The sequence below is a fragment of the Comamonas sediminis genome (assembly GCF_041107495.1).
Taxonomy (GTDB): Bacteria; Pseudomonadota; Gammaproteobacteria; order Burkholderiales; family Burkholderiaceae_C; genus Comamonas; species Comamonas sediminis.
On the sequence record NZ_JBGBDC010000001.1, the window covers coordinates 682,614 to 739,049 of the forward strand.

Annotated in this window: 51 protein-coding genes (2 of these 51 running past the window's edge); 27 read left to right on the forward strand and 24 right to left on the reverse strand. The window is 64.6% G+C overall.

Features of this window, described 5'->3' with window-relative positions:
- Window positions 1–739, reverse strand: partial view of a 5'-methylthioadenosine/S-adenosylhomocysteine nucleosidase family protein gene (locus AB7A72_RS03020; protein WP_369458965.1) — the start only. 905 nt of this gene lie to the left of the window's left edge; only the first 739 of its 1,644 coding nucleotides appear in the window; the start codon lies at window positions 737–739; the stop codon falls past the left edge of the window.
- 247 nt (window positions 740–986) lie between these two features.
- Here AB7A72_RS03020 and AB7A72_RS03025 point away from each other — a divergent pair, with 247 nt between their 5' ends.
- The 17 genes from AB7A72_RS03025 (at window position 987) to AB7A72_RS03105 (ending at window position 21,715) form a co-directional block, all read left to right on the forward strand.
- Window positions 987–1,487 (forward strand): HD domain-containing protein, encoded by a 501-nt coding sequence (locus AB7A72_RS03025; RefSeq protein ID WP_369458967.1) that lies wholly within the window; start codon window positions 987–989, stop codon window positions 1,485–1,487.
- 141 nt (window positions 1,488–1,628) lie between these two features.
- Complete coding sequence (locus AB7A72_RS03030) at window positions 1,629–2,663, forward strand: ligase-associated DNA damage response exonuclease (protein ID WP_369458968.1); 1,035 nt, start codon at window positions 1,629–1,631, stop codon at window positions 2,661–2,663.
- A complete protein-coding gene (locus AB7A72_RS03035; protein WP_369458969.1) occupies window positions 2,660–4,375 on the forward strand; it encodes an ATP-dependent DNA ligase in 1,716 nt (571 codons plus the stop codon). The genes AB7A72_RS03030 and AB7A72_RS03035 overlap by 4 nt, the downstream gene beginning before the upstream one ends.
- Window positions 4,368–7,061, forward strand: a complete 2,694-nt coding sequence (locus AB7A72_RS03040) for a ligase-associated DNA damage response DEXH box helicase (RefSeq protein WP_369458970.1) — start codon at window positions 4,368–4,370, stop codon at window positions 7,059–7,061. The genes AB7A72_RS03035 and AB7A72_RS03040 overlap by 8 nt, the downstream gene beginning before the upstream one ends.
- Window positions 7,061–7,765, forward strand: a complete 705-nt coding sequence (gene pdeM, locus AB7A72_RS03045; protein ID WP_312410339.1) for a ligase-associated DNA damage response endonuclease PdeM — start codon at window positions 7,061–7,063, stop codon at window positions 7,763–7,765. Before AB7A72_RS03040 ends, pdeM begins: the two co-directional genes overlap by 1 nt.
- A gap of 309 nt (window positions 7,766–8,074) precedes the next feature.
- Window positions 8,075–9,112 carry a hypothetical protein gene (locus tag AB7A72_RS03050; protein WP_369458971.1) on the forward strand — a complete coding sequence of 346 codons (1,038 nt, stop codon included), beginning with the start codon at window positions 8,075–8,077 and terminating at the stop codon, window positions 9,110–9,112.
- Between the two features lie 493 nt (window positions 9,113–9,605).
- Window positions 9,606–11,684, forward strand: a complete 2,079-nt coding sequence (locus AB7A72_RS03055) for a catalase (protein WP_312410343.1) — start codon at window positions 9,606–9,608, stop codon at window positions 11,682–11,684.
- Window positions 11,685–11,980: 296 nt separating this feature from the next.
- A complete protein-coding gene (locus AB7A72_RS03060; RefSeq protein WP_369458972.1) occupies window positions 11,981–13,345 on the forward strand; it encodes a GntP family transporter in 1,365 nt (454 codons plus the stop codon).
- Window positions 13,346–13,460: 115 nt separating this feature from the next.
- A complete protein-coding gene (gene ltnD, locus AB7A72_RS03065; RefSeq protein ID WP_312834180.1) occupies window positions 13,461–14,384 on the forward strand; it encodes an L-threonate dehydrogenase in 924 nt (307 codons plus the stop codon).
- A complete protein-coding gene (otnK, locus tag AB7A72_RS03070; RefSeq protein ID WP_312834179.1) occupies window positions 14,381–15,658 on the forward strand; it encodes a 3-oxo-tetronate kinase in 1,278 nt (425 codons plus the stop codon). The genes ltnD and otnK overlap by 4 nt, the downstream gene beginning before the upstream one ends.
- Before the next feature lie 14 nt (window positions 15,659–15,672).
- Window positions 15,673–16,359 (forward strand): class II aldolase/adducin family protein, encoded by a 687-nt coding sequence (locus AB7A72_RS03075; protein WP_369458973.1) that lies wholly within the window; start codon window positions 15,673–15,675, stop codon window positions 16,357–16,359.
- Window positions 16,360–16,588: 229 nt separating this feature from the next.
- Complete coding sequence (gene otnI, locus AB7A72_RS03080; RefSeq protein WP_312834177.1) at window positions 16,589–17,398, forward strand: 2-oxo-tetronate isomerase; 810 nt, start codon at window positions 16,589–16,591, stop codon at window positions 17,396–17,398.
- A 98-nt stretch (window positions 17,399–17,496) separates the two neighbouring features.
- Window positions 17,497–18,342 (forward strand): MurR/RpiR family transcriptional regulator, encoded by an 846-nt coding sequence (locus tag AB7A72_RS03085; protein ID WP_312834176.1) that lies wholly within the window; start codon window positions 17,497–17,499, stop codon window positions 18,340–18,342.
- Between the two features lie 307 nt (window positions 18,343–18,649).
- A complete protein-coding gene (locus AB7A72_RS03090; protein ID WP_312529020.1) occupies window positions 18,650–19,171 on the forward strand; it encodes a DUF2199 domain-containing protein in 522 nt (173 codons plus the stop codon).
- 222 nt (window positions 19,172–19,393) lie between these two features.
- Complete coding sequence (locus tag AB7A72_RS03095) at window positions 19,394–19,540, forward strand: hypothetical protein (RefSeq protein WP_369458974.1); 147 nt, start codon at window positions 19,394–19,396, stop codon at window positions 19,538–19,540.
- Window positions 19,541–19,630: 90 nt separating this feature from the next.
- Window positions 19,631–21,058, forward strand: a complete 1,428-nt coding sequence (locus tag AB7A72_RS03100) for an MFS transporter (RefSeq protein WP_369458975.1) — start codon at window positions 19,631–19,633, stop codon at window positions 21,056–21,058.
- 9 nt (window positions 21,059–21,067) lie between these two features.
- Window positions 21,068–21,715: an aspartate/glutamate racemase family protein gene (locus AB7A72_RS03105; RefSeq protein ID WP_369458976.1), complete on the forward strand. Its 648-nt coding sequence runs from the start codon at window positions 21,068–21,070 to the stop codon at window positions 21,713–21,715.
- Window positions 21,716–21,754: 39 nt separating this feature from the next.
- On the opposite strand, the gene AB7A72_RS03110 is transcribed toward AB7A72_RS03105, so the two are convergent.
- From AB7A72_RS03110 to AB7A72_RS03120, 3 genes are all read right to left on the reverse strand, one after another.
- Entirely contained in the window at window positions 21,755–23,032 is a 1,278-nt protein-coding gene (locus AB7A72_RS03110; protein ID WP_369458977.1) for an NAD(P)/FAD-dependent oxidoreductase, read from the reverse strand.
- Window positions 23,029–23,880 carry an NUDIX hydrolase gene (locus AB7A72_RS03115; RefSeq protein ID WP_312834170.1) on the reverse strand — a complete coding sequence of 284 codons (852 nt, stop codon included), beginning with the start codon at window positions 23,878–23,880 and terminating at the stop codon, window positions 23,029–23,031. Before AB7A72_RS03115 ends, AB7A72_RS03110 begins: the two co-directional genes overlap by 4 nt.
- A gap of 102 nt (window positions 23,881–23,982) precedes the next feature.
- Entirely contained in the window at window positions 23,983–24,963 is a 981-nt protein-coding gene (locus AB7A72_RS03120) for a quinone oxidoreductase family protein (protein ID WP_369458978.1), read from the reverse strand.
- Between the two features lie 113 nt (window positions 24,964–25,076).
- Between AB7A72_RS03120 and AB7A72_RS03125 the strand changes: the two genes are divergently transcribed.
- Both AB7A72_RS03125 and AB7A72_RS03130 read left to right on the forward strand, forming a co-directional pair.
- Window positions 25,077–25,982: a DMT family transporter gene (locus AB7A72_RS03125; RefSeq protein WP_312834169.1), complete on the forward strand. Its 906-nt coding sequence runs from the start codon at window positions 25,077–25,079 to the stop codon at window positions 25,980–25,982.
- Window positions 25,983–26,104: 122 nt separating this feature from the next.
- Window positions 26,105–26,971: a DUF2076 family protein gene (locus tag AB7A72_RS03130; RefSeq protein ID WP_312834168.1), complete on the forward strand. Its 867-nt coding sequence runs from the start codon at window positions 26,105–26,107 to the stop codon at window positions 26,969–26,971.
- A 77-nt stretch (window positions 26,972–27,048) separates the two neighbouring features.
- On the opposite strand, the gene AB7A72_RS03135 is transcribed toward AB7A72_RS03130, so the two are convergent.
- The 11 genes from AB7A72_RS03135 to AB7A72_RS03185 form a co-directional block, all read right to left on the reverse strand.
- Window positions 27,049–27,876, reverse strand: coding sequence for an SDR family oxidoreductase (locus tag AB7A72_RS03135; protein WP_312451585.1), 828 nt, complete (start codon window positions 27,874–27,876; stop codon window positions 27,049–27,051).
- 72 nt (window positions 27,877–27,948) lie between these two features.
- Window positions 27,949–28,821 (reverse strand): DMT family transporter, encoded by an 873-nt coding sequence (locus tag AB7A72_RS03140; RefSeq protein ID WP_239812648.1) that lies wholly within the window; start codon window positions 28,819–28,821, stop codon window positions 27,949–27,951.
- Window positions 28,822–28,894: 73 nt separating this feature from the next.
- Complete coding sequence (locus tag AB7A72_RS03145) at window positions 28,895–30,202, reverse strand: DUF3422 family protein (RefSeq protein ID WP_312834166.1); 1,308 nt, start codon at window positions 30,200–30,202, stop codon at window positions 28,895–28,897.
- A gap of 134 nt (window positions 30,203–30,336) precedes the next feature.
- On the reverse strand, window positions 30,337–30,987 hold the full coding sequence (locus tag AB7A72_RS03150; RefSeq protein WP_312834165.1) for a hypothetical protein: 651 nt from the start codon (window positions 30,985–30,987) through the stop codon (window positions 30,337–30,339).
- A 287-nt stretch (window positions 30,988–31,274) separates the two neighbouring features.
- Entirely contained in the window at window positions 31,275–33,761 is a 2,487-nt protein-coding gene (locus tag AB7A72_RS03155) for a TonB-dependent siderophore receptor (protein ID WP_369458979.1), read from the reverse strand.
- 141 nt (window positions 33,762–33,902) lie between these two features.
- Complete coding sequence (locus AB7A72_RS03160; protein ID WP_369458980.1) at window positions 33,903–35,027, reverse strand: FecR family protein; 1,125 nt, start codon at window positions 35,025–35,027, stop codon at window positions 33,903–33,905.
- Between the two features lie 59 nt (window positions 35,028–35,086).
- Complete coding sequence (locus AB7A72_RS03165) at window positions 35,087–35,602, reverse strand: sigma-70 family RNA polymerase sigma factor (protein ID WP_369458981.1); 516 nt, start codon at window positions 35,600–35,602, stop codon at window positions 35,087–35,089.
- A gap of 153 nt (window positions 35,603–35,755) precedes the next feature.
- Window positions 35,756–37,270 carry a tripartite tricarboxylate transporter permease gene (locus AB7A72_RS03170; RefSeq protein ID WP_239811102.1) on the reverse strand — a complete coding sequence of 505 codons (1,515 nt, stop codon included), beginning with the start codon at window positions 37,268–37,270 and terminating at the stop codon, window positions 35,756–35,758.
- Between the two features lie 14 nt (window positions 37,271–37,284).
- Window positions 37,285–37,773 carry a tripartite tricarboxylate transporter TctB family protein gene (locus AB7A72_RS03175; protein WP_312529039.1) on the reverse strand — a complete coding sequence of 163 codons (489 nt, stop codon included), beginning with the start codon at window positions 37,771–37,773 and terminating at the stop codon, window positions 37,285–37,287.
- Between the two features lie 263 nt (window positions 37,774–38,036).
- Window positions 38,037–39,800 (reverse strand): GspE/PulE family protein, encoded by a 1,764-nt coding sequence (locus tag AB7A72_RS03180; RefSeq protein ID WP_312451777.1) that lies wholly within the window; start codon window positions 39,798–39,800, stop codon window positions 38,037–38,039.
- A gap of 343 nt (window positions 39,801–40,143) precedes the next feature.
- Entirely contained in the window at window positions 40,144–40,929 is a 786-nt protein-coding gene (locus tag AB7A72_RS03185; RefSeq protein WP_369458982.1) for a spermine/spermidine synthase domain-containing protein, read from the reverse strand.
- Window positions 40,930–41,153: 224 nt separating this feature from the next.
- Between AB7A72_RS03185 and AB7A72_RS03190 the strand changes: the two genes are divergently transcribed.
- Window positions 41,154–41,447 carry a DUF2798 domain-containing protein gene (locus tag AB7A72_RS03190; protein WP_369458983.1) on the forward strand — a complete coding sequence of 98 codons (294 nt, stop codon included), beginning with the start codon at window positions 41,154–41,156 and terminating at the stop codon, window positions 41,445–41,447.
- Here AB7A72_RS03190 and AB7A72_RS03195 read toward each other — a convergent pair.
- Genes AB7A72_RS03195 through AB7A72_RS03210 form a run of 4 tightly spaced genes read right to left on the reverse strand, consistent with a single transcriptional unit; the run spans window position 41,426 to window position 44,747 of the window.
- Window positions 41,426–41,932, reverse strand: coding sequence for a DNA-deoxyinosine glycosylase (locus tag AB7A72_RS03195; protein ID WP_312410401.1), 507 nt, complete (start codon window positions 41,930–41,932; stop codon window positions 41,426–41,428). The two genes, AB7A72_RS03190 and AB7A72_RS03195, sit on opposite strands and share 22 nt — an antisense overlap.
- Window positions 41,925–42,797, reverse strand: a complete 873-nt coding sequence (locus AB7A72_RS03200; protein WP_369458984.1) for a TatD family hydrolase — start codon at window positions 42,795–42,797, stop codon at window positions 41,925–41,927. Before AB7A72_RS03200 ends, AB7A72_RS03195 begins: the two co-directional genes overlap by 8 nt.
- 17 nt (window positions 42,798–42,814) lie before the next feature.
- On the reverse strand, window positions 42,815–43,498 hold the full coding sequence (lolD, locus tag AB7A72_RS03205; protein ID WP_239811096.1) for a lipoprotein-releasing ABC transporter ATP-binding protein LolD: 684 nt from the start codon (window positions 43,496–43,498) through the stop codon (window positions 42,815–42,817).
- Window positions 43,491–44,747 carry a lipoprotein-releasing ABC transporter permease subunit gene (locus AB7A72_RS03210; protein WP_312410407.1) on the reverse strand — a complete coding sequence of 419 codons (1,257 nt, stop codon included), beginning with the start codon at window positions 44,745–44,747 and terminating at the stop codon, window positions 43,491–43,493. The genes lolD and AB7A72_RS03210 overlap by 8 nt, the downstream gene beginning before the upstream one ends.
- Before the next feature lie 100 nt (window positions 44,748–44,847).
- On the opposite strand from AB7A72_RS03210, the gene AB7A72_RS03215 reads away from it, so the two are divergent.
- The 3 genes from AB7A72_RS03215 (at window position 44,848) to AB7A72_RS03225 (ending at window position 49,128) form a co-directional block, all read left to right on the forward strand.
- Window positions 44,848–45,768: a phosphoglycerate mutase gene (locus AB7A72_RS03215; RefSeq protein WP_239811094.1), complete on the forward strand. Its 921-nt coding sequence runs from the start codon at window positions 44,848–44,850 to the stop codon at window positions 45,766–45,768.
- Window positions 45,765–47,498: a single-stranded-DNA-specific exonuclease RecJ gene (recJ, locus tag AB7A72_RS03220; protein ID WP_312451605.1), complete on the forward strand. Its 1,734-nt coding sequence runs from the start codon at window positions 45,765–45,767 to the stop codon at window positions 47,496–47,498. The genes AB7A72_RS03215 and recJ overlap by 4 nt, the downstream gene beginning before the upstream one ends.
- Window positions 47,499–47,868: 370 nt before the next feature.
- Window positions 47,869–49,128 carry an NAD(P)/FAD-dependent oxidoreductase gene (locus tag AB7A72_RS03225; RefSeq protein WP_239811092.1) on the forward strand — a complete coding sequence of 420 codons (1,260 nt, stop codon included), beginning with the start codon at window positions 47,869–47,871 and terminating at the stop codon, window positions 49,126–49,128.
- A gap of 69 nt (window positions 49,129–49,197) precedes the next feature.
- On the opposite strand, the gene AB7A72_RS03230 is transcribed toward AB7A72_RS03225, so the two are convergent.
- The 5 genes from AB7A72_RS03230 to AB7A72_RS03250 form a co-directional block, all read right to left on the reverse strand.
- Entirely contained in the window at window positions 49,198–49,896 is a 699-nt protein-coding gene (locus tag AB7A72_RS03230) for an aspartate/glutamate racemase family protein (RefSeq protein WP_239811091.1), read from the reverse strand.
- Window positions 49,897–49,905: 9 nt separating this feature from the next.
- Entirely contained in the window at window positions 49,906–50,376 is a 471-nt protein-coding gene (locus tag AB7A72_RS03235; protein WP_021026316.1) for an Lrp/AsnC family transcriptional regulator, read from the reverse strand.
- A gap of 18 nt (window positions 50,377–50,394) precedes the next feature.
- Window positions 50,395–51,168 (reverse strand): amino acid ABC transporter ATP-binding protein, encoded by a 774-nt coding sequence (locus AB7A72_RS03240; protein WP_239811090.1) that lies wholly within the window; start codon window positions 51,166–51,168, stop codon window positions 50,395–50,397.
- Between the two features lies 1 nt (window position 51,169).
- Window positions 51,170–51,838, reverse strand: a complete 669-nt coding sequence (locus AB7A72_RS03245; protein WP_230772003.1) for an amino acid ABC transporter permease — start codon at window positions 51,836–51,838, stop codon at window positions 51,170–51,172.
- Window positions 51,839–51,951: 113 nt separating this feature from the next.
- Window positions 51,952–52,791, reverse strand: coding sequence for a transporter substrate-binding domain-containing protein (locus AB7A72_RS03250; RefSeq protein WP_239811089.1), 840 nt, complete (start codon window positions 52,789–52,791; stop codon window positions 51,952–51,954).
- 314 nt (window positions 52,792–53,105) lie between these two features.
- On the opposite strand from AB7A72_RS03250, the gene AB7A72_RS03255 reads away from it, so the two are divergent.
- The 4 genes from AB7A72_RS03255 to AB7A72_RS03270 all read left to right on the forward strand — a co-directional run.
- Window positions 53,106–53,993, forward strand: coding sequence for a 3',5'-nucleoside bisphosphate phosphatase (locus AB7A72_RS03255; RefSeq protein WP_312451612.1), 888 nt, complete (start codon window positions 53,106–53,108; stop codon window positions 53,991–53,993).
- A gap of 51 nt (window positions 53,994–54,044) precedes the next feature.
- A complete protein-coding gene (locus AB7A72_RS03260; protein WP_239811087.1) occupies window positions 54,045–54,680 on the forward strand; it encodes an L-threonylcarbamoyladenylate synthase in 636 nt (211 codons plus the stop codon).
- A 178-nt stretch (window positions 54,681–54,858) separates the two neighbouring features.
- Window positions 54,859–55,512 (forward strand): site-2 protease family protein, encoded by a 654-nt coding sequence (locus tag AB7A72_RS03265; RefSeq protein ID WP_239811086.1) that lies wholly within the window; start codon window positions 54,859–54,861, stop codon window positions 55,510–55,512.
- 48 nt (window positions 55,513–55,560) lie between these two features.
- On the forward strand, window positions 55,561–56,436 hold the 5' portion of the coding sequence (locus AB7A72_RS03270; RefSeq protein WP_369458985.1) for a tryptophan--tRNA ligase. It continues 417 nt past the right edge of the window; only the first 876 of its 1,293 coding nucleotides appear in the window; the start codon lies at window positions 55,561–55,563; the stop codon falls past the right edge of the window.

The following is a 56,436-nucleotide window of genomic DNA, read 5'->3' on the forward strand; positions in this document are numbered from 1 at the left end:
GAATAGAAATCGCATTTTTAAAACGCTGATAATGAGAGTGCTCTGACGATGAAGATGCCTCAAATGGAACATATCCTGCTACACCTTGCCTGTCAAACAGCAAGAGTGCTTGGTCTATTTGATGCTTCGAGTTTTTTTCAAGAACTGCCCCAGAAATTAGAGATGCATTAGCGTGATGGGTAACTAAATTAACCATTTTCTGACGCCAAGAGGAAACATCCTCAGATTGGGCCACTATGCGAATACACGGGTAAATTTTAGGCGACCTTGGCAATTCCCCATCATTTTTTCGCCCTCGAATCACAGTCGCCAATATTTTCCGAACTAGCCCATTAACTTGAATATGATTTTTTAATTCTTGAATCTTCATCAAATCCGCATCTAAGGGAACAGCGAATTCATCCATACTAAACGACGCGCAAAGATATCGATCATACAAATGCAAAGTGACATTTAAGCGATTTTCTTGAGCAAGAAAATTATTATTAAACTTAAGAGGAAACCTCCCCTTTTCAAACTCAAATTTATCGCAAACCTCTTCGATTACTTGGTAAAAAATATCTGTCGGCTGTAAGACAATGGGAGCGTACGTGGATCGAAAATCCCCACCAAGTTGACGCAGAAAAGACCTCCCGCCTTTATTCTGAAAAAGAAAGCGACTATCCGGGTGAATTGCTTTAATTTCACCCAGATCTAGTTCAACAACCACCTTCCACAGCAGATTAATTCGATAGCTCATCTCATCCTTCATGAGGGCGGACAGGATAGGAATCGAACCTACAACTCCAAGCCTGATGCTTGAACCCCACCACTGGGCCTGTCACGCAACAATTCTACCACGAGCACGTCGACTAAGTTTATTTTTTTTACTAACTCTCTCCCAAGGGTATTCCCGATTGACAAAATACCAATCAAATGATAAACAATTTCTAGTTTGAATAATATTAAATATGACATTAATCAATAATATATCTTTTGGAGGCCACATGCATATTGTCGAAAAAGCAAGAATATTTGCGACTGCCGCTCACTACGCCATCGATCAGAAACGCAAATATACTAATGAACCTTATATTCACCACCCTAAAGCAGTTGTGAATCTATTACTATCCATTTCTGAAAACGAAGAAGTATTAGCGGCAGCTTGGCTGCATGATATTATAGAAGACACATCCATAAAATTGGAGACCATAGAGGAGGAGTTTGGCTTCGCAGTTGCCAACCTCGTAAGAGAAGTGACTAACATATCAAGATCAAGTGATGGAAATAGGGCTCATAGGAAAGCAATAGACAGAACCCATAGCGCGGCAGCTTCGCCATCCGCCAAATCAATTAAATTAGCAGATATTATTGACAATTTACCTAGTATTAAAAATGGAAATCCTGATTTTGCCAAAGTCTATATAGCAGAGCAAAAATTGCTACTTGAAGTCTTAAAAGAAGGATCTACGTCACTTTACACACAAGCTGAGCGTCTACTTGAGTGAAGAAATATAATTCTCCATACTTGTATCAAAATATGTGTGGCAGATTATTTCTATAAATCTTCAAATAGACTCCACATCCCCACCCCCCAACAAGGCAAACTCTGACGCCCACCCCCGCCCCCGCAGCCGCAGAATTTGCCCATGCTCGCTGCTTCCGCATCTGCCAACGCCCCACCCGCTGACGTCATCACCCTGACCGACAAAGGTCTGTACTGCGCGGCTGGGGATTTTTTTATTGATGCCTGGAAGCCGGTACACCGCACCTTTGTCACCCACGGCCACTCGGACCATGCCCATGTGGGGATGGGCGAGTACTACTGCAGCACGACCAGCGAGCCAATATTGCGCTGGCGGCTGGGGGAGCAGAACATCCATGCGCTGCCGTTTGGGCAGACGATCACGATGGGGGAGGTGCAGGTATCGCTGCACCCGGCGGGGCACATATTGGGATCGGCCCAGGTGCGGGTGCAGCACGGCGATGCGGTGTGGGTGTTCACGGGCGACTTCAAGCGCGAGCCGGACCCGACCTGCGAGGCATTTGAGCTGCTGCGCTGCGACACCCTGATTTGCGAAGCCACCTTTGCCTACCCGGTGTACGCCTGGCCCACGATGCCCCATGAGGTGGAACGCATTGAGCGCTGGGTGGCACATTGCAAGGCGCAGGGCAAGGCGGCGGTGCTGTATGCCTACAGCTTGGGTAAGGCACAGCGGGTGCTGGCGGGCTTGGCTGGCAAGCTGGATGCGCCCGTTTTGTTGCATGGCGCGATGGCGCGCGGCACCGATATTTACCGGCAGGCGGGCATTGCGCTGGCCGCTACCGAGATGGTGGCCGATGTGCCCACCGATACTGACTTTGCCGGCCGCATGGTGCTGGCACCGCCTTCTGCGCAAGATTCCGCCTGGCTCAAGCGCTTTAAACAGGTGGAGCAAGGCTTTGCCTCCGGCTGGATGCTGCTGCGCGGCAACCGGCGGCGGCGCAATATGCAGCGCGGCTTTGTCATATCAGACCATGCCGATTGGCAGGAACTGGTCGACACCATTACCGAGAGCGGCGCCCAGCGCGTGCTGGCCACCCATGGCAATACCGATGCGCTGATCCCCTACCTGCAGAGCCTGGGCATACAGGCGGAGCGCCTGCGTACCGCCTATGGCGACGAAGAGGAGGCGGCCGAATGAACCGCTTTGTGGCGCTGTACCAGCTGCTGGATGAAGCCTCCGGCACCCGCGACCGCGAGCTGGCCTTGCAGCAGTACTTTGCCGGCGTGACTGCTGCTGAGGCGACCTGGGCCGTCTATGTGCTGAGCGGCGGCAAGGTGAACACTGGCAAGAACCGGCTGGCCACCACCACCGAGCTGCGCAGTTGGGTGAGCGAGCTGACCGCCCTGCCGCTGTGGCTCGTAGAAGAGAGCTACCGCCAGGTGGGCGATTTGGCGGAGACCTTGTCGCTCTTGGTGGCGGCCTGGCAGAAACAACGTACCCACCACCCCGAGCTGGTGGATGCGCCCGGCACCGCGCTGCCACCCGATGCCGATGCGCCCTGGCATGCCAGCTTGCTGGGCGCCACCTTTAAAACACCGGACAACGACAGCCGCCTGGACGAATGGACGGAGCAGTTTTTGCTGCCCCTGGTCGCCGCTGATGCCGAGCAGCGCAAGCGTGCGATACAGCAGGCCTGGCAGCAGCTGGATACGCCCTCGCGCCTGGTCTTCAACAAGCTGTTGACCGGATCGCTGCGCGCGGGCGTCAACAAGCGCAGCCTGCAGAACAGCTTGGCGCCGCTGGTGGGCATATCTGCCGCCGATATGGCACACCGCATGGTGGGCGAATGGCTCCCCAGCGCCCAGGCCTATGAGGCCTTGATGGACCCGGAAACCAGCGCGCAGCTGCTGGACAAGCCCTATCCGTTCTACCTCGCCTCGCCCCTGCCGCAAGAGCCAGATGCGCTGGGCGACCCCAAGGACTGGCTGGCCGAATGGAAGTGGGATGGCATACGGGTGCAGTTGGTGCGACGCCAGGGCCATGCGCCTTATCTGTGGTCGCGTGGTGAAGAACGGCTGGATGGCCGCTTTCCCGAGCTGGAGACGGCCGCCGCACTGCTGCCGCGCGATATGGTGCTCGATGGCGAGCTGCTGGCCTGGGATTACGAACAGAACAAGCCGCTGGGCTTTGTGGCGCTGCAAAGCCGCATTCAAAAGCGCAAGCCTTCTGCCAAGTTGATGCAGACCGTGCCAGCGCGCATTCTGTTTTATGACCTGCTGGAGTGTGATGGCGAAGACCTGCGCGCCCAGCCGCTGGCTCAGCGCCGTGCCAAGCTGGAGCAGGTCATCCGGCATGCGGATTTGCCGGCGCTAGGGATATCGCCGCAACTGCCGTTTGACAGCTGGGATGCGCTACCCCCACTGCGCACTACCGCTGCCGAGCACAACGCCGAAGGGCTGATGCTCAAGGCGCTGGCCTCACCCTACAAGGAAGGCCGGCGCCGGGGCGATTGGTGGAAGTGGAAGGTGGACCCGTTCAGCATCGACGCGGTGCTGATCTATGCCCAAAGCGGCAGCGGCCGGCGCAGCACCTTGCACACCGACTACACCTTTGCGGTGTGGAGCGGCGATGCGCTGGTTCCTGTGGCTAAGGCCTACTCAGGCCTCACCGATGTCGAGATTTTGCGGCTGGACAAATGGATACGCAGCCACACGGTGGAGCGCTTTGGGCCGGTGCGCTCAGTCACGCCCAGCCTCGTGTTTGAGATTGCGTTTGAAGGCGTGAACCGCTCGACCCGCCACAAATCCGGCGTGGCGGTGCGCTTTCCGCGCATCTTGCGCTGGCGCGAGGACAAGACCGCACAGGACGCCGACCAACTGAGCGCCTTGCTGGAGTTGGCCGATGGCTGAGCTGGACAACAGCACAGCCCCTAGTGACCGCGCAATGCAGCGTGCGGCCAAGCGCTGGCGCGACTGGCTGAAGGCGCAGGACATCGGCGCGGCCGTGTTCCAGCAGCAGGCCTGGCGCGCGTATGCAGACGGGCACAGCGGTTTGATATCGGCCCCCACGGGGCGAGGCAAGACTTTGGCGGCGCTGGGTGGGCCGTTGATGCAGGCGATGGCCGAGGCTGAAACGCCTGAAGGCCGCGCCAGCCATGGCCCACGCATGCTTTGGGTAACGCCTTTGCGCGCATTGGCCAGCGACACCCGCGAGCGCATCACCGGCCCGGTAGCGGCGGTGCTGCCCCATTGGCAAGTGGCCATGCGCACGGGCGATGCCACATCGCGCGACAAGCGGCTGACCGATACCGGCAAGGCGCAGCTGGTGGTGATCACGCCTGAATCGCTGGCGCTGCTGCTGAGCCATGAGCGCAGCCGCGAGCAGTTCAGCCAGCTGCGCTGCATTGTGGTGGATGAATGGCATGAGCTTTTGCCCAGCAAGCGCGGGGTGCTGCTGCAGCTGAACCTGGCGCGCATCCAGGCGCTGGCACCGCAGGCGCAGGTCTGGGGCCTGTCGGCAACGATTGGCAATCTGCAGGAGGCCAGCGATGTGCTGCTGAGCGCCTGGCAGGTGCAGTCGCCGGCGCTGATCCAGGACATGCGGCCCAAGCCGTTTCATCTGCACAGCATCACGCCGCCGCTGGGCACGCGCATGCCCTGGGCGGGGCATTTGGGCCTGGCCAATCTGGGCGAGGTGGCCAAGCTGGTGTTCAGCGCGCCCAGCACGATTGTGTTTACCAACACCCGCGCGCAGGCCGAGCTGTGGCATACGGCGCTGGCCAGCATCTGGCCGGAAGATGCCGAAACCCTGGCGATCCACCATGGCTCGCTGGACCAGGGGGTGCGGCAGTCGGTGGAGCAGCGCCTGCGCGCAGGCACTCTGCGCTGCGTGGTGGCAACCAGCAGCCTGGATTTGGGCGTGGACTTCCCGGCAGTGGAGCGCGTGATCCAGATTGGCGGCGCACGCTCGGTCGCCCGCATGGTGCAGCGCGCCGGCCGCGCCAAGCACCGGCCCGGTGCTGCTGTGCATGTGGAAGCGGTTGCCACCCAGGCGATGGACCTGGCCGAGTTTGCCGCCGTGCGCGAGCTGGCCGAGGCCCAGGTGTATGAGCGGCGCGAGCCACTGCGCCTGTGCTTTGATGTACTGAGCCAGCATGCGATGAGCGCGGCGCTGGCGGGCGGGTTCAGGCCGCCGGAGTTGCTGGCCGAGGTGCGGCGTACAGCGGCCTTTCGTGATCTGAGCGATGCCCAGTGGCAAGCGGTGCTGGCGTTTTTGGAGCATGGCAGCGATTCGCTGGTGCAGTACCCGCAGTACGAACGCCTGCACTGTGCCGATGGCCTGTGCCAGCCGGCCAACACCGGCGTGGTGCGCATGCACCGCATGTCGATCGGCACGATCACCGCGCACGGCGCCGTCAATGTGCAGTACCTGCGCGGCGCGCGGCTGGGCTCGGTCGAAGAAGCCTTTATTGCACGGCTCAGCCCTGGCGATGTCTTCAACTTTGCGGGCCGCAGCCTGGTGCTGGTGCGGCTGGAAAACCAGACCGCCTGGGTGCGCCGCAGTGCCGAGGTGGGCCTGCTGACCCCTGCCTGGGCAGGCTCGCTGATGCCAATGTCGTCATCATTGGGTGAGCGCATGCAGCAGCTGCTGAGCACGGCCGCTGCCAGCCCTGCCGCCGATGACGCACCCCATGCCCGTGAGCTGCAATGGCTGCAGCCGCTGCTGCAGCTGCAAAGCCAGCGCTCGCTGGTGCCGGGGGCCGACCAGCTGCTGATTGAGCAGGTCGGCAACACCCAAGCCAGCCAGGGCGCCAAGGCCGCACCGCTGTTTGTCTACCCCTTTGCCGGCCGGGTCGCGCATGAAGGGCTGGCGGTGCTGATTGCGACGCGCCTGGCGCATCTGCAGGCCAATACCTTTGCCTGGGCCTGCAATGAGATCGGGCTGATGATCCAGCCGACCTTGCCCATCGATGCGAATGCGGTGGACTGGGCAGAAATATTCAAGCTCGACGGGCTCGACACCGATCTGCGCTCGGCGGTCAACTTCAGCGAGCTGGCACGCAAGCGCTTCAAAGAGATTGCGCAGATTGCCGGCCTGGTGCAATCCAAGGTGCCGGGGAAGAAGAGCCGCGCCAGTGACCGGCAATTGCAGGTCTCCGCCAGCCTGTTGTTTGATGTGCTGAGCAAGTACGACCCCGAGCATTTGCTGCTGCGCCAGGCCCGCCAGGAGGCGCTGGACCAGGAGCTGCACCTGCCGACAATGCAAAGGCTGCTGGCCAGCATAGCGATGCGGCAGATCGCCTTGCGCTTTCCAGCCAGGCACACGCCCTTCTCGTTCGGGCTGTGGGCGGAGAGCTTTCGCGGCCAGCTCAGCAATGAGACCTGGCAGGACAAGGTGCGCCGCATGGCCACCCAGCAGGAGCGCCAGGCCGCAGGCGAGCCTGGACCGCGCACGGGCGCGCCTCGCACCCGCCCATCCCGCAGCGGCGCCCCCAGCCGTGGCGCTGCACCCCCACGCCCCCGCGCCAAGGGCACCCTACCGCAGGGGACGCGTACTGCAGCGCGTCGCACCCCACAACTACAGGATCGATCTTGATGGCAGGAACGCAATCGGCAGAGTTTTTCTCCCCCATTCAACTGTCCCCGTCTCCGCAGGACCATGTCGCGGCCAGCATGGCCGGCATGGAGTTTTTGGTGCTGGCCGAGCGCGCGCTGTTCTGGCCGCAGGAGAGCATGCTGATCCTCGCCGATCTGCACCTGGGCAAGAGTGATATCTTCCGCCGCCGGGGCGTGGCCGTGCCGCTGGAGGTGCAGCGCCAGGACCTGCTGCGCCTGCACCAGATTCTGCAGAAGTGGCAGCCGCAGGAGCTGGTGATTCTGGGGGACTTTGTGCATGGCCGCTTTATCGGCGAAGACACCTTTCAGCTGTGGCAGATGCTGCGGCGCGCCAACCTCAAGACCCGCTTTGTGCTGACCCGGGGCAACCACGACCGCTACCTGCAGACGGAGGCCCTGCTGCTCGATGACGTGCACACCCACCTGGCGCGCCACCAGGTGCTGCTCAGCCATGAACCACTGGGGACCGGTGTGCACCATTTCTCGCTCAACATCCACGGCCATATCCACCCGACATTGCGTGTGCCTCAGATGCGCAAGCGCCTGCCCTGCCTGGCGTACTCCGCCCCGTACCTGAACCTGCCGGCATTTTCCGAATTCACCGGCTCGGGACCGGTCCCCGTACAGCCGCTGCACGCCTGGGTGTTTGCAAGCGATGGCAGTGCGCCTGTCTCGGTCTATTGAGCCCCTGACCACGGCATGCCGCAGCGGCGGCCGCGTGGCGGCCCGGCCCTGTGGCAGCAGGCTGGACATCTGACTCGGTCTGCCTTATCGCCTGCCTGATCGCCTGCCATTTCCGCTTGCGATTCCGCTTGCAATTTCCGCCTGCCATTTCAGCCTGCCGCTTCGGATCGCGCTCCAGCCCTGGCGCGGCTTTGCGCAGATCGGCTGATGGCGCTAACAGTGAAGCGCGCACGGGCGCGTTCGCGTTTGGACTACAAACTTTTCAAGGTGCAAAAGCAGAATAAAGGCGTCATCTAACAAGGAATAGCCATGGTCACCACATATGTAGAGGAAGAGCGCGTCGTCACCGGCGCAGTACCGCGCGCGATCGCGGGGAACAGTGAAAGTGCGGTCTCCTGGGCCGCCATTTTCGCAGGCGCATTGGCGGCAGCCGTGCTGTCGCTGCTGCTGTTCATGCTGGGCGTCGGCCTGGGGCTGTCATCGGTCTCGGTCTGGTCCGGCCGGGGCGCCGATGGCGAGACGATTGGCTGGGGCGCAATCGCCTGGCTGGCATTCACGCAGCTCGCGTCTGCTGGCGTCGGTGGCTACATCGCCGGCCGCCTGCGCACCAAGTGGCAAGGCCTGCACACCGATGAGGTGTACTTCCGCGATACCGCCCACGGCTTTCTGGCCTGGGCACTGGCAACGATGCTGATGGTGGCTGTGGCCGGATCGGTGGCCGGTGCTGCGATCTCCGGCACGGCCAAGGCTGCCGGTGCCGTGGTCAGCGGTGCAGCCCAGGTGGTGGGCGGCGCTGCCAGCGGTGCCACCGGCGTGATCGGCGGTGCAGCCTCTGCCGCGCTGACCGGCGCCGCGGGCGTGACGGCCGGCAAGGCCAATGAACCCGGCTCCGATCTGAACTACTGGATCAACAGCATGCTGCGCCAGGGCGGCCCGACCGAGCAGCAAAAGCAGGACATCAAGGATGGCGCGCAGAACGCCGTCCAACAGGCCCGCTCCGCAGCCGATGACGCCAGCGAGATGAGCAGCGTGTTCATGCATTCCTTGCAAGCTGGCTCGCTGTCGAACGAAGACCGCCAGTACCTGGGCCGCCTGGTCGCACAGCGCACCGACATGAGCCAGGAAGAGTCGGAGAAGAAGGTCCAGGCCACCTATGACCAGGTCAAGCAACAGATCGACAAGGCCAAGCAAGCCGCCCAGGACGCTGAAGTGAAGGCCAAGCAAGCGGCTGAGCAGGCCCGCAAGGCCACCGCCTATTCGCTGATGTGGATGTTCGTGGTGCTGCTGATTGGTGCCTTTGTCGGCAGCCTGTCTGCCACCTTCGGCGGCCGCCAGCGCGACGCGTAACTGACCATCGATTTCATCTGAACACCCACTTTGCCTGCGGGCAGACCTAGAAAGGAAACACCATGCGATCCATCCTGCTTTGGCTGATTGGCGTGCCAATCCCCATCATCATCCTGATTGCGCTGTTCTTCCACTGATACACGCAGCCAGCACGTCACCAGGCCGCTCACCGAGCGGCCTTTTTGCTGCGCGCCTGCCAGGGCGGTGCAGCGCAGTGCATTGCGGCGTCTCAGCCCGTGCATGACAAGCAAGTCCTCCAAATGCCTACAAGGGCGGGAACGGGCTGCTGGCATTCTTGAACCGCCAAGCGTCGCTCCACAACCCTCGCTGCCTCCTTCGCCGGCCGCCCGCCCGGTGCCGTGCCACAGGCCATTGCCCGCGGCGCGGTGCCAGGTCTGCGGCGCCCGGCGGCCATGGGTACAGCCGGTTCTTCCAGTTGTGGAGCACCTGCCAGCCCCAGGCCAACCCTGAACCAACCATCTGGAGATCCACGATGACCACTCGCAAATCGCCCGCATCCGCTGCCAACCAAGCCAGTACCGGAGGCGAGCGCCATGACCAGGCCGGTGATGGCCACCCGGTGATGACCACCCAGCAGGGTATCCCTGTCTCGGACAACCAGAACTCATTGCGCGCCTACGGCCGGGGACCGACCTTGCTCGAAGACTTCGTGCTGCGCGAGAAGATCACCCATTTCGACCATGAGCGCATTCCAGAGCGCATCGTGCATGCACGCGGCACGGCCGCACATGGCTACTTCGAGCTGAGCCATTCGCTGAAAAAGTACACGACCGCCAAGGTGCTGACCGAGGTCGGCAAGAAGGTGCCGATCTTTGCGCGCATGTCCACGGTGGCCGGCGGTGCGGGCTCGGTCGATACCCCGCGCGATGTGCGTGGCTTCGCGATCAAGCTCTACACCGAAGAAGGCAACTGGGACCTGGTGGGCAACAACATTCCGGTGTTCTTCATCCAGGATGCGATGAAGTTCCCCGACCTGGTGCATGCCGTCAAGATGGAGCCCGACCGGGGCTTTCCGCAAGCGGCGTCTGCGCATGACACCTTCTGGGATTTCATCTCGCTGATGCCCGAGTCCATGCACATGATCATGTGGGCGATGAGCGACCGGGCGATCCCGCGCAGCCTGCGTACGATCGAAGGCTTTGGCGTGCACAGCTTCCGCCTCATCAACGACAAGGGCGAGAGCACCTTTGTGAAGTTCCACTGGCGCCCGCAACTGGGCATCCAGTCGACGGTCTGGGACGAAGCGGCCAAGCTGCAGGCGGCCGACAACGACTTCCACCGCCGCGACCTGTTCGAGGCCATCGAGGCCGGCCATGCCCCTGCCTGGGACCTGTTCGTGCAGCTGTTCACGCAGGAAGAAGCCGACGCCCTGCCCTATGACCACCTGGATCCGACCAAGATCATTCCCGAAGAGGTGATTCCGCTGACCAAGATCGGCAGCTTCACGCTGGACCGCTGGCCGGACAACTTCTTTGCCGAGACCGAGCAGGTCGCCTTCTGCCCGGCCAATGTGCCGCCCGGCATTGATTTCTCGAACGATCCGCTGCTGCAAGGCCGCCTGTTCTCGTACCTGGACACGCAGCTGTCGCGCCTGGGCGGACCGAACTTCACGCAGATCCCCGTGAACGCGCCCAAGTGCCCGTTCGCCCACACCCAGCGTGACGGCCATATGCAGACCCAGGTGCCCAAGGGACGCGTGGCCTACGAGCCATCGAGCCTGGACCCGAACTCGCCACGCGAATCGCGGGCCCAGGGTTTCAAGTCGTTTGCCCAGCCGTCGGAAGGCGATGCCAAGAGCCGCATCCGTCCGGAAAGCTTTGCCGACCACTACAGCCAGGCCCGGTTGTTCTACACCAGCCAGAGCGACATCGAGCAGGCCCATATTGCGTCCGCGCTGGTGTTTGAGCTGTCCAAGGTGCAGACGCCCCATGTGCGCGAAGCGGTGGTGTCCCACCTGCTGGTGATTGACAACGACCTGGGCAAGCGCGTGGCCAAGGGCCTGGGCCTGGCAGCCTTGCCCAAGCCCGCCAAGCCTGCGGTGCCGGTGCAAGACCTGCCGCCCAGCCCCGCGCTGCGCATCATCGACCGCATGAAGCCCACCCTGGAAGGCCGCTGCGTCGCGATTCTGGTGGACGACGGCTCCAACGCCGAGAACGTGGCTGCGCTGCAAAAGGCCATCCTTGCCGAAAAGGCCATGGTCAAGATCATCGCCCCCAAGATTGGCGGCGCCACGTTGAGCGACGGCAAGCACATTGCTGCCGATGCGCAGCTGGCCGGCGCGCCCTCGGCGCAGTTCGATGCGGTGGCGTCCGTCATTCCGATGGCATCGGGTGAGACGCTGGCCAAGGACAGCGCCGCGCAGGACTGGTTCCGCGACGCGTTTGGCCACCTGAAGGCGATTGCCGCCTGCAAGGCCACGCACCTGATCCTGGACGCCGCTGGGGTGAAGCCGGATGAAGGCGTATTCGAGCCCAAGGATGTGGCCGGTTTCATCGAAGGCGCGAAGACCCGCTTCTGGGACCGCGAGCCGACATTGCGTACGCTGGCTTGATGCCAGGGTGGATCGCACGGGTCACCGCCCGCTGCGATCCCAGCCAACGCCAAGGCGCTGCAGACCACTGCAGCGCCTTTTTTGACGCCCATGTCCAGGATGCGAGGGCTTTACAGGCAGGCGCCCCGGCCTGCAGTGTGCAACCAAAAACCTTGCCCTGCCTCGGGAAAGTACCGCGCAAGGCCATGCGCGCGCAGTGCTATGATCGCGCAAAATTTGTATGATAACAATATAAGCTGTCAGTGGCCCTGCGCCATTTGGCCCCTTTGATAACCGAGTGAGACAAGTCCTTCGCCATGACGACCTTTGCCCTTCTGAGCATTGCGGGCGCCAGCATTGCTGCGCTGCTGCTGCTGATCATCCGATTCGAAGTCCATGCCTTTGTGGCGCTGATGCTGGTGAGCCTGCTGGTGGCGCTGGCCACGGGCATCCCGCTCGCTGAGATCATTCCCACATTGATATCTGGCATGGGCGGCACGTTGGGGTCGGTGGCCATCCTGGTGGCGCTGGGCGCGATGCTGGGCCGGATGATCGAGGTATCGGGTGGCGCCAATACCTTGGCGCAGCGCTTCAGCCAGCTGCTGGGCCCCAAGCGGGTGCCGGCAGCGCTGACGGCGGCCGCGCTGGTGCTGTCGATCCCCGTGTTCTTTGATGTGGGTTTCATCATCCTGATCCCCATCATCTATGGCTTTTGCAAGGCCGCAGGTGTCAGCCCCATCAAGTACGGGCTGCCGGTGGCCGGCATCATGCTGGCCACCCATGTGGTCGTGCCGCCGCACCCGGGCATTGTCGGCGGCGCAGCGGTGCTGTCGGCCGATGTGGGCTGGATCACGCTGATCGGGCTGGGCATCTGCATACCGCTGGCCTTTGTGGCGCAGTGGGTGGGCGGCTATTTGAACCGCCGCCATTACACGATGCAGCCGGATGCAGAAGCCCAGTTCCGCAACTTTGGCAGCGTTGATGCCGCCGATGCCCCTGCCGCCAGGCTGCCGGGCGTAGGTGCCGTGCTGACCTTGATCCTGGCACCGCTGGCCCTCATCATGCTGGGCACGACGGCGGCGACCATGCTGCCCAAGGGCGATGCGCTGCGTGATTTTCTGGCCTTTACCGGCGCGCCGGTGTTTGCGTTGATGGTAGCGATTGGCCTGGCCTTTGTGCTGCTGGTGCGCCCGCTGGGCTGGACGCGCAAGCGCACCAATGAAGTGATGGAATCGGCGCTGCCCGCAGCAGCCACGGTGATCCTGGTGACCGGCGCTGGCGGCGTGTTTGCCAAGGTGCTGACGGTGAGCGGCATCGGCACCGCGCTGTCGCAGGCGCTTTCGGGCACCGGCCTGCCTCTGATCCTGCTGGGCTTCGTCATCTCTTTGGCCTTGCGCGCCGCGCAGGGCTCGGCAACGGTGGCCATTCTCACCACCTGCGGCCTGCTGGCCGAAAGCATTCAGGGCGGCGGCTACAGCGCGGTGCAGATCGCCGTGCTGACGGTGGCCATCGGCTTTGGTGGCCTGGGGCTGTCGCATGTCAATGACTCGGGCTTCTGGATTGTGACCCGCTACCTGGGCCTGAGCGTGGCCGATGGGCTGCGCAGCTGGACGGTGTTGACCACCGTGCTGGGCGTCGCCGGCTTTGCACTGACCTGCCTGGTCTGGGCGCTGGTGGCCTGATCCGCAGCCTGGTTGATCGCTTGCCTATTTGTTGCTTGCCTATTTGTCGCTTGCATTCTTGTGCCCCGCCACCAGGCCGGGCATTCTCTACCTTTGATTCACGGGAGCATCTCCAATGACTACACACGCACAGCACGCCAAGGTGGGCGTCATCGGCCTGGGCGCCATGGGCCTGGGCGTTGCCCAAACCTTGCGCAACCGGGGCTACCAGGTCCATGTCTGTGACGTGCGCCCGGGGGCGGCGGCCGACTTTGCCAGCGCCGGTGGCGTGGCCTGCGCCCACCCGGCCGAGCTGGCCGCGCAGGTGGATGTGGTGGTGTCCGTCGTCGTCAACGCCGCGCAGACCGAGGCCGTGCTGTTTGGCGAGCATGGCGCCGCTGCGGCGATGCGCGCTGGCAGCACCTTTGTGATGTGCTCTACCGTTGACCCGAACTGGTCCATCGCGCTGGAGGCGCGCCTGGCCCAGAGCGGCGTGCTGTATGTGGATGGTCCCATCTCCGGCGGCGCGGCCAAGGCGGCGGCCGGCCAGATGACGATGATGACCTCGGCCACGCCAGCGGCCTACGCCGCAGCGGGCGCTGTGCTCGATGCGATGGCCGGCAAGGTCTACCGCCTGGGCGACAGGGCCGGCGCGGGCAGCAAGGTCAAGATCATCAACCAGCTGCTGGCCGGTGTGCACATTGCCGCCGCTGCCGAGGCCATGGCCCTGGGCCTGCGCGAAGGGGTGGACGCTGCGGCGATCTACGAAGTCATCACCCACAGCGCCGGCAACAGCTGGATGTTTGAAAACCGCATGGCCCATGTGCTGGCGGGCGATTACACGCCGCTGTCGGCCGTCGATATCTTTGTGAAGGACCTGGGCCTGGTGCTGGATACCGCACGCGCCAGCAAGTTTCCGCTGCCGCTGGCGGCCACCGCGCACCAGATGTTCATGCAGGCCTCCACGGCCGGTTATGCCAAGGAAGACGACAGCGCGGTGATCAAGATCTTCCCCGGCATCACCCTGCCCCAGGCGGCCAATGACGGAGGCCAGCGATGAGCGGCGCCGCGTTGAAGCTGGGCTGTATTGCCGACGACTTTACCGGCGCCACCGACCTGGCCAACAACCTGGTGCGCGCCGGCATGCGCGTGGTGCAGACCATTGGCGTGCCCAGCGGCCCGCTGGATGCGGAGGTGGATGCCGTGGTGGTAGCCCTCAAGTCGCGCACCATCCCCGCTGACCAGGCCGTCGCCCAGTCGCTGGAAGCGCTGCGCTGGTTGCAGGGCCAGGGCGCGCAGCAGATCTATTTCAAATATTGCTCCACCTTTGACAGCACGCCGGCCGGCAATATCGGCCCGGTGACGGACGCGTTGATGGATGCGCTGGGCAGCGACTTCAGCATTGCCACCCCGGCCTTTCCGGACAACAAGCGCACCGTCTTCAAAGGCTATCTGTTTGCCGGCGATATGCTGCTGAACGAAAGCGGCATGCAGAACCACCCGCTGACCCCCATGACCGACCCCAACCTGGTGCGCGTGCTGCAGTCGCAGACCCGGCGCAAGGTGGGCCTGATCGACCACAGCGTGGTTGCCCAGGGCGCAGAAGCCATCCGCAACCGCATCGCGGCGCTGAAGGCCGACGGCGTCGGCATTGCGATTGTGGATGCGGTATCGAACGGCGACCTGCTGCGCATGGGCCCGGCGCTGGCCGATCTGCCGCTGGTGACCGCCGGCTCGGGCGTTGCGATTGCGCTGCCTGCCAACTTTGGCCTGCAGGCCAGCCACCAGGCGGCCGCCTTGCCTGCGGCCAGCGGGCTGCAGGCAGTGGTGTCGGGCAGTTGCTCGGTAGCGACCAATGCCCAGGTGGCGCACTTCATCGCCAGGGGCCGCCCGGCGCTGGCGCTGGCGCCGCTGCGCATGGCCGCCGGTGACGATGTGGTGCGCGAGGCGCTGGACTGGGCCCGCCCGCATCTGGCCAACGGGTCGGTACTCGTCTACTCCACCGCCGAGCCCGACGCGGTGCGCAGCATCCAGGCACAGCTGGGCGTGGAGCAGGCGGGGGCCTTGGTCGAGCAAACCCTGGCTGCCATTGCGCGCGGCCTGGTGGCGCTGGGCGTGCGCCAGCTGCTGGTGGCCGGCGGCGAAACCTCGGGCGCCTGCGTGCAGGCGCTGGGCATTGCGCAGATGCGCATTGGCGGCCAGATTGACCCGGGTGTGCCTTGGTGCCATGCGGCCAGCCCTGCCGCGCCCGAGGGCTTGCACATTGCGCTCAAATCGGGCAACTTTGGCAGCACCGATTTCTTCACCAAGGCATTCACCTCCTTGCAAGGCTGACAACGATGGTCTTTATGGACGAAACCAGCGCCCGCGCCGAGATCTGCCGGGTCGGCGCCTCGCTGTACACGCGCGGCTATGTGCATGCCAGCGCCGGCAATATCAGCGTGCGCCTGGCCGATGGCTACCTGATCACCCCGACCGACGCCAGCCTGGGCCAATTGGTGCCCGAGCGCCTGGCCAAGCTCGATCTGCAAGGCCAGCAGCTGAGCGGTGACCGCGCCAGCAAGACCATCGTGCTGCACCGGCGCATTTACGAGGCCAGCGCCAACACGCCAACACCCGCCGGCTGCGTGATCCACACCCACAGCCGCCAGCTGGTGGCCTGCTCGCTGCAAGCCACTGCCGTGCCGGGGGTAGTGCCCGCTGCCGAGCTGCTGCCCGCGCTGACGCCCTACTTTGTGATGAAGGTCGGCCGCGTGCCGCACATCGCCTACCACCGCCCCGGCTCGCCCGATGCGGCACAGGCCGTGGCCGAGGCGATCGCGCAGTACGCAGCCGCCGGCAAACCAATCCGCGCCGTGATGCTGGCGCGGCTGGGCCCCAATGTCTGGCACGAGAGCCCGGCTGCGGCGATGGCCGTGCTGGAAGAGCTGGAGGAAACGGCGCTGCTCTGGAACCAGTGCCGCCAGCAGCCACCCGCGCCGCTGAGCGACGCCCAGATTGACGAACTGCGCCAAAGCTTTGGCGCCCACTGGTAAAACCCTAGGAACCCTCTGCAAAACTCCCTGCCGTGGTCTGAACGCGGTCTCGGGCGATCCGCTTCGTTGTCTTCCTTGTCAATAGCTACGGCTCGACTGCAAAAGACGCCTTGCGTCTCATCCCGATCCGCGTCCATCCCGCTTGGCGAGGGTTTTGCAGAGCATCCCTAGCCCTGCCTGCCGCGCTGATCACTTGCCTGCCGGCCGCCCCTTTTTTGGAAAGCACCCCATGCCCCGTTTTGCTGCCAACCTGTCCATGCTCTACAACGACCTGGACTTTCTGGACCGCTTTGCCGCCGCTGCGCGCGATGGTTTTACGGCCGTCGAGTACCTCTTCCCCTACGCCTACGCGCCCGAGCAGCTGGCCGCCTTGCTGCAGCAGCAAGGCCTGCAGCAGGTGCTGTTCAACGCGCCGCCGGGCGACTGGGACCGGGGCGAGCGCGGCATCGCCTGCATCCCCGGGCGGGAGGCCGAGTTCCGCGATGGCATCGCGCAGGCGCTGCGCTATGCCCAGGCGCTGCAATGCCCGCGCCTGCATGTGATGGCCGGCCTGGTGCCTGCGGGCGCAGATGCTGCTACCGTGCGCGCCACCTACATCGCCAATATCCGCCATGCGGCCGAGCAGGCGGCGGCGCAAGGCGTGCGCATCCTGCTCGAACCCATCAATGGCCGCGATATGCCGGGCTTCTTCCTGAGCCGCCAGGACCAGGCCCATGCCCTGGTCGCCGAGATCGGCGCCGCCAATGTGCAGGTGCAGATGGACCTGTACCACTGCCAGATCGTCGAAGGCGACCTGGCGATGAAGATCCGCCAGTACCTGCCCACGGGCCAGGTTGGCCATATCCAGATCGCCGGCGTGCCCGAACGCCATGAGCCTGATGTGGGCGAGCTGCACTACCCCTATCTGTTTGCGCTGCTGGACAGCCTGGGCTACGACGGATGGATGGGCTGCGAGTACAAGCCCGCACGCGGCGCGGCGCCCCATGCCACCAGCGATGGCCTGGGCTGGCTCAAGCCCTATCTGGCCAAGGCCCACTAAGCGGCTCTACGCGCCGCCGTGGTGGATGGGATGAATCGGCTGCCCTAGAATCCCCTCATCCCCCTTTAGCCGCAGGCCCACCGGCCCGCCGCCATGCGATGCGACCACCAGCGACCGAATCCTTTTTGCAGCGGGTGCGCCAGCACCTGCAGGCACTGCCGGCCACCGAGCGGCAACTGGCCGACTTTGTGCTGGAGTTCCCCGGCGAGCTGGCCAGCTACGCAGGCAATGAGCTGGCCCAGCTGGCGAAGGTGTCGCCCTCGACGGTAAGCCGCTTTATCCGCCGCCTGGGCTATGAGAACTACGAAGAAGCGCGCCGCCAGGTGCGCGAGGACAAGCAAAGCGGCTCGCCGCTGTTCCAGTCGGCGGCCCAGGCTTTTCAGCGCGGGCAGATGCTGGCCACGCACCGCGAGCGCTCGCTGGCCAATCTAACAAACACCTTGGACCAGCTGAGCGAGCCGCAGCTGAGCGAGATCGTGCAAGCCATCATCGCTGCGCGCCAGGTGCTCATCTTTGGCAGCCGCAGCAGCCATGCGTTTGCCCAGTATCTGCGTTGGCAAATCATCCAGGTGGTACCCCAGGTCATCAGCCTGCCTGGCCCCGGTGAGACCCTGGCCGAATACACCGCCCAACTGGGCAAGAACGACTGCGTCATCCTCTTTGGCATGCGCCGCCAGACCCGGCAGATGGCCGCACTGCTGGCCAGCGCCAGCAAGGCTGGCGCCTCGGTGCTGCTGGTGAGCGACCAGGCCTCCCCGCACTACGCCGCCGCCACCTGGTCCATCCAGTGCGACTGCCATGGCCCAGGCCTGTTGGACAACCATGTGGCCGTGATGGCCGTCTGCGACCTGCTGGCCACGATGGTGCTGGAGGCCGCCGGCGCGCCGGGCCGCAAGCGCCTGGCTGCCATTGAGCAGCAGCATGAGCAGCATCGGGAGTTTTGAGGCTGGCTGGGCTGCACCATGTAGCAAACCTGCAGAGAGCGAGAACTTGCGTATGGGCGATTGATCAGACAGCTGGCGAATGGACTCGTAGGGGTCGCCGGCCAAGGGCGCTGGCAGCGTCTGAAGTGCATGTGACGTTAGGCTGACGGCAGCCAGCCGGATTAGACCTTCGTTTGGCCAGCGAGAAGGCTCACATCGGTGCGAGCTGGCTCATTCGCCGCTGGGTCATAATCGGCCGATCGCGAAGCCCCATGGGGCTCGATCAGCAGTTTCCTACACCAACTTCCTACCTGGAGCCCAAAATCTGATGGCTGCCATCTTCGCATTCAAATGCAGTTGCTGCGGCGACATCCATGAGGGGTCCCCCTGCATTGCCTTCAGGGCGCCGGATCATTACGCAAGCCTGTCGGATGAACAGAAGGCGTCCATCGGGAAACTCAGCAGCGACTTCTGCACAATCACTCACGACGACGGTACGGACTACTTTGTACGAGCAGTTCTAGAGGTGCCGATTCATGGAATCGAGGAACCATTTCTCTGGGGGATCTGGGTCTCTCTCAGCCAAAAAAGCTTCGAACGCTATTACGAGACATACGAAGCTCCCGTTGAGGGAGAGGGATTCTTCGGCTGGGTTTGCAACAACATCAGTGTCTATCCATACGCGTCGTACAGGCCCGCCGATGTTGTGGTTCAACTTGGCGGTCAACGTCCAAAGGTGATCCTTCACACAGGCGATCCCAAGGATGATCAACTCGTCATGGACCAGACTGAAGGCATTTCAGTGGCCCGTGCCCAAGAGCTGGCAGAAAAGGCAATGCACTACGGGTGAGACCTGCATGAAAACCTCTTGAGCCAAGCTGCTCGATCAGGGCCGCTATTGAAGGCTGGCGACTTAACCTCAACGTCGTAGAGAGGCCGGCACAAGCGATCGCCCTATTCTCAAAATACTGCCCCTTAGTCGATCGCCAGTTCCAACGCTGGCGGTTGCAGTTTTTGCGCCCTGATGCCCTCAGCCCTCACCTTATAGACCTCGGCTAATCTCGCTACAGCTATGTACGCTGCCGATGCATCAGCTGCTGCGGCCTTGCTTTCAGAAAACGCCCCCACCACCCTGATCCCCAACGCCACCCTGGATGGCACGTTGCTTGCTTTAGCTTGGCTGGTGCATGAAATTTCAATTTCACATGCACCATATTAGTGAAATACCTATACCAAACTTCGATGAACTGCCCAACACTGGCGCAGCGATCCGAAACGAGCAAGTACGACTCTTCTCAAGGAGCTTTCAATGGCTGGTGGACCTGCACTTTCCTCTGCACCCGACTCTCCCAAGGTGGCCGAACTCGACCAGGCCCTGGACAAGATAGGGGTGACCCGCTCGCACCACACGATCATCTTTCTGATCCTGATTGGCTGCCTGTTTGACAGCTTCGAGCAGAATGCGGTCGGCATCATCGGGCCCATGCTCAAGGAGCAATGGGGGCTGACGGCGTCGGACATCGGCATGCTCAACTCGGTGACCTTTGCCTGCGCGGCGATTGGCCGTATCGTCTCGGGCTATATCGCCGACCGCTATGGCCGCCGCGTGATGCTGTCGGTGGACTTGTTGCTGTTCACGATTGGTGCGGGCATCTGCGCGATGGCGCCCAACTTGGCGGTGATGGCACTGGGCCGGGCGGTGGTGGGCTTTGGTCTGGGGGGTGAGATTGCGATTGCGGTCACGATGCTGTCGGAGTTTTGCTCGTCCAAGTTCCGGGGCACGGCGGTCGGCCTGGTCAATGTGGGCGCGGGCGGGCTGGGCAATTTTCTGGCGCCGGCCTTTGGCCTGCTGGTGTTCTGGATCTTCCCCGGCGACAACGGCTGGCGCTGGCTCTTTGTCTGCCTGATGGTGCCAGCGCTGCTGGCTGCGTTCTACCGCCGCTATATCCCCGAGACGCCGCGTTTTCTGCTGTCGCAAGGCCGTATTGCCGAGACCAATGCGGTGCTGACGCGCCTGGCATCGGGCAAGCTGGCGGGCGCTGCGCAAGCCAGCCACCCCTATATCAGCGATGGCGGCAGCACCACCACGGCGGCCAAGATCAAGGTGCGCATCACCGAGATTTTCCGGGGCGCGCTGGGCCGCCGCACCGTGCCGCTGTGCATCACCATCTGGATGACCTATGGCGCGCAGATCTCGGTGCTGACCTTGATGCCGACGATTCTGGTGGGCCTGGGCTACAGCATGTCCAAGAGCCTGCTGTTCACGATGGTGATGCAAAGCGGCAGCCTGCTGGGCGCGATTGCGGCCTCGGCGCTGGGCTTTCACTTTCCGCGCAAACGGGTGCTGACCGCCGGCGCCATCTGCGCCTGCCTGGCAGCACTGACGATTGGCTTTGCGGCCAAGAGCATTGTGGTGCTGCTGATGGCCGGGGCCACCTTCCAGTTCTTTGTGCTGCTGCTCAACACCACGATCTGGATCTATGCGCCCGAGCTCTACCCCACCCGTGTGCGCGCCTTTGGCACTGCCTTCATTCTGGCCACCGGTACGGCAGCCGGTGCACTGATGCCGCTGGTAGCAGGCCGTCTGTTTGATGGCTTTGGCCTGGGCGGCGTGTTTGGCCTGGCCGCTGCGATGTACCTGGTGTTCATCATCAGTGTGCAATGCGTACCCGAAACCTATGGCCGCTCCCCCGATGCCGAGCCCCTGGCTGGCACATCTGCCGCGGCCCAATCCTAGTTTTGCTGCATGCCCAAAATCCTGCTGATCAACCCCAATGCCTCCGAGGCCACCACCGCGATGATGGCCGATATTGCCCAGCGCGCGGCACCCGCGCAGTGGCAGATTCTGCCCCGCACCGCCGGCAAGGGGCCGTCGATGATCGTCAACGCGGCCGAGCTGGCGCAAGCCGCGCTGGAGGTGGAAGACTGCTGGCGCGATGCGCCCAGCGACTGCGCCGGCACCATCATCAGTGCCTTTGGCGACCCGGGACTGGAGCGGCTGCGGGCCTTGAGCCGCATGCCAGTGGTGGGCATTGCCGAGGCCTCGATGCTGGAGGCGGCCAGCGGCGGGCGGCGCTTTGGCGTGGCCACCGTGACGCCGGACCTGGTGGAGCCGATTGCCGGGCGGGTGGCTGCGGTGGGTTTGACCCATCTTTACACCGGCATCCGCCTGACCGAGGGCGACCCGCGCGCCCTGAGTGGCGATGCCCCGGCACTGGAAGCCGCCCTGGCACAAGCAGTGCAGCGCTGTGTGGACGAGGATGGCGCGCAGGCCGTGATCATTGGCGGCGGCCCGCTGGGCCAGGCCGCCATTGCGCTGGCCGAGCGCCTGCACCTGCCGGTGATTGCGCCGATTCCGGCGGCGGTACGCAGGCTCGCGCAGCTGATGGGCTGAGCGCGCCTGCGATCTGCCAAGCGGCTGTTAATTAGTTAATTAGCCAGCAGTACGCAGTTGCCAGAACGGCAGCGCTTGTGGCCCGCACATGCCGGTTGCAATGCGCTGGGCCGTGGGCAGCGAGCCGGTCAGCCCCAGATGGCCATGGCCCACTGCCAGCCACAGGCCCTGGATCGCATCGATATGGCCCAGCACCGGCACGGAACCTGGCAGGCAGGGGCGGTGGCCCATCCAGTGCTGGGCTTCCAGGCCGGCCAGCGCCGGGAAGGCCTCGCGGGCGATGCGCTCAATGCCAGCGGCGCGGCGCGGGTTGGGCGGCGCCGCCAGGCCAGCGATCTCGACCGTGCCGCCTACGCGCAGCCCGCCTTCCATCGGCGCGATAAACACCTTTTTGTCGGCCAGCACCACGGTGCGCTCCACCAGGTGCTGGGCGCCGGCAAACTGGGCGTGGTAGCCGCGTTGTGATTCGATCGGCAGCAGCATGCCCAGCGGCTTGAGCAGCGCTGGCGCCCAGGCGCCAGCGGCCACCACCACATGTGGCCAACGCTGCGCATCCAGCGCGGCATCGCCGGTGCGCACGGCCCAGCCCTTGTCATCGGGGCGGATGGCTTTGACCTCTGCGCGCACCAGCTTGCCGCCGCGCTGCACAAAGGCATGCAACATGCTTTGCACATAGCGCAGCGGGTTCAGGATGGTGCCGTGGTCGGCCAGGTAGCGGCCATGGGCATAGCCCTGGGGCGCATGGGGCTCCAGCGCCTCGATGCCGGCGCGGTCCAGCTCCTCGACCTGGTAGCCGTATTTGGCGCGCAGCTGCCAGCCGGTGGCATCCTTTTGCGCATAACCGGCATCGGGGTAGAGGTGCAGATGGCCGCGCCGCATGAAGAGCTCGGACACGCCCAGGTTCTGCGCCAGCGCCGCATGCGCATCAACGGCGCCCTGGTACAGATCGTTGAGGCGCTCGGCCGCAGCGGCCACGCGCTTGGGCTCGGCCGATTGCGCAAAGGCCACCAGCCAGGATGCCGCCTTGGGCAGGTGCTTCCAGCCAATCGACAGCGGGCCGTCCTGGTCCATCAGCATGCCGGGCACGGTCTTCAAGATGCCGGGCAGGGCCAGCGGCGCGACCGAGCCGGGGCTGATCGCGCCCGAGTTGCCGTAGCTGCATTCCATGCCAGGCTCGCCCCGGTCGATCAGGGTGACGGCCACGCCATAGCTTTGCAGCGCCAAGGCCGTGGCCACGCCGACCACACCGGCACCCACCACCACCACCTGCTTGGGCGCCTGCACCGGGGCGCCCTGCTTGTTCGCTGTCTCTGTCATGTCATCCAATCTGCAAAACCGGCCCAGACCAAGGCGGCCTCGGGCGTGAATCGTGCCTGCGCCAGCTGCTGCTCGACCTCGCCGGCCTGCCACAGCGCAAACTGCGCCACCTCGCCATCCTGGTTGCGGGGTGCCATGCCGTCAGGCACGGTGGCGGCATACCAGTGGATGTCTTCGTACATATAGCCCAGGTCGCCGCCACCATCGCTGTCGGGCTGGCGAAAGCGCAGCACGCCGCCATGGCGCAGGCCTTGCAGGTCGGCGATCTGCAGACCGGCCTCTTCCCAGGTTTCGCGGGCCAGCGCTTGCTCCAGGCTGTCCTGGGCCGAGACCATGCCGCCCATCAAGGTGTCCCAGTGCAGCGGGTAGTTGGCCTTGTTGGCCGCGCGCTGCTGCACCCACAGGCGCCCATCCGGGGCCATGCCCACCAGGTGCACCGCCAGGGTGGCAATGCCCAGCACGCGCACTGCCCCGCGCTCCACGGTACCAATGCGGCTGCCATCGACCGCCTGCACAGCAAGCTGCTCATTGCGCCAGGGGCCGCTGCGGCCCGCATCGCGCAACGCATCGGCCAGGCGCCCCATCAGGGTGGTGGCATCTTGCGTCGGCGATTCCAGCAGCCACACCGCCGTGCCCGAGCGCTCGCGCTTGGACAGCAGTGCATCACCGCCCAGGCGCCCTGCGATACCGGTCTCGATCAAGAAATCCTCGACCAGCGAGCCGACCGCCTGGCCGTTGACCCAGAGCGGCAGCCTGGCCTTGCGCGGGGGCGACTGCATGGCCGTGCGCGCTGCAGCCAGCCAGGCGGGCGGCTGGGGCGCGAACGGCGGGGGAGAAACAGGGGACATGGGGCACTATCAAAATAAAAGCAGATGGATGTTAGTCCATCTGCGCCTGGGGGCCGCCAAGCCCCGCCCCAAAACCCGATGCGGGCATCGGCTACGGGAATATCAAGGCAGCAGGATGCTGCTGCCCGTGGTCTTGCGCGCCTCCAGCGCGCGGTGGGCGGCCTGCACTTCGGACAGTGCAAAGCGCTGCGCGATGTGGATCTTGACCTGGCCCGAACCGACGACGGCGAACAGGTCATTGGCCATCGCCTGGCAGGCCTCGCGCGAGCGCAGGTGGGTGAACAGCCCCTGGCGGGTAACATAGAGGCTCTTGGCCGCCAGGATGGCCGGCGCAAAAGGCGGCACCGGGCCGGAGGCGTTGCCAAACGAGACCATCAGGCCAAAGGCGCGCAGGCATTGCAGCGAGCCATCCCAGGTGTCCTTGCCGACCGAGTCATAGACGACCTTGACGCCCTTGCCGCCGGTGATGTCCTTGACCCGCTCGGCAAAGTTTTCCGTGCGGTAGTTGATGGCCACCTCGGCGCCATTGGCCAGCGCCAGCTGGCATTTTTCATCGGAGCCGGCGGTGGCAATCAGGCGCAGGCCCAGCGCCTTGGCCCATTGGCAGGCGATCAGCCCCACCCCGCCAGCGGCGGCATGGAACAGCACAAAGTCGCCCGAATGCAGGCCTTCGGCCGGCTTGGCCTGGCGCAGCAGGTACTGGGCCGTCAGGCCCTTGAGCATCATCGCCGCGCCGGTTTCAAAATCAATGCTGTCGGGCAGCTGGCAGACATAGGTGGCGGGCATCACCCGCACTTCGCTGTAGCTGCCCGGCGGGTTGCTGGCATAGGCGACCCGGTCGCCCGGCTGCAGGTGCTGCACGCCATCGCCCACGGCCTCGACGACACCAGCGCCTTCCATGCCCAGGTTCAGCGGCATCGGCAAGGTGTAGAGGCCGGTGCGCTGGTAGACGTCGATGAAATTGAGCCCGATCGCATGGTGGCGGATGCGCACCTCGCCCGGGCCGGGCGCGCCGACGTCCAAGTCGACCAGCTTCATCTCCTCGGGTCCGCCATTGCGGGCAATCTGTACTGCCAAAGACATGGAAATTCTCCTGTGTGAACTGGGATAGGGTCTGGCCAGGCTCCTGGTGCCGTCAGTCACCATGCTGCCACGCTTTCAGGCGGACCGCTGTCACGGGGATGTACAGTCTGGCGATGCAACAAAAACTGACACCTTCGACGATGGCGCTGCTGACCACCGCGCCGCTGATGTGGGCCGGCAATGCCGTGGTCGGCCGGCTGGTGCATGAGCTGGTCTCCCCGATGCTGCTGAACTTTGTGCGCTGGCTGCTGGCCTTTGCGATCATGCTGCCGCTGGCCTACCCGCTGCTGCGCCGGGGCAGCCCGCTGTGGCCGCACTGGAAGCGCTGGTCCGTCATCGGCCTGCTGGGCATTGGCTGCTACAACGCCCTCCAGTACATGGCACTGAAGACCTCGGGGCCCATCAATGTGACCTTGGTCGCATCCAGCATGCCGCTGTGGATGATGGCCTTTGGCGCGCTGTTCTTCCAGACCCGCATCACGCGGCCGCAGATGCTGGGCGCGCTGTTTTCGGTCAGCGGCGTGCTGCTGGTGCTCAGCCATGGCGACTGGCAGCAGCTGAGCCAGCTGCGCCTGGTGCCGGGGGATCTGTTCATGCTGCTGTCCACCGCCTGCTGGTCGCTCTACAGCTGGCTGCTGGTGCGCACCACCCATGAGCCCGCCGGCATCAAAAGCCAGTGGGCGCTGCTGCTGATGGCCCAGCTGGCGTTTGGCCTGCTGTGGTCGGGCCTGTTTGCCGGCACCGAATGGGCGGTTGGCGCCAGCCAGCTGCAGATGAACAGCACCCTGCTCTGGGCGATTGCCTATATCGTCATCGGCCCGGCGATCCTGGCCTACCGCTGCTGGGGCATCGGCGTGCAGCGGGTCGGCCCGACGGTGGCGGGCTTTTTCACCAACCTGACGCCGCTGTTTGCCGCCGTGCTATCGGCCGCATTTCTGGGCGAGCCGCCCCGGCTCTACCACGGTGTGGCCTTTGTGCTGGTCGTCGCCGGCATTGTGATCTCGTCGCGCCGGGCGTGATGCGGGCCCGCCGCGCCGCTTACAACCTGCTACCGATAGAACGCAGGCTTCACACTGGCGCCCTTGTGCAGGCGCACAGTGCATCCCATATGCGGTGACACCACCATCGCAAGGATGCCGAGATGAATGCGCAAGAACAAACCCTGATCGAGAACCTCTTCCAGCAACTGCGCCAGCGCGATGGCCAGCCCAAGGATGGCCAGGCAGAAGCCTGGGTACGCCAGCAGGCCCAGCAAACCCCGGATGCGCTCTATTGGCTGACCCAGCGTGGCCTGCTGCTGGAGCAGGCGTTGCAGCAGGCGCAGCAGCAAGAGGCGCACTTGCAGGCACAACTGGTCGAGGCCCGGGCTGCTGCCGCCCCACCGGCCAGCGGCAGCGGTAGCAGCTTTTTAGGTGCCGGGCTGGACACGCATTTTGGCCGCACCCCCGATGCCAATCTGGCCAGCCGCAGCCCAGCGGGCTATGCGCCGAGTTATCCGCCCCACAGCGCTGCCCCTGCTGGCTATGCCGATACGCCCGCCCGGGCCAGCAGTGGGCGCTGGTTTGGTGCAGCCCCGGCAGCGCCTGCGCCCATTCCCGCCCCGATGCCTGCGCAGCCCAGCGCGGGATCGGCAGCAGGCGGCTTTCTGGGCCAGGCTGCTGCCTCGGCCGCCGGTGTGGCAGGCGGCATGCTGCTGTTCAATGGCCTGAGCCACCTCTGGAGCAACCCCGCCCAGGCAGCGACCACCCCCAGCCATGCGGCCAGCAGCAGCGGCCCGGCCGCAGACAGCGCCAGCACGGCCAGCGCCAGTTCCACCGGCAGCGGCGACAACAGCGGCCTGGACCAGCTCGCCCAGCAAGCCGGGCGCGACCATGTGGACTCCTCCGTCAACCGCTGGATGCCCGATTCGGACAGCAGCAACAACAGCAGCGACAGCAACAGCCAGGACATCGCCGACTATGACAGCGGCGACGATGGCTTTGACTTCTTGGACGACGACCAGGCTTGATCGCCAGCCTCAATGTCAGCCGTAAAAAAAACCGCCCGGGCATCTGCCCGGGCGGTTCTGCTTTGGGTGACAGGTGTTTAGAAAGTACCTGTGTAGGAGCCGCCATCCGGCAGGATGTTCTGGCCGGTGATATAGGCGGCCTGCTGGCTGCACAGGAACGCGCAGATCGCGCCAAACTCATCGGCGGTGCCGTAGCGGCCGGCAGGAATCTGCTTTTGCTGCGCCTCGCGGATATCGGCTTCGCTCTTGCCGGTCTTGCTGGCAGTGGCGGAGATGGTGGCCGCAATGCGGTCGGTGTCGAACTTGCCGGGCAGGATGTTGTTGATGGTCACGCCCTTGGCGGCAATGGCGCTGCGTGCCACACCGGCCACAAAACCAGTCAGGCCGCTGCGCGCGCCGTTGGACAGACCCAGGATGTCGATGGGTGCCTTCACGGAGCTGGAGGTGATGTTGACGATGCGGCCAAAACCGCGCTCGGCCATGCCGTCGATCAAGGTCTGGATCAGCGCGATGGGGGTGAGCATGTTGGCGTCCAGCGCCTTGATCCAGGCTTCACGGTCCCAGTCGCGGAAATCGCCGGGTGGTGGGCCGCCAGCGTTGTTCACCAGAATGTCAAAGCGCTGGCCAGGGCCGCCTTCGGCACTCAGCACGGCGGCACGGCCGGCTTCGGTGGTGATGTCTGCGGCCACGGCAATCACCTGGGGTGCCACGCGGCCAGGGGCGGCTGCGGCCCACATGGCGGCCATCACCTTGAGCTGGCGGGCGGTGTCCTTCAGCGCTTCTTCGCCGCGGGCGTTGATGACCACGTTGACGCCTTCATTGACCAGCGCCTGCGCGCAACCACGGCCCAGGCCTTTGCTGGCCGCGCAGACCAGGGCCCATTTGTTGGCAATTCCAAAATCCATATTCAAATCTCCTTGTGGGTACCGATGCTATGCGACAAATGGCAACGGCGTTGGCGCGAACGCCCATGCCCTTTATGGCCTCTTGACTTGGTGGGTGAATACGTAGATGCCGGTCAGCACCAAGGCTGTGCCGCCCACCATCACCGGGGTCAGCGGCTCGCCGAGCAGCCACACGCCCATCAGGATGGTGGACAAGGGGCCAATCATGCCGGTCTGGGCCACGGTGGCAGCACCCAGGCGTTCGACCGCCAGCATCACCAGCAACACGGGCACGGCAGTACACAACGTGGCGTTCAAGACGGACAGCCAGATGACGGCCGCATCCACCTGCGCGGCCTGCAGCGGCCTGGTCAGCAGAAACTGCGCAATGCAGAACAGGCAGGCAAAACTGGTGGCCAGGCCCACGAGGCGCAGGGCACCCAGGCGCTTCACATACTGGGCGCTGTAGACCAGGTAGATGGCATAGCTCACGGCGCTCAGGAACACCAAGGTGGCGCCCCAGCCGACCTGCTGGCCGGCGCCGTGGGTGTACAACTCCATGCCGAACACCAGCATCACGCCGGCGTAGCTGATGGCCAGGCCCAGCAGCTGGCGGCCGCTGGCCACCTTGCGGTACAGCAGCCAGCCCAGCGCCAGCACCAAGGTGGGGTTGAGGTAGAGGATCAGCCGCTCCAGCCCCGCGCTGATATAGCTCAGCCCGGCGAAATCGAGGTAGCTGGAGAGGTAGTAGCCGCAAAAGCCCAGCGCGATGACGGCGAGCCAGTCACGCAGCGACAGCGCCGGTTTGCCCCGCCCGGCCCACCAGGCCATGATGACGAACAGCGGCAGCGCAAACAGCATGCGGTACATGATCAGGGTGACCGCATCGACCCCATGGCGGTAAGCCAGCTTGACGATGATGGCCTTGCCGCTGAACGCGATGGCGCCGACGACGGCGCAGACCATGCCGGCGCGGCGCACGCTGGGCGTGGGCACCGCAGCCGGTGCAACAGAAACAGACAAGATAACTCTCCAACAATCAGTGCTGGTCCGCCGCGCCGTGAAACAGGCGATGGTGCATGCGGCGAATCGACCACCAGACGCCCAAGCCTATCACCGGGATGGCCAGCGCCGCCGTCGTTTCTGGCGACAGTGGCCACCCCCATTTCTGCAGGCCCTTGGCCAGGTAGCTGATGAGGCCGGTGAAGTAGTAGGTGATGGCCGCCACCGACAGGCCCTCGACGGTGGACTGCATCTTGAGCTGCAAGCCCTGGCGCTCGTTCATCGCCTTGAGCACCGCCTGGCGGCCCTGCTTCTGGCTGATGTCGACCCGCGTCTGCAGCAGGTTGCTGATGCGCGAGACGCGCTGGGACAGGGCCTCCAGCCGCTGGTGCGCCGACACGCAGGTATTGCGCGCGGGGGTCAGGCGCCGGTCCATGAAATCGCCAATGGTCTGGTAGCCGCCCAGGCGGGTTTCCTGGATATCGCCCACACGCTGGCGCACCAGCGCAAAGTAGGCGCTGCTGGCCGAGAAGCGCGAGTGGTGGGCGGCGTACTGGCTCTCGACCTGGGCCGCCAGGCGCGTGAGCTGGTCGAGCAGTTGCGGCTCGCTGGCGGCACCGGCGCTGCGGATGGCCGATGACAGCTCGGCCAGCTCGGACTCGGTGCTGGCGAGCTTTTCCATGGTCTCCCGCGCCGCAGGCAGGCCCAGCAAGGCAGCCATGCGGTAGGTCTCGATCTCGAGCAGGCGCTGCACCAGGCGGCCATTGCGCGCCGCCGACAGGCCCTGGTTCAGCACAAACAGGCGCGATGCGCCATCCGAGTGGATGGAGAAATCGGTGTAGATCTGCGCTTTCTGCTCGGAGGCCCTGGAGGCGACGAGCTTGTCCTCGTACAGCCAGCGCTGCTCGACCTTTTTCTCCAGCGCGGGCGATGCGGGCAGCACCCAGGCGTTCATCGCCAGCAGGCAGCGGCCCGGCAGCCCGGCCAGCCACTGGGCGGGCACCAGGTCGCTGGCAGACGGCAGCTCGGCCTCATCGAGCGCCTCGGGGCGGATGGGCACCATCCAGGTCCAGGAGACAAACTCGGTGTGCAGCTCCCAGCGCAACCGGCCATTGCCCAGGTCCAGGCGCAGGTGGTTGGCCTCGGCATCGGGCACGGGCAGCTGCAGATCGCGCAGCAGCTGGTGCAGCCACTGGCGGCTGGCTGCGCGCTCGGCGGCATCGGTCCACATCACCGTGCAGAACACGGCGGTGTGATCGGGCAGCGCTTCAGGCGGGCGGGAATGGACTTCGTTGTGCAGCGCACGGCGCAGGTCGTGCTGCTGCAGCAGGGGCAGGTTTTTCATGAAGGACAAAATGCGGCAATCACCAGACGGCAAGCCGTCGAACTGCCGCAATTGTCGTGCCAAGCCAATACTTGTGCAGGCGCCAGCGAAAAAGCGGCGCGCCTGCTGCTGCGGGCAAGGGCCGCCTTATGGCCTTATTGCGGCACCTCAAAGCTCAAGGTGGCGGTGTGGCGCACCTCGTCGTACTGCTTGCCGCCCAGCTTCACGCTGCCGTTGTCAACCCTGGCCGTGACCTCCATCACATAGAGGCCGGGGAACGAGGGCGTAAAGCGCACGGTGCCATCCTTGGCGGGCAGCAGCACCCGGCGCCAGCCTTCGCTGGTGTCCACATTCACCTGGCTGGCTGCCACCGGCCGGCCCTTGTACATCAGCTGGTAGGTGTTGCCCTGGGGCGTTGTCGGCACCAATTCCAGGTCATGAACGGCCCGGGTCTCCTGGCGGCCAAAGCGGGCCTGGTAGTAGGTCAGCACACCATCGCTGCCGGCACGGGTGGCCGCAAAGCGCTGGTCGGCCGGTGCGCCCTCTTCCTTGGCCAAGACAAAGGGGTCGGCCGATGCCGGCACGGTCTTGCCTTCTGCCACTACCTGGCGCGGTTCGCTCAGTTCGCTGAGTTGTCCTGGCGTCTTGTGCAGCTCGCCCACTTGGGCGCGCGTCTGGCCGTTCTCGGTTTGCAGCCACAGGTAATCGGCCTGCGCCGGCAAGACAGCGCCGACGCTGGCGGACACGGCCAAGGCCGCTGCTAGCAGTGGGCGAAACAGGGTGGATGGTGGGGTGGTTTGGCTCATGAGCGCCTCCTAGGGGGTTGGATGGGATAGCTGGCGGGTTCCCCTGGGGTGTGCCGTGCGCAGCGGATGCACATCTGATGGGCGGGGAATAGCTGGCGCTGGGGGGGGCCATTGCGATCCACTGCTGGCAGGCCCCGGTGCACGAGGCGATGGGCCCGGCCCTGCAGGGCCCGCCCCTTTCGCTTGCGGATCGCAGCCTAACCCAGTTTGCGCAATGCAAAAGCCAAAACTGCTGTTTTTGGACAAGGCCGGGTTGTGCAGATGTGGGCGGGGCGGCCCTGCGTCGATCACAGCTTGGGCGTGTACTTCAGGGTCAGCATGGCATTGCGCGGATCGCCATAGCTGCCGCCGGTGTAGCCGACAAAGCCCGGCAGGATGTAGTGCTTGTCAAACACGTTGTTCACGTTGAGGGCAACGCTGACCTCGGGCGTCGCCTGGTAGGCCAGCCGCAGGCTGGTGATGGTGTTGCCGGCAACCTGGAAGGAGCGGTCATAGCTCAAGGTATGGCTTTGCGCGACGACGCCAGCGCCCACACTCATGCGGTGCCAATCGCCAGGCAGCTGGTAGGACAGCCAGGCACGCAGCATGTGCTTGGGCGTCCAGGTGCTGAAGACCTGGCCCTGGTTGGTCGGGTCGTTCAGGAATTTGCTGGTGTTGAAGGTGTAGCCCACCATGGCCTGCAGGCCGCGTGCCACTTCGCCGCTGACTTCGGCCTCCACCCCCTGGCTGCGCACCTTGCCGGCTGAGGTGGAGCAGTACCAGCCGTCACAGGCATAGCCGGAGGCCAGGTCGTTGACGGCGCGGTTCTTGTGGTCGTAACGGAACAGCGCCAGCGAGGTGTTGAGCTTGCCGTTCATCAGCGCGCCCTTGATGCCCAACTCGTAGTTGGTGCCGGTGATCGGATCGAGCACCTTGCCGTCGACGGTGCGCTCGGATTGGGGCTCGAACACGCTGGTATAGCTGCCGTACAGCGACCATTCGGGGGTGAGTGCATACACCAGGCCCGCATAGGGCGTGATCTCACCGGAGGTGGTGGTGAGCTGGCGCTCGTCGTTGAGCGCATTGGTGTAGAGCGAGTCATACCAGCTGGAGCGAGCGCCCACAATCGCCGTGAGCCGCTCGGTCAGGCGGGTGCGCAGGCTGCCATAGATGCCCTTTTGCCGCACATCGTAGGCAGACTTCCACTGCCGGCCACCGGCGGCCAGCAGGCTGGCCAGGCTGGGCTCGGGCCGGTGGTGGTCGATGTTGAAAATATCGGCCCCGGCTGTGAAGGTGCGGGCATAGACATCGTTGGAGCGGTACTTGGAATAGTTGGCGCCCACTGTCACATCGTGGCGCAAGCCCGCCAGCTCAAAGCGGCCGTTGATGAAGGCATCGAAGGCGACCTTCTTCAGGTCGAAATCGGTGTACCAGTCGTCATAGGTCACATCGCCACCACCGGCTGCCACCGTGCCGGTCATGCGCTGGTGCAAGGAGGCATTTTGCTCGCGCACCTGCAGCGCCGAGACCTTGAGCTTCCAGTCGTTGTTGATGCGGTGGTTCAGGTCGGCATAGACCGTCGTCTGCTTCACGTTCGAGCGGTTCCAGTCGGAGCCGGTGAAGGTGGAGCGTGGCAGGTCGGGCATGCTGCCGTCGGCGTACAGCGGCAGGCCCATGATGAAGGGGCGGCCCTTGCTGTCGAGCTGGCTCACGCCGAAGCCGACCGTCGTGTCGGGGCTGATGTCGTAATCCAACGCGGCATAGAGCGAGCGTGTGCGCTCATTCACATAGTCGACAAAGGAGTGGCCACGCGACTCGTCCACCACCAGGCGGCCCCGCAAACCGCCCTCGTCGTTCAGCGGGCCGCCGGCATCGAGCTGCAGGCCATAGCGGTCCCAGGAGCCGGCACGGGCGGTGACGGTGATGGTCTTCTCACGCTGGCCGCGCTTGCGCACCAGGTTGACGGCGCCCCCGGGGCTGCCGGTGCCCTGCAGCAGGCCCGAGGCACCGCGCAGCACCTCCAGCCGGTCATAAAAGACCATGCCCTCGGTCCCCCAGTTGCCCAGCGAGTAATGGTTGCGTGGAATGGCCACGCCATCGTACTGCCAGGCATCGATCTGGAAGCCGCGTGCGGACAGCACCATGCCCTGGCCCACGCCCTGCACTCCCATCGTGCCGGTCACCTTGTTCATCGCATCGCGCAAGTCGCTCACGCCCTGCTCATCGAGCTGCTTGCGCGTCATCACGCTGATGGACTGCGGAATGTCCTTGAGCGACTGGTCGCCCTTGTTAAGGCTCACCGCCGAGGCCGCCAGCGAGCCCGAACCTTCGCTGGTCGCGTTGCGCTCGCCTTGTGCGGTGACCGTCACCGTCGGCAAGGTGCTGGTGTCGGATGCGGCAGGCATTGCCTTGATGACCATGGCCTCGCCTTGGCGCACTGCCATCAGGCCGCTGCCGGCCAGCAGGCGGTCGGCCGCCTGCTGCGCGGTGAGCATGCCGGAGACGGCGGGGGCCGTCTTGCCCTCCACCAACGCGGGGGCAAAGCCGATGGACACGCCGGTGGCTGCCGACAGCGCCTGCAGCGCCGGCCCCAGCGGCTGGGCCGCAATCGACAGGCTGCTGGCCTCGTTGGCCTGATGGGCCGGTGTGGGCGATTGGGCATAGGCAGCCTGCGGCACCGCCAGCACCAGCGCGGCGGCCAGCGCCAGCGGTGCGGGGTGGAAGCGAGCGTTTCGGGATACCGCGCGAGTGTGCGGCGCTGAGCGCAAAGAGAAGGACAAACGGGTTGGGGACATGGTCAGGCAAAGCAGTAAATAAATCTCATTACCTTCTATGACGCACCGTAGGCGCAGAACTGCACCCCGCTTGTCGCATTTTCTGGAATTATTTTTCCAGGCAGGCTCTGCCACCCTCACCCAGGCCCGAGTTCAGCCGGCCTAATGTCTGGCCACAATCTCGGCCCGGCCACCGGCGCTCGGCACCAGGCGCACCGGCAGCACCAGGGTCAGCATATGGGCGAACTCGGCCGGCTTGGCGGTCGCGTAGCTGCCGCCCATCGGCAGTGCGGCGACGGACGGGTCGTGCACCACCAGGCCGGTAGGGCCGTAACGCTCCATCTCCTGCAAGGCCTGGGCAAGGGGGGTGTGGTCAAAGCGCAGCAGGCCCTTGCGCCACAGGCCCACGCTGTCGGGGGCAACCTGGCCCACCGGCGACAGCAGACCATTGGCCGCCACCTGGGTGGCTTGGCCAGCGGTCAGCAACTGCGCGGCCGCTGGCGTTTGCACGGCGGCCACGCGCACCCGCCCCTCCTGCACCTCCACCCGCACCTGACCCGCATCGATGCCATCGTGGCGAAAGCGCACCGCAAAGCGCGTGCCCACGACGGTGACGCGGGCCGGGCCGGCCTGCACTTCAAAAGGCTTGCTGGCATCGGGGGCGACGCTGAACATGGCCTGGCCATGCGCCAGCTGCACCTCGCGCCGGTGGCGGTACAGGCGCACCTGGGCATCGGTGTCGGCGTCGAGCTCCAACGTCGAGCCATCGGGCAACTGCAGGCTTTGGCGCTGGCCGCGCTCGGCGACATAGTGCGCGCTGTAGACCGGCTGCATCCACTGGTTCCAGCCCAGGCCCAACGACAGCAGCAGCACGGCGCACAGGGCCAAGCCACGGGGGCCGGGCAGCAGTGCCTGCTGCCAGCGCCGGTAGCGCGTTGGCTTGGGTTGTGCGGGTGCGGGCTTGGGCGATGCGGCCGCTGCCGGCTGGTTTGCCGCTTGGCTGGCGCGCCACTGGGCCACCGCGTCTGCGGGCAGCGCGCGCAAACCCGCAACAGCTGCATCCATGCGGGCAAAGGCTTCGGCATGCTCGGTGCTGGCTTGCAGCCACTGCGCCAGCTCCGCCTGCTCGCCTGCATTCAGGCCCTGCTCCTGGCGCGTATGCCACTGCGCCGCCAGTACCTCCACAGCATCCTGCCCGCCAAAGAAGGCCTGCAGCGCGCGCGCCTCCGCCGCCTCGTCAAAAGGCGGGGCGGGTGCATCGGAGGGCGTGGTGGAAAAACGGCTCATCTCAAAGCTATAGACGCATGGGCGCGGAAAAACTGCAGGTCGGCCCGCGCTGGAATGGCTCAATCACCATGGTCCAGCTCCTGTTTGCGGGCGGCGCAGGCGATCTTGCCACGGCTGATGTACTGGTTGACCATGCTGATCGAGACGCCCATGCGTTCTGCAATCTGCTGGTTGGACAGCTCGTCGAACAGGTACATGCAAAAGGCCTCGCGGCAGCGCGGTGGCAAGGCCTCGATGGTGGCCAGGTAAGCCTGCACGGTTTGCGATGAGGCATAGGCTGCCTCGGGCTGCAGACGGTGGGGGCTGGCCGGTTGCTGGGTTTCATCGAGCGCGTCGATGTCCTCGTGCTGGCGCAGCTGGGCGCGCCGGTCCAGGTCGATCTTGGCATTCAAGGCCACCTGCTTGAGCAAGGCAGCCGGCTGGTCGATCACCTTGCCGGCGCGCTGCATGCCGAGCACGCGCGCATAGCTCTCCTGCGCCAAGTCGGCCGCAGTGTCGCGGTCTCTGACCTTGCGCAGGCAGAAGTTCAGCAGTTCTCGGTAATAGCGCTCAAGCACGAACGGGCAACGCCCCATGGAAAGCCAGGGTCTCCATCGGCGGTCCAGCTTTCGCGCCTCAGATGGGAATAACTCTCATTATCACCGATAAGCCCCTGCCCTCCTGGGCCGCAGACATAGAAAAAGGCATCCGAAGATGCCTTTTGCAGGGTGCAGTCTGGCTGCGGGCGATCAGTCTTCTTCGACGAAGGCTTCCTCGCGCTTCTTGCTCACCGCTGGCAGGCAGACCACCACCAGCAGGATGGCAGCTGCGATCAGCAGCCCGGCAGAGATCGGACGGGTGACGAACACTGACCAGTCACCCCGCGAGAGCAGCAGCGCACGGCGCAGGTTTTCTTCCATCATCGGGCCCAGGATGAAGCCCAGCAGCAACGGAGCAGGTTCGGTACCCAGCTTGTGGAACACATAGCCCACGAAACCGAAGATACCCACCATCCACACGTCCCAGCTGTTGTTGTTGGTACCGTACACACCGACAGCGCAGAACAGCACGATCGATGGGAACAACCAGCGGTAAGGCACGGTCAGCAGCTTGATCCAGACGCCGATCAGCGGCAGGTTCAGAATGATCAGCATCAGGTTGCCGATCCACATCGAGGCAATCAGACCCCAGAACAGTTCCGGGTTGCTGGTCATCACCTGGGGACCAGGCTGGATGTTGTGGATGGTCATCGCACCCACCATCAGTGCCATCACGGCGTTGGGTGGAATACCCAGGGTCAGCAGCGGAATGAACGAGGTCTGCGAGCCGGCGTTGTTGGCCGATTCAGGCGAGCACACGCCACGGATATTGCCTTGGCCGAAAGGAACTTCACCAGGACGCAGCTTGGTCTTCTTCTCGATCGTGTAGGCCGCAAAAGCCGACAGCATCGCACCGCCACCAGGCAGGATACCCAGGGCCGAACCCAGCGCCGTACCACGCAGCATGGCGGGGAACATCAGCTTGAAGTCTTCCTTGGTGGGCAACAGGCCGGTCACCTTGGCAGCGAACACTTCGCGCTCATCGTCAGGCTTGGACAGGTTGGCGATGATTTCACCGTAGCCGAACACACCCATGGCGATCACGACGAAGTCGATACCGTCGGTCAGCTCAGGAATGTCGAACGAGTAACGGGCCACGCCGGAGTTCACGTCGGTACCCACCAGGCCCAGCAGCAGACCCAGCACAATCATGCCCACCGCCTTGAGCAGCGAGCCCGAAGCCAGCACCACGGCGCCAATCAGGCCCAGGGTCATCAGCGAGAAGTACTCGGCAGGGCCGAACATGAAGGCCACTTCGGTCAGCGGAGGTGCGAACGCAGCCAGAATCACGGTGCCCACGCAGCCGGCAAAGAACGAGCCAATGCCCGCTGCCGCCAGTGCCGGACCGGCGCGTCCCTTGCGGGCCATCTGGTAGCCGTCGATCACGGTCACGACCGATGATGACTCCCCCGGGAGATTCACCAGAATCGCCGTGGTAGAGCCGCCGTACTGGGCGCCGTAGTAAATACCGGCCAGCATGATCAGCGCAGCCACGGGAGGCAGCGCGTAGGTGGCAGGCAGCAGCATGGCGATGGTGGCCACAGGGCCGATACCAGGCAACACGCCGATCAGGGTACCCAACAGACAGCCGACAAAGCAGTAAATCAGGTTTTGAAAGGTAAAGGCAACACCGAAACCGGTGGCCAGGTTGTCAAACAATTCCATGGTCCTGGCCCCTCTTAACCGGTAATAAAGCTAGGCCACACGGGGAACTGGAGATTCAGTGCCCACACGAAAGCGACGTAACTGCCAACGGCCAGGATGGTGGCCAGAATGAAGACCGACTTGGCACGGAACTCCGAACCCGCCATGCTGGCGATGAAGACCAGTGCGTAGATGGCGACGATCAGGCCCATGGCCGGGATGCCGATGCTGGGCACGCCCACGAGCAGGATGCCGAAGGAAAAGTTGGCCAGCAAGATGAAGAACACCTGCTTCCAGGCCCATTTGCCGATCGGGTCCCCATCTGCAGGGCCTGCCGTCAGGCCCTTGAAGGCCACGGCTGCACCGATCAGCGTCAGCAGGACGCCGAGAATCAACGGGAAGTACCCCGGACCCATGCGAGCACCTGTACCGATCGAGTAGTTCTGGGCGCCAACGGCGAACCCAATACCCACTGCCATGTACATGATGCCCGCCCAGAAGTCTTTCTGGCTTTTGAGCTTCATTACCTTTGTCTCCAAACAATTTTAGGGATGCAGCGCATTGTCAACGCTGACGGGCAGCTGACGCATGTGGATTCCACTTACGATTCCACACAGGAAAACCCCTATGGTGACAGTGGGCCCTGCAGCGCCGAAACCCAAGCTGGGCGCGGCTTGCAGCCCGGTGCCAGCCCTGTCACTGCTGAAGACTGGACAGGGTGATCCCTTAGTCTGGAGGCGCCTCGCCCGCGCCCTGGCGTTGGGGCAGCGGGCGGCGCAGCCGCTTTTTAGCGGTCGCCCATTTCGATGGGCGGCGTGTTGGCCATCACCTCTTCGATGGTGGTCAGGCCTTCGGACACGCGCAGCGCACCCGCCAGGCGCAGCGGGTGCATGCCGTCCTTCACTGCCTGGCGGCGCAGCACCGACATCGATGGCGAGGCGTGCACCTGGTCCTTGAGCGCCTCGGATACGGTGAGCAGTTCGTACAAGCCCATGCGCCCGCGAAAGCCGGTGTCACGGCACTCCTCGCAGCCCACCGGTTTGTAGGGGCGGTAGTCACGCTTGATCTTCCAGGGCTGGATGGCGCTGGTCAGGGCCTCGGTCGATGCCTCCTCATCGGGCTGCTTGCACTGCGGGCACAGGGTGCGCACCAGGCGCTGGGCCAGCACGCCCAGCAAGGTGGCATTGATCAGGTACGGCGGCACGCCCAGTTCCATCAAGCGGCTGATGGCGCTGGGCGCATCGTTGGTGTGCAGGGTCGAGAACACCAAGTGGCCGGTCAGCGCGGACTGCACCGCCATTTCGGCGGTTTCCAGATCGCGGATTTCGCCCACCATGATGATGTCCGGGTCCTGGCGCATCAGCGCGCGCAGGCCTTCGACAAAGCTGAAATCGAGCGCCGGCTGCACCTGGGTCTGGTTGAAGGCCGGCTCGATCATTTCGATCGGGTCCTCGACGGTGGAGACATTGACCTCTTCGGTGGCCAGGCGCTTCAACGTGGAGTACAAGGTGGTGGTCTTGCCCGAGCCGGTCGGGCCGGTGACCAGAATGATGCCGTGCGGACGCTCGACCAGTGTCTCCCAGCGCTGCGCATCGTGCGGGGTAAAGCCCAGCGCCGACAGGTCCTTGACGGTGTTTTCCGGGTCAAAGATACGCATCACCATCTTTTCGCCAAAGGCGGTGGGCAACGTGGACAGGCGCATTTCCACCTCGTCGCCCAAGGTGTTGCGGGTCTTGATGCGGCCGTCCTGCGGGCGGCGCTTTTCGACCACGTCGATGCGGCCGAGCAGCTTGACGCGCGAGACGATGGCGTTGTGCACCCCGAGCGGCATCTGGTAGACCTTGTGCAGCACCCCGTCAATGCGGAAACGGATCACCGACTGGTCGCGGCGCGGCTCCAGATGGATATCGCTGGCGCGCTGCGCAAACGCAAACTGCCACAGCCAGTCGACCAGGCGAATGATGCCCTGGTCGTTGGCATCGAACTGTTGGTTGCTGTTGCTGAGGTCGACCAGCTGCTCGAAGTTGCCGAGCGAACTGAGCGAGCCGCCCAGCTTGCTGGCGGCCTTGACCGATTTGGCCAGTGCAAAGAATTCGCTGCGGTAGCGGTCGATGTCCTTGGGGTTGGCCAGCACCCGGCGCACCTTGCGCCGCGCCTGGCGCTCGACCTCGCCGACCCACTCGTCAATCCAGGGCTCCTTGACCGCAATCACCACCTCGTGCGGCGTCACCTGCACCGGAAGAATGCCGTGGCGCTGCGCATACGGCGCACCCATGGTTTCGGCCACCTTGGCGGCATCGACCTTGAGCGGGTCGATCTTGTAATACGGCAGGCCACAGTGCTTGGCGACGAACTCGGTGAGCAGCTCCACATCGAGCGCCTTGCCGTCTTGCAGTCGTGGCACGACCACGCTGGCCAGGCGCACGATCGGGTGCTGGCTGCTGGCCGCATGGCTGCAACGGTCAATGGTCGCCTGGGCCAGCTCGGGGCTGATCCAGCCATCGGTCTGCAACCAGTGGATGACCTGGGTGAGTTCCAGCGGACGCTGCATCAGCGCGGGCAGGCCGCTGCGCGCAGTGGGCACCGATGCCGGCGCGGGTGCGCCAGGCGTGGCGGGCACCGAGGCCGGGCCACTGGACCTGGATGGCGCAGGACCGTCTTCGACATGGCCGGGCACAAAGACCGCCGAGCGCCGGATCGGTGCCGCAGCGCCGGGCATGCCGCTGCCACCCGCACTGCTGGATGAACGGCTCCGGGTGGCGGTATCGCCGGGCGAGGCATCGCCCCGGCTCTGGTGGTGTTTGCTGGGCTGGTCAGGCGCTGCCATGGTCGATTCCCTCTGTCTTTTTATCTTCTGGCTTTATACCTGATCGCTCCCTGGATGCCAGGTAAAGTCAGTCCAAGGTCGGCTGCACTGGTTTAAAAACCTTTAACCATTTGAGCGCCGGCAAGCCGGTCTGCTGCTGCACCAGGTCGGCACGCTGGCTGAGCAGCTCGCGGCTGGGGCGGCTGGCGCTGCGCTGGGCCAGCACGACGGTATTGCCCTCCTTGGTCGCCGCAAAGCGCCAGACGGCCTCAGGCCCAAAGGCCTCCTGGATATGGGCAAGGCTGCGGGCAAAGCTGTTGGTGCGGCCAAACAGGTTGACGGTCATGCAGCCGTCCTCGGTCAGCAGGTTGCGGCAGTGGTGGTAGAAGTCAGGGCTGTCCAGCACCGGCGCAGCGGCCTCATGGTCGTACAGATCGACCTGCAGCGCATCGACGGTCTGCAGGTACTGGGATTTCTGAATCTCCACACCCGCGTCACCCAGCACAACCTGCAGCTTGTCGCTGTCAGCCGGCAGTTTGAACCACTGGCGGCAGACCGTGATAACCTGGGGATTGAGCTCGATCGCGGTGGTGCTGGCCATGCCCAGCTTCTGCGCACAGAACTTGGTGGCAGCGGCAGCGCCCAGACCCAGTTGCATCGCGCGGCGCTCGGGCACCGTGGCCCAGTCCATCAGCAGCAGCCAGGCCATCATGCGCTGCACATATTCCAGGTCGATGTCGAACGGCTTCTTGATGCGCATCGAGCCTTGCACCCATGGCGTGCCCAGGTGCAGGTAGCGGGTGCCGTCAAAGTCGGAGATCGTGACTTCAGGCAGCGGCTGCGCCAGCTGCGAAGATTTTTTTCTAGTCTTCATGCGGGGATTATCTGCCGTTGACCGCTGGGGTTCTGTGCATTTGCCTGTTGCAGCCAGTGGCGCGCGGATTCAGCGCAGCGCGCCGCCGCGTTGCCTGGGTGATTGATAGTTTTTTAATATTAAAAATAGTCATTGATAGCTATCTGTAGCATGCAGACCACGCAGAGAAGCTGGATCGGGGATGCCTGGCTTTAGACTGCGCGATTGATTTTTCTGGAGCCTCCATGTCTCATGCCATCAAACAACGTCTGTTGTCATCCTTCATCATGTCCTTGCTGCTTTCGGGGCTGATGAGCGCCTGGGTCACCTGGCTGAACCTCGGGCTGGTCGGGGATTTCTTCTCCCGCTGGCTGCATGCCTATCTGCTGGCCTGGCCTGCCGCATTCACCATTGTGGTGCTGCTGGCCCCTGCGGTGCAAAGCCTGTCCTGGCGCATGCTCGGCGGCAGCCCCGGCGCCCCCCGCGCTGCCCAGGCGGGCATACCAGCGGCAGAGGCTCAGGCCAGCAATCCGCTCTGACGCATCACATCGCGCCAGCCAGCGAGCTTGCGCTCAAAGCTCCATGACGCATTGGCCGGGCTGCTGGAGGGCAGCCGGTAGCTGGGCAGGCCCAGCACGGCCTGCACCCGGGCCGCATGGCGAAAGCTCTCGCCGCCGTTGTGTGCAGCGGCCACCAGTTGCGGACACTGCTTTTTGAGCGCCCCAAAATCATTGAGCTGGGCATTGCGGATGCTGGTGTCCAGGCTGCCTTCGCGCTCGCAGGCGGCATAGACGTCCCACAGGCCCAGACCGCGCTCCAGCAGCCAGGCGCAGCGCCCGGCATAGGTGCCGGGCTGCGGATGCTCGGGCCACAAGGCCGCCAGCAGCGGCCACATGTGGTTGCGCGGATGGGCATAGTACTGCTGCAGCTGCAGTGATTGCACACCCGGAAAACTGCCCAGTATCAATACCTTGGTGTCCGGGCCCACGACGGGGGCGAGCCCGCACAGCAGCGCATCAGCCATATTGCGGCTCCTTTTTTCCATGCGACAGCAAAGGCTGCAGACGGGGCAGCACCCGGGCGGCATTGGCACTGGTGATCCGTTGCCAGTCTGTCGCGGTCAAGGCCTCATCGGCAGGGGCCTGGGCCCGCAGCGCCACCATCACCTGCGCTATGCGCGGAATCTCGGCCGGCTGGTTGCGGCCCTGGGCCTGGCCGGCGGCGCGCTGCTCGGCCGTGGTGTAGAGCCAGTGCGGCGGAATATCGGGGGCATCGGTTTCGACGACGAGGGCCTCCATCGGCAGCTGCTGCAGCAGGCGGCGCAGATGCAGCGCGCGGTCATAGGTGACGGCACCGCCAAAGCCCAGTGCAAAACCGCGCTCGACAAACTGCTGCGCCTGCTGCAGGCTGCCGTTGAAGGCGTGCGCTATGCCGCCCTGGACCGGCCTGCGGCGCAGGGCACGCAGCAACTGGTCCGACGAGCGGCGCACATGCAGGATGACGGGCAGGTCAAAGCGCCGCGCCAGCTGCAGCTGCTGCTCGTAAAACCAGGTCTGCCGTTCGGCATCCAGCCCGGACACGAAAAAATCCAGGCCGATCTCGCCGATCGCGACCAGACGCGGGTCATCGCGGCAGTCTTCGAGCATGGTGGCCAGGGCCTCGATGTCGCCTTCGGCAGCACGTCCGGTGTAGAGCGGATGGATGCCCAGCGCATAGCTGTCGCCCCAGCGGTGGGCGAGGTCACGCACGGTGGCCCAGTTGCTGCGCTCCACGGCAGGAATCACGCAGTGCGCCACGCCGGCCGCCTGCGCAGCGGCGCGCAGTGCATCGCGGTCTGCGTCGAACTCCGGCGCGTCCCAGTGGCAGTGGGTGTCAATCCAGAAGGGCATGCGGCTTCAGCGCGCCTTTACCGCTCAAACTGCCCGTTCACCATGCGCACCGCGCGGTCGCAGCGCTGGGCCAGCTCACCATCATGGGTGACCATGACGAAGGCCGTGCCCCGGTCGCGCGCCAGTTGCAGCATCAGCGCAAACACGGTGTCGGCGGTGGCGCGGTCCAGGTTGCCGGTGGGCTCGTCGGCCAGCACGCAGGCGGGCTGGGTGACCAGCGCGCGCGCAATGGCCACCCGCTGGCGCTCGCCACCCGAGAGCTCGGCGGGGCGGTGCAGCACGCGGTCCTTCAGGCCCACCGAGGCCAGCACCTCCCGGGCACGCTCGGTGCATTCGGCATAAGGCATGCGGCGGATGCGCAGCGGCATGGCCACATTGTCCAGCGCGCTGAACTCGGGCAGCAGATGGTGGAACTGGTAGATGAAGCCCAGGTGCTGGTTGCGCAGCTCGCCCTGGCGCGCGGCACTGAGCGTATCGAGCCGCTGGCCCAGGAGGCTGACGGTGCCGCTGCTGGGCGCATCCAGCCCGCCGAGCAGATGCAGCAACGTGGATTTGCCCGAGCCCGAGGCGCCAACGATGGCCAGGGTTTCGCCTGCCCGCACCTGCAGGTCGATGCCATGGAGCACCTGCACATCGAGCAGGCCTTCGGAAAAGCGCTTGGTCAGGCCCGAGGCCTCCAGGACGATGGACGAATCATTCATAACGCAGCGCCTCGGCGGGGTTCACGCGGCTGGCGCGCCAGCTGGGATACAGGGTGGCCACAAAGGCCAGGATCAGGGAAATGATGGTGATCGGCACGATGTCGCTGCGCTGGGGCTCGCTGGGCATCTGGCTGATCAGGTAGATATCCTTGGGCAGGAAGCTGGTGTGCAGCGCGCGCTCGATGGCCGGCACGATCACATCGATATTGCAGGCCACCAGCAGGCCCAGAGCCAGACCGGCCAGGGTGCCGATCACGCCCACCAGCGCGCCCTGCACCACGAACACGCCCATGATGCTGCGCGGGCTGGCGCCCAGGGTGCGCAGGATCGCGATGTCGGCGCGCTTGTCGGTCACCGTCATCACCAAGGTGGTCACCAGGTTGAAAGCCGCCACCGCGACGATCAGGGTCAGGATGATGAACATCATGCGTTTTTCCACCTGGACGGCGGCAAACCAGGTCTTGTTCTGCTGCGTCCAGTCGCGGATCAGCAAGTGGCCGCTCAGGCTGTGGGCCAGCTGCTGGGTCACCTCAGGGGCCTGGTGCAGGTCCTTGAGCTTCAGACGCACGCCGGTCGGGCCTTCGAGGCGGAACAGGCGCTCGGCATCCTCATGGTGCATCAGCACCAGGGTGGAGTCGTATTCGTAGTGGCCGGAGTTGAAGGTGCCCACCACCTGCATCTGCTTGAGGCGGGGCACGGTGCCGGCCGGGGTGACCTGGCCGCTGGGCACGATCAAGGTGACCTGGTCGCCCTGGCCCACACCCAGAATGCGCGCCAGCTCGGAGCCCAGCACGACGTTGAAGCTGCCCGGTGTGAGTGCCTGCAGACTGCTTTGGTCGATGCCGGTGGTCATGTCGGTGACCTCGGGCTCCAGCGCCGGGTCAATGCCGCGCAGCAAGGCGCCGCGCATGTCTTCGCCCCGGGCGACCAGCGCCTGGGCCGAGACAAAAGGCGCCGCGCCAATCACATGGGGGTTGGCCTTGGCCTCGGCAATGGTGCGGGCCGGATCGGGCAAGGCATCGCCGCCGGGCGTGAAGATCTCGATATGCGAGACCACGCTGAGCATGCGGTCGCGCACCTCCTTTTGAAAGCCGTTCATCACCGACAGCACGATGATCAGCGCCGCCACCCCCAACGCAATGCCCAGCATGGACACGCCCGAGATGAACGAAATAAACCCATTGCGCCGGGTTGCCCGGCCCGCACGGGTGTAGCGCCAGCCCAGCGCCAATTCATAGGGAATCTGCATAAATCGTTCTAAAAATATATTCGGTGCCTGGTCACCGCCCATACAGCGCCATAAACCACTGCACCGCAAACCGCATTGTGGCATCGCCGACAATAGACCCATGTCGGAAAACCAGCATTTGATCATCTCCTACGCAGCCACGGACGAGCCGGGCTGCCAGCAAGCCCTGCAGACCCTGGCGCTGCCGCAGCTGCAACGCCTGCTCAAGCAATGGTCTGCGCGCACCACCGACAGCGGCGCGCTGGAAGATTTTGCCCCGCCGCATGAACGGGCCCTGGCCCAGGCGCTGGGCCTGCCCCGCCAGGCGACACCGTGGGCAGCCCTGCATCAGCTGCAAAACGGCCAGGCGCCGGGCGGTGACGCCTGGGCCTTTCTCACTCCCTGCCACTGGCAGATCTCACCCGACCAGGTGCGCATGAGCGCGCTGTCGGCCGCGCAGATGAGCGATGAGGAATCGCGCAGCCTGCTGGCGATCATGGCGCCCTGGTTTACCGAAGACGGGATCGAACTGGTCTACGACCGGCCCGACCGCTGGCTGGCGCGCGGCCCGGTCTTTGCGCAGCTCGACACCGCGGCGCTGGACCGCGTTGCACTGCGCGATGTGCGCCCCTGGCTGCCCAACAAGGCGCAAGCCGCCGCGTTGCAGCGCCTGCAGACCGAAATGCAGATGCTGCTCTACACCCATGCTTTCAGCGATGCCCGCGAGGCCAGCGGCCGCGCGCCCATCAATTCGTTCTGGGTGCATGGCGCGGGTGCCCTGCCTGCCGGCTACCAGCTCCCAGCGGACCGCCCCGTGCTGAACACCACGCTGCGCGACAGCGCGCTGGAGGGCGACTGGGCCCGCTGGAAGCAACACTGGCAGCAGCTGGACGCCACGCTCGCAACGGCCGGCCTGGCCAAGCTGACGCTGTGCGGCGAAAAAAATGCCATCACCCTGGAGCCGCAGGCCCGGGGCTGGTTATCGACCATCAAGCAATGGCTGGGCAATCCCCAGCCAGCTGCGCTTCTGAGTTCCTTATGAAAATTCTGGCGAGAGATATTCCCCCGCGTACCGTCTGGGCGCTGGAGCAGGCGGGTGTGCACCCGCTGCTGGCCCGGCTGTTTGCGGCGCGGGGCGTGCAGGCTGCGGACGAGCTCGACGACGGCCTGGGGCAGTTGCTGCCGCCTGCAGGCTTGCTGGGCACGCGCGAAGCGGCCCTGCTGCTGGCCGATGCCATTGGCCAGCAGCTGCGCATCTGCGTGGTCGCCGACTACGACTGCGACGGCGCCACCGCTTGCGCCGTGGCCTTGCGCGGCCTGCGCATGCTGGGCGCCCGGCAGGTCAGCTACCTGGTGCCCGATCGTGTCGTCGATGGTTATGGCCTGACCCCGGCGATTGCCGAGCGCGTACACCAGCAAGGCGCGCAGGTGCTGGTCACCGTGGACAACGGCATCGCCAGCGTGGACGGTGTGGCGCGCGCCAAGGCGCTGGGGATGACGGTGATCGTCACCGACCACCACCTGCCTGCGGCCACCTTGCCGGCGGCCGATGCCATCGTCAACCCCAACCAGCCCGGCTGCGGCTTTGCCAGCAAGGCGATGGCCGGTGTCGGTGTGATGTTCTATGTGCTGATGGCGCTGCGTGCCGAGCTGCGCGAGCGCGGTGCCTTTGCCGACATGGCCCAGCCGCGCCTGGACAGCCTGCTGCCGCTGGTGGCGCTGGGCACGGTCGCCGATGTGGTCAAGCTCGATGCCAACAACCGCCGGCTCGTGGCCCAGGGCCTGCGCCGCATCCGCGCCGGCCATATGCCGCCCGGTTTGGGTGCGCTGTTTGCAGCGGCCAGCCGGCGTGCGGCCACTGCCAGTACCTTTGACTTCGGCTTTGCGCTAGGCCCCCGCATCAATGCAGCCGGCCGTCTGGCGGACATGACCATCGGCATCGAATGCCTGCTGACCGACGACACCTTGCTGGCCGACACCTTGGCACGCCAGCTCGATGCCATCAACCGCGAGCGCCGTGACATCGAGACGGGCATGCGCGAACACGCGATGCTGCTGGCCGAGGCCCTGTTTGAAGAAGGCACCGAGCCGCCACCGGCCGTCAGCGTGTTTGACCCGGATTTCCACGAGGGCGTGGTCGGCATTGTCGCCTCGCGCATCAAGGACAAGCTGCACCGCCCGACCTTTGTGTTTGCTGCCAGCAGCGCACCGGGCCATGAGCATGAGCTGAAAGGCTCGGGCCGTTCGATACCCGGTTTCCATCTGCGTGATGCGCTGGACCTGGTGGCCAAGCGCCACCCGGGCGTTCTCATCAAGTTCGGTGGCCATGCGATGGCAGCGGGCTGCACGATTGCGCTGGACGATTTTGAGGTGTTTGAGCAAGCGCTGGCCCAGGTCGCGCAGGAATGGCTGGATGAGCGCACGCTCACGCGCCAGCTGGAGACCGACGGTCCGCTGCCCGTACAGTTCCGCCATGCCGAGACCGTGGACACGCTCAACAGCCAGGTCTGGGGCCAGGGCTTTGCGCCACCGACCTTCAGCGAAGAGCTGGAGATCGTCAGCCAGCGCCTGGTCGGCGAAAAGCATTTGTCGCTGAAGCTGCGCCACCATGGCGAGATGGTGGACGGCATCTGGTTTGGCCACACCGAGCCCTTGCCGGCCAAGGTGCTGCTGGCCTACCGGCTGGACATCAACGAATGGCAGGGCCAGCGCAAGCTGCAGTTCCTGGTCGAAGGCGCGCAGTTGCCCGGTGGAGCAGGGTCCAGCGCTTGAGGGACCACAAGACTTTACGAAAAGTTAAGGAAATAGCGGGAAAACGGATGCGCCTGGGCACCGCAATTTTCTAAAATATGCGCCAGGGGCTCTTTGCAAAACGCCCTGCCGTGGTCTGAACGCGGGGCCGGGCAATCCGCGCGCATCCCCTTGGGCGAGGATTTTGCAGAGGATTTCCAGAGGAGCCGGGGCCGAAATCTCCTTTCTGCCCAGGCGTCCTGGCCACCGCTGGCGGATGGCGCTGGCAGGCTTGCCCGGGCCCAACGGCCCCGGCGCCGGCGCTTTCAGACGCCTGTGGTTTTGATCGTTAATTTAATATCAGTCACAAGCTAGATATTCTCCAAATAGCTGTGATGCACCTGAACATTCCATGAGCAATATTTCCGTGGCCGTGCTGGGCGCCGGCATGGTGGGCGTGGCCAGCGCGTTGGCGCTACAGAAAAAGGGCTTCCGCGTGACCTTGCTGGACCGGTTGGCCCCTGGTGAAGAGACCTCGTACGGCAACGCGGGGGTGATCGCGCGCAGTTCGCTGATGCCCTTCAACAACCCCAGCCTCTGGGCCAATCTGCCGGTGCTGCTGAAGAACCAGAGCGCCGGCTTTCGCTACCAGGCCCGGTTTCTGCTGCAGAACCTGGGCTGGGCCGCGCGGTTTGTCGCCCGGGCCCGCACCCCGGTGTTTGAGGAGACCACGACGGCGCTGGACAGCCTCATCCGCCTGTCGATGAACGAGCATGCGCAGTTGCTGCGCGCCAGTGGCGCGGCCCACCGCATGCGCGACAACGGCTGGATGTTTCTCTACCGCCAGTCTGGCGCCTTTGCCGGTGGCGCGCTGGCGCGCGAACGCATGGCCCACTTCGGCGTCGCCACCGAGGTGCTGGAGCGCGACCATATCCGCCAGCTGGAGCCGGCACTCAACCCCATCTTCGAGCGCGCGCTGTGGATCAAGGACACCTGGTCGGTGGACAGCCCCGGCGATGTCGTCAAGGCCTATGCCGAGCTGTTCCGCAAGCAAGGCGGCCAGTATGCGCAGGCCCGCATCAAGACCGTGGAGCCACTGGCCGGCAGCCGCTGGCGCATCCGTGCCGACGGCGCGCAGGATGGCCTGGAGGCCGACCGTGTGGTGGTGGCGCTGGGCCCCTGGAGCCGCCAGTTCATGGCCACCTTGGGCGTGAAGGTGCCGATGGCCTATGAGCGCGGCTACCACATGCACTTTGCGCCACCCGCTTCCTGCAATATCTCGCGCCCGGTCTACGATACCGCCGGCGCCTATGTGCTCAGCCCGATGGAGCAAGGCCTGCGCCTGACCAGTGGCGTGGAGCTGACCGATATCGACGCGCCCGCCAACCCGGTGCAGCTGGGCCTGGCCGAGGCGGCGGCACGCGAGGCGATAGACATGGGCCAGGCGCTGGAGCCCGCACCCTGGATGGGCAGCCGACCCACCCTGCCGGACAGCCGCCCCATCATTGGCGCGATGCCGGGCCAGCGCAATCTCTGGCTGGCCTTTGGCCACCAGCACATCGGCTTCAGCACCGGGCCGGGCACCGGCGCGATTCTGGCAGCGCTGATGCGCGGCGACGATGCACCCGTGGATGCGCGGCCATTCCGCGCCGAGCGTTTCCTCAAGGGTTGAATCAAAGGCTGACGCCCTCTTGCGCCCACCCCCGGGTCGCATGGCCGGGCTTGTCAGGCGTGATGGGGATCAGGCTGGCAGTGCGGCCCAGCGCTGCGCCAGCAGGCTCACGACATCGTGCACCGGCAGGCCCGTCGCACGTGCCACCGCATCGCGGTAAACGGGCATGTTGGTGCACTCCAGCACGATCGATTGCAGCTGCGGATGGGCCTGGCGCAGCGCAACGGCGGCAGCGACCACATCGCGCTCGGCCTGGGCGATGTCCATCTCCCGCTCATTGCCGAGGATGCGCGTGGCAAATTCTCCGTCCGGCGCCACGCCTTGCACGGGGGTGCCTTCAGGCACGCCGGCGGCGGCCAGAATGCGCGGCGTCAGGCTGGCCGCGGCGATGGTGACGATGCCAGGCTGCGGCAACTGTGCGCACTGCAGCAGGCTGGAGCTGACCACCGGTACATCAACACTGCTGGCCAGCAGCTCCTGGTAGGCGGCCAGAAAGCCGCAGCTGGTGGTGATCAACGCGGCGCCCTGCGCCTGCATCGCACGAGCGGCATCCACAAAGGGCTGCACAAAACGGGGATCGGCCTCGCGCACGATCTTGGCCGGCGACGCGCCTTGCACCTTGTGCATCCGCACGGGGATGCCCAGCGTTGCCCAGGTCTGCAGATTGCCGATGTCGCCGGGCGGGCGCGGAAACTGGGTGTCCAGCATCAGGATGCCGATAAACGGCGGGGACGCATCGGCAGCAGTAACAGCAGCGTTGGGCGGCATCGCAGAGACTCAGTCGAGCAAGGGCAGCGCAGGCAGCGCGCCACGGCGGTCGATCTTGCGGCTCAGCACCACCGAGGTGTAGGTCTGGCGAATGCCTTCGATCAGGCCGATGCGGTCCAGCAAGGCATCGAGCTTCTCGTTGGAGTCGCAGCGCAGAAAGATCATGTAGTCATGCTGGCCGGAGACGGCCGAGACCTCTTCGACCTCGGGAATGCTTTCGAGCACCTGCATCACGGCCTGCGCAGTCTTGGGCATCACGCTGATACCGCAGTAGGCGCGCACGGCCGACTGCTCCAGCTTGGAGCCCAGGCGCACACCGTAGCCGGCGATGACGCCTTCCTTCTCCAGCCGCGCAATGCGGGCCACGACGGTGGTGCGCGCCAGGTTGAGCTTGCGCGCCAGCTTGGCCGTGGACTCGCGGGCGTCGGCCTGCAACAGCGCCAGCAGCTTGCGGTCAATATCGTCGAGTCGAAAATCCATGGTTGTCCTCCCTGCTGTTTATACGGCGTGGCCGATGATGCGGCCCAGAAAGCTGCGTGTGGCCTCGTGCTGCGGGTTGTCGATCACCTGCGATGGTGGGCCCTCCTCGACCACCACGCCGTCGCGCATGAAGACGACCTTGTCGGCCACCTCGCGGGCAAAGGCGATCTCGTGGGTCACCAGGATCATCGTCATGCCGTCGCGCGCCAGCGACTGGATGACCTGCAGCACCTCGCCGACCAGCTCGGGGTCCAGCGCAGAGGTCGCCTCGTCAAACAGCATCACACTGGGCTGCATGGCCAGCGCGCGGGCGATGGCCACGCGCTGCTTCTGGCCGCCCGAGAGCTGGTCGGGCATCATCTGCGCACGCTCGGCCAGGCCCACCTTCTGCAGCAGGGCCGTGGCGCGGGCCTCGGCCTCGGCCTTGCCAATGCGCAGCACGGTGATCGGGCCTTCCATGACGTTTTGCAGCACCGTCATGTGCGGGAACAGGTTGAAATGCTGGAACACCATGCCGGTGCGCGCGCGAAAGCCTGCCAGCACCTTGTCCTTGGGCAGCTGGGTCTGCTTGCCGCTGAAGGCCAGCGACTGCGCATCGACGCGGATATCTCCACCATCGGGCACGGTCAGCAGGTTGATGCAGCGCAGCAGGGTGGACTTGCCCGAGCCCGAAGGCCCGATCAGCGCCACCACCTGGCCCCGGTTCACATCAAGGCAGATGTCCTTCAGAACATCGAGCTTGCCAAAGGACTTCTTGAGGCCACGAATACAAATGAGCGGTTGGTCTTGCATCTCAGGCCTCCTTGGTGGCCGATGTGCCATGCTCCAGGCGCTTGGCCCACAAGGTCACAGGGAAAAGAATCACGAAATAGGTGATGGCGATGAAGGTGTAGACCTCCAGCGGGCGGTAGGTGTCATGCGCGATGACCTGGCCCTGGTAGAGCAGATCGGGCACGGCCAGCACCATCAGCAACGAGGTGTTCTTGAGCTGCAGGATCGACTGGTTGACCAGTGGCGGAATCATCTTGCGGAATGCCTGGGGCAGGATCACGCGGCGCATCACCTGCCCGCGCGTCATGCCAATGGCCTGGCCCGCTTCGGTCTGGCCGATATCGGTGGAGATGATGCCGCCCCGGATGATTTCCGAATAGAAGGCACCGCCGTACAAGGACAGGCACAGCGCCGCCGCGACAGGTGCGCTCATCTCGATGCCGGTGAGCACCGGCAGCGCGTAGTAGAACCACACCAGCTGCACCAGCACCGGTGTGCAGCGGAAGACCTCGACAAAGGCGCGCAGCGGCGCGGTCACGATCTTGTTGCTGGACAGGCGTCCCAGGCCCGCGACCAGGCCGACCGCGAGGCCGCCCAGGATACAGATCACCGTGAACAGCAATGTGTAGCCCACACCGCCGACCAGCAGCATGCGGTACTTCCACAGGAAGCTAAAGTCCCACTCGTACATAAATCAATCTACCTTTAACGCATACACCCCGGAGGCAGCACGCGGCTGCATCCGGGGTGTTTCACATGGGATAAGAGCGTGTTTACGATCCAGGCGCCCATGTGGACCCACCATCAGAACTTGACTTCCTTGGGGAAGGAATCGGCCTTTACGCCGGCGAGCTTTTCCATGTTCTTGAGCACCACGGACTGGATCTCGCCCTTGGCGCGGGCCTCATCCAGCCAGGCATTGACGGCGTTCTCGAAGTCCTTGTTGGGCTCCTTGCGCAGACCTACATTGGTGTTCGCGGTCTCGACCGGGGTCGGCACATAGACCGTGCCCACGTCCGGGCGCTTGGCCACCAGCGGCTGCGACAGCAGCACCACCAGCACCTGGCAGTCGGAGCGGCCGGTCTGCACCGACATCGTGGCTGCGCCCGAGCTTTCCAGGCGCGAGATATTGGCCTTGGGCAGTGCGCGGGTGGCAAACTGGTCCTGGTTGGAGCCGATATCGACCACCACCTTGGCATTGGGCGTATTCAGCTGTTCCCAGGTCTGCACCGGCGCGTGGCCTTTTTTGCAGACGGCCGTGAAGGTGTTGTTGAGCAAGGGCTTGGAGAAGTTCACCACTTCCATGCGCTGGGGGGTGGGCGCCATCGCGAACATCAGGTCGATCTTGTTGGCCTGCAGGTCCAGCACGGCATTGCCCCAGGTGGTCTCGACGAATTTCACGTTCACGCCGAGCTTCTTGGCGAGGCTCTCGCCAAAATCGGGGCCAAAGCCTTCCCACTTCTGCGTGACCAGGTCCTTGTTGAAATAGGGAATGGCACCGGCGACGGTGCCCACGCGCAGTTCCTTGGTGCGCTTGACGCGGTCCATCGTCGACTCAGCGCCTTGCGCCAGTGCCGCACCGGTCACCGATACCCCTGCGACCACCAAGGCGGCTGCACCCATCAACTTTTTGACAGAAAACATCTACGTATCCTCTAGACGCAGCGAAAACGGGCTGCGCGACCGTGAAAAACCGACAGTGTATTCCTGTTAAAAACCCTAGTAAAAAACGCAAAACGTCGAGATGCACTGTTATTTTCGTCAAATCGGCGAAACAATGACAATTTAAGGGTTAATACTGACATTTCAGAGACAGTACGCCCGGCAGCGGCGGGATAGCCCGGATGCTGCGCCGGGTCTGACACGCTGCGCACACCACGCGGCCTACAATGAAAGCAGGTATTGCCGCGCTGCTGCGCTGTGAATTGCCTGCCCCCCCCTTACCACTAGCCAAATTCATGCCAGACATGCTGAACGCCGATCTGCACTGCCACTCCACGTTTTCCGATGGCACCCTGAGCCCGGAAGCGCTGGCCCAGCGTGCCCGCGAGCGGGGGGTGCAGCTGTGGGCGCTGACCGACCATGACGAAGTCAGCGGTCTGGACCGGGCGAGTGCTGCGGCCGCGCAGCAGGGCCTGGCATTTCTGAGCGGTGTGGAGGTGTCAGTGAGCTTTGGCGAAACCACCGTGCATATCGTCGGCCTGGGTTTTGACTGGCACCACGCCGGCCTGCGCGCAGGTCTGGCCCGCACGCGGGGCGGCCGCGAGCAGCGCGCCCGCGAGATGGCCGCCGGCCTGGAGAAGGTCGGTATCGGCGGCGCCTATGAAGGTGCGCTGCGCTATGTGGGCAACCCGGATTTGATCTCGCGCACGCATTTTGCCCGCTTTCTGGTCGAAACCCGGGTCTGCCGCGATCCGGCGGAGGTGTTCCGCCATTATCTGGTCGAGGGCAAGCCCGGCTTTGTGCCCCACCGCTGGGCGCGGCTTCAGGATGCCGTGCAGTGGATCGTGCAAGCGGGCGGGCTGGCCGTCATCGCCCACCCTGCGCGCTACCACCTCAATGGCGGGGAAGAGCATGCGCTGTTCTCCTCGTTCAAGGACTATGGCGGCCAAGGGGTGGAAGTGGTCACCGGCAGCCACTTTCCGCACGAGTACGCCATCTACGCAGACCTGGCCAACAGCTTTGGCCTGTATGCGTCACGGGGCTGCGATTTCCACAGCCCGGGCGAATCGGGTACCGATTTTGGTGCCCTGCCCCCGCTGCCCAGCGGCGTCCCACCTGTGTGGCAGGCGTTGGAGGGGCGCATCCTGCACCCGGGCGCGCCGCAGCACACCGCTGTTCATTGAGCCTGCCCCAACCGCCACACCCACGATAACCAGCGCACCACCAACACATCCATGGCCCAATACTTCGAGGTTCACCCCGACAATCCCCAACCCCGCCTGCTCAAGCAGGCCGCCGCCATGCTCAAGGACGGCGGCATCCTGGCAGTGCCCACCGACTCCAGCTACGCCTTTGTCTGCGCGCTGGACAACAAGCAAGTGGTAGACCGGCTGCGCCGCATCCGCCAGATCGATGACAAACGTATGCTCACGTTGCTGTGCTGCGATCTGTCCCAGCTGTCGAGCTATGCGATGGTGGACAACCACCAGTTCCGCATGCTCAAGCTGGGCACGCCCGGGCCGTTCACCTTTATTCTGGCCGCCACCAAAGAGGTGCCCCGCCGCATCAGCCACCCTTCGCGCAAGACCATCGGTCTGCGCGTGCCCGACAACAAGGGCCTGTTGATGCTGCTGGAGCTGCATGGGGAGCCGCTGCTGTCCACCACCTTGATTCCGCCGGGCGAGACCGAGCCGCTGAACGACCCCGAAGAAATCCGCGAGCGCTTTGAATCGCAGATCGAACTGGTGGTCAATGCGGGGCCCTGCCCGCTGGAGCCGACGACGATCGTCGACCTGACGCCGATGGGCACCGGGGGTGCGCCCGTGGTGGTGCGCGAAGGCCGCGGGCCCCTGGCGCAACTGGGTCTGTAAGCGGGCCGCCACACACGGCTGGCGTACTGGGGCGGGCCCTGCTGAGGCGGCCTGCGCAAACGTTTGCCACGGCCATTGCCATCGCTGCGCAGAGGCCACCGGCAAATCTGATAGGCTCGCCACTGCCTGGTGCGCTGTGGCGCGCCCTTTCCCACTTTACTGATGACCCGCCTTCTCCGTGAATGCTGACCTGATACAAACCGTTCTGATCTATGCACTGCCGGTGCTGTTCTCCATCACCGTGCACGAGGCAGCGCATGGCTATGCTGCGCGCCATTTCGGGGACAACACGGCGGCCATGCTGGGCCGCCTGACGCTGAACCCGCTCAAGCACATCGACCCCATCGGCACCATCCTGATGCCGCTGATGCTGTATTTCATGACCTCGGGCGCCTTTGTGTTTGGCTACGCCAAACCCGTGCCCGTGGCCTTTGGCAACCTGCGCAACCCCAAACGCGACATGATCTGGGTGGCGCTGGCCGGCCCTGCGACCAATTTTGTGCAGGCCCTGCTCTGGGCTGTGGTCTACGGCATTCTGGTCGCCTCTGGCGTCGATGAGCGCTTCTTCCTGAAGATGGCGCAGGCCGGTGTGCTGGTGAACCTGGTGATGTGGGCTTTCAACCTGTTTCCACTGCCTCCGCTGGATGGCGGGCGTGTGCTGGTGGGGCTGCTGCCCTACAAGCAGGCGGTGGCCGTCTCCAAGATTGAACCTTATGGATTTTTCATCGTCATGGGCCTTGTCATCGCAGGGGTCGTCAGCACCTTCTGGATGCGCCCCCTGATGAGCCTGGGCTACGCCGTTGTCAGCGTGGTGCTGATGCCCTTCAGCTGACCGCCTGCACCGCCCGCCCTGCGCCGCAACGCATATTGATGGATCGTTATGACTAAGACACGTTATCTCACGGGTATTACCCCCTCTGGAACGCCCCACCTGGGCAACTACGCCGGCATGATGCGCCCGGCCATCGCCGCCAGCCGTGCCGGCGATGTCGAGAACTTCTATTTCCTCGCCGACTACCACGCGCTGATCAAGTGCCAGGATCCCGAGCGCGTCAACCGCTCGACCTTGGAAATCGCAGCGAGCTGGCTGGCCGCTGGCCTGAACCCCGAGCACGTGACCTTCTACCGCCAGTCGGATATCCCGGAGATTCCCGAGCTGACCTGGTTTCTGACCTGCGTGACCGGCAAGGGCGTGCTCAACCGCGCCCATGCCTACAAGGCCGCGCAGGACAAGAATGCCGAATCCGGCAAGGAAGGCGATGACGGCGTCACCGCAGGCCTTTTCATGTACCCGGTGCTGATGGGCGCAGACATTCTGGTGTTCAACGCGAACAAGGTGCCGGTGGGCCGTGACCAGATCCAGCATATCGAGATGGCCCGTGACATGGCCTCGAGCTTCAACCACCTGTATGGCGAGCATTTCGTGCTGCCCGAGGCAGCAGTGGACGACCATGTGGCGACCCTGGCCGGCCTCGATGGCCGCAAGATGAGCAAGAGCTACGACAACACGATTCCGCTGTTCTCCACGCAGGCCCAGCTCAAGAAGTTGATCGGCAGCATCGTGACCGACTCGCGCGCCCCCGGCGAGCCCAAGGAAGTGGAAGGCTCGGCTCTGTTTCAGATGTACCAGGCGTTTGCCACCCCCGAGGAAACAGCGGCCTTGCGCCAGGCCTATGCAGACGGCATTGCCTGGGGAGATGCGAAGGCCTTGCTGTTCGAATGCATTGACCGTGAGCTCGCTCCGTTGCGTGAGCGC

What these genes read in the sequence shown, in the direction of transcription:
- AB7A72_RS03025 (WP_369458967.1), top strand. Translation starts at nt 987, where the DNA reads ATGCATATTGTCGAAAAAGCAAGAATATTTGCGACTGCCGCTCACTAC.
- AB7A72_RS03030 (WP_369458968.1), top strand. Translation starts at nt 1,629, where the DNA reads ATGCTCGCTGCTTCCGCATCTGCCAACGCCCCACCCGCTGACGTCATC.
- AB7A72_RS03035 (WP_369458969.1), top strand. Translation starts at nt 2,660, where the DNA reads ATGAACCGCTTTGTGGCGCTGTACCAGCTGCTGGATGAAGCCTCCGGC.
- AB7A72_RS03040 (WP_369458970.1), top strand. Translation starts at nt 4,368, where the DNA reads ATGGCTGAGCTGGACAACAGCACAGCCCCTAGTGACCGCGCAATGCAG.
- pdeM (WP_312410339.1), top strand. Translation starts at nt 7,061, where the DNA reads ATGGCAGGAACGCAATCGGCAGAGTTTTTCTCCCCCATTCAACTGTCC.
- AB7A72_RS03050 (WP_369458971.1), top strand. Translation starts at nt 8,075, where the DNA reads ATGGTCACCACATATGTAGAGGAAGAGCGCGTCGTCACCGGCGCAGTA.
- AB7A72_RS03055 (WP_312410343.1), top strand. Translation starts at nt 9,606, where the DNA reads ATGACCACTCGCAAATCGCCCGCATCCGCTGCCAACCAAGCCAGTACC.
- AB7A72_RS03060 (WP_369458972.1), top strand. Translation starts at nt 11,981, where the DNA reads ATGACGACCTTTGCCCTTCTGAGCATTGCGGGCGCCAGCATTGCTGCG.
- ltnD (WP_312834180.1), top strand. Translation starts at nt 13,461, where the DNA reads ATGACTACACACGCACAGCACGCCAAGGTGGGCGTCATCGGCCTGGGC.
- otnK (WP_312834179.1), top strand. Translation starts at nt 14,381, where the DNA reads ATGAGCGGCGCCGCGTTGAAGCTGGGCTGTATTGCCGACGACTTTACC.
- AB7A72_RS03075 (WP_369458973.1), top strand. Translation starts at nt 15,673, where the DNA reads ATGGACGAAACCAGCGCCCGCGCCGAGATCTGCCGGGTCGGCGCCTCG.
- otnI (WP_312834177.1), top strand. Translation starts at nt 16,589, where the DNA reads ATGCCCCGTTTTGCTGCCAACCTGTCCATGCTCTACAACGACCTGGAC.
- AB7A72_RS03085 (WP_312834176.1), top strand. Translation starts at nt 17,497, where the DNA reads ATGCGACCACCAGCGACCGAATCCTTTTTGCAGCGGGTGCGCCAGCAC.
- AB7A72_RS03090 (WP_312529020.1), top strand. Translation starts at nt 18,650, where the DNA reads ATGGCTGCCATCTTCGCATTCAAATGCAGTTGCTGCGGCGACATCCAT.
- AB7A72_RS03095 (WP_369458974.1), top strand. Translation starts at nt 19,394, where the DNA reads ATGTACGCTGCCGATGCATCAGCTGCTGCGGCCTTGCTTTCAGAAAAC.
- AB7A72_RS03100 (WP_369458975.1), top strand. Translation starts at nt 19,631, where the DNA reads ATGGCTGGTGGACCTGCACTTTCCTCTGCACCCGACTCTCCCAAGGTG.
- AB7A72_RS03105 (WP_369458976.1), top strand. Translation starts at nt 21,068, where the DNA reads ATGCCCAAAATCCTGCTGATCAACCCCAATGCCTCCGAGGCCACCACC.
- AB7A72_RS03110 (WP_369458977.1), bottom strand. Translation starts at nt 23,032, where the DNA reads ATGACAGAGACAGCGAACAAGCAGGGCGCCCCGGTGCAGGCGCCCAAG.
- AB7A72_RS03115 (WP_312834170.1), bottom strand. Translation starts at nt 23,880, where the DNA reads ATGTCCCCTGTTTCTCCCCCGCCGTTCGCGCCCCAGCCGCCCGCCTGG.
- AB7A72_RS03120 (WP_369458978.1), bottom strand. Translation starts at nt 24,963, where the DNA reads ATGTCTTTGGCAGTACAGATTGCCCGCAATGGCGGACCCGAGGAGATG.
- AB7A72_RS03125 (WP_312834169.1), top strand. Translation starts at nt 25,077, where the DNA reads ATGCAACAAAAACTGACACCTTCGACGATGGCGCTGCTGACCACCGCG.
- AB7A72_RS03130 (WP_312834168.1), top strand. Translation starts at nt 26,105, where the DNA reads ATGAATGCGCAAGAACAAACCCTGATCGAGAACCTCTTCCAGCAACTG.
- AB7A72_RS03135 (WP_312451585.1), bottom strand. Translation starts at nt 27,876, where the DNA reads ATGGATTTTGGAATTGCCAACAAATGGGCCCTGGTCTGCGCGGCCAGC.
- AB7A72_RS03140 (WP_239812648.1), bottom strand. Translation starts at nt 28,821, where the DNA reads ATGGTCTGCGCCGTCGTCGGCGCCATCGCGTTCAGCGGCAAGGCCATC.
- AB7A72_RS03145 (WP_312834166.1), bottom strand. Translation starts at nt 30,202, where the DNA reads ATGAAAAACCTGCCCCTGCTGCAGCAGCACGACCTGCGCCGTGCGCTG.
- AB7A72_RS03150 (WP_312834165.1), bottom strand. Translation starts at nt 30,987, where the DNA reads ATGAGCCAAACCACCCCACCATCCACCCTGTTTCGCCCACTGCTAGCA.
- AB7A72_RS03155 (WP_369458979.1), bottom strand. Translation starts at nt 33,761, where the DNA reads ATGTCCCCAACCCGTTTGTCCTTCTCTTTGCGCTCAGCGCCGCACACT.
- AB7A72_RS03160 (WP_369458980.1), bottom strand. Translation starts at nt 35,027, where the DNA reads ATGAGCCGTTTTTCCACCACGCCCTCCGATGCACCCGCCCCGCCTTTT.
- AB7A72_RS03165 (WP_369458981.1), bottom strand. Translation starts at nt 35,602, where the DNA reads ATGGGGCGTTGCCCGTTCGTGCTTGAGCGCTATTACCGAGAACTGCTG.
- AB7A72_RS03170 (WP_239811102.1), bottom strand. Translation starts at nt 37,270, where the DNA reads ATGGAATTGTTTGACAACCTGGCCACCGGTTTCGGTGTTGCCTTTACC.
- AB7A72_RS03175 (WP_312529039.1), bottom strand. Translation starts at nt 37,773, where the DNA reads ATGAAGCTCAAAAGCCAGAAAGACTTCTGGGCGGGCATCATGTACATG.
- AB7A72_RS03180 (WP_312451777.1), bottom strand. Translation starts at nt 39,800, where the DNA reads ATGCAGCGTCCGCTGGAACTCACCCAGGTCATCCACTGGTTGCAGACC.
- AB7A72_RS03185 (WP_369458982.1), bottom strand. Translation starts at nt 40,929, where the DNA reads ATGAAGACTAGAAAAAAATCTTCGCAGCTGGCGCAGCCGCTGCCTGAA.
- AB7A72_RS03190 (WP_369458983.1), top strand. Translation starts at nt 41,154, where the DNA reads ATGTCTCATGCCATCAAACAACGTCTGTTGTCATCCTTCATCATGTCC.
- AB7A72_RS03195 (WP_312410401.1), bottom strand. Translation starts at nt 41,932, where the DNA reads ATGGCTGATGCGCTGCTGTGCGGGCTCGCCCCCGTCGTGGGCCCGGAC.
- AB7A72_RS03200 (WP_369458984.1), bottom strand. Translation starts at nt 42,797, where the DNA reads ATGCCCTTCTGGATTGACACCCACTGCCACTGGGACGCGCCGGAGTTC.
- lolD (WP_239811096.1), bottom strand. Translation starts at nt 43,498, where the DNA reads ATGAATGATTCGTCCATCGTCCTGGAGGCCTCGGGCCTGACCAAGCGC.
- AB7A72_RS03210 (WP_312410407.1), bottom strand. Translation starts at nt 44,747, where the DNA reads ATGCAGATTCCCTATGAATTGGCGCTGGGCTGGCGCTACACCCGTGCG.
- AB7A72_RS03215 (WP_239811094.1), top strand. Translation starts at nt 44,848, where the DNA reads ATGTCGGAAAACCAGCATTTGATCATCTCCTACGCAGCCACGGACGAG.
- recJ (WP_312451605.1), top strand. Translation starts at nt 45,765, where the DNA reads ATGAAAATTCTGGCGAGAGATATTCCCCCGCGTACCGTCTGGGCGCTG.
- AB7A72_RS03225 (WP_239811092.1), top strand. Translation starts at nt 47,869, where the DNA reads ATGAGCAATATTTCCGTGGCCGTGCTGGGCGCCGGCATGGTGGGCGTG.
- AB7A72_RS03230 (WP_239811091.1), bottom strand. Translation starts at nt 49,896, where the DNA reads ATGCCGCCCAACGCTGCTGTTACTGCTGCCGATGCGTCCCCGCCGTTT.
- AB7A72_RS03235 (WP_021026316.1), bottom strand. Translation starts at nt 50,376, where the DNA reads ATGGATTTTCGACTCGACGATATTGACCGCAAGCTGCTGGCGCTGTTG.
- AB7A72_RS03240 (WP_239811090.1), bottom strand. Translation starts at nt 51,168, where the DNA reads ATGCAAGACCAACCGCTCATTTGTATTCGTGGCCTCAAGAAGTCCTTT.
- AB7A72_RS03245 (WP_230772003.1), bottom strand. Translation starts at nt 51,838, where the DNA reads ATGTACGAGTGGGACTTTAGCTTCCTGTGGAAGTACCGCATGCTGCTG.
- AB7A72_RS03250 (WP_239811089.1), bottom strand. Translation starts at nt 52,791, where the DNA reads ATGTTTTCTGTCAAAAAGTTGATGGGTGCAGCCGCCTTGGTGGTCGCA.
- AB7A72_RS03255 (WP_312451612.1), top strand. Translation starts at nt 53,106, where the DNA reads ATGCCAGACATGCTGAACGCCGATCTGCACTGCCACTCCACGTTTTCC.
- AB7A72_RS03260 (WP_239811087.1), top strand. Translation starts at nt 54,045, where the DNA reads ATGGCCCAATACTTCGAGGTTCACCCCGACAATCCCCAACCCCGCCTG.